Source organism: Danxiaibacter flavus, from assembly GCF_041060425.1.
Lineage (GTDB): Bacteria > Bacteroidota > Bacteroidia > Chitinophagales > Chitinophagaceae > Danxiaibacter > Danxiaibacter flavus.
The window spans coordinates 1-57,671 of record NZ_JAULBC010000002.1 but is presented as its reverse complement, the minus strand read 5'-3'; the positions used below and the strand labels follow the sequence as shown (position 1 = coordinate 57,671).

General features: G+C 41.5%; 41 protein-coding genes (1 of these 41 running past the window's edge). 27 read left to right on the top strand and 14 right to left on the bottom strand.

All coding sequences use genetic code 11. From position 1 onward, the window contains the following. The 4 genes from QTN47_RS05970 to QTN47_RS05955 all read right to left on the bottom strand — a co-directional run. Window positions 1-1,535 carry the 5' portion of a RagB/SusD family nutrient uptake outer membrane protein gene (locus tag QTN47_RS05970; RefSeq protein WP_369328425.1) on the bottom strand. It extends 241 nt beyond the left edge of the window, so the window shows 1,535 of its 1,776 coding nt (coding positions 1-1,535); it begins with the start codon at window positions 1,533-1,535; the stop codon falls past the left edge of the window. A gap of 108 nt (window positions 1,536-1,643) precedes the next feature. Beyond that, window positions 1,644-4,907, bottom strand: a complete 3,264-nt coding sequence (locus tag QTN47_RS05965; RefSeq protein WP_369328424.1) for a SusC/RagA family TonB-linked outer membrane protein — start codon at window positions 4,905-4,907, stop codon at window positions 1,644-1,646. 186 nt (window positions 4,908-5,093) lie between these two features. Further along, complete coding sequence (locus QTN47_RS05960; RefSeq protein WP_369328423.1) at window positions 5,094-6,173, bottom strand: FecR family protein; 1,080 nt, start codon at window positions 6,171-6,173, stop codon at window positions 5,094-5,096. Window positions 6,174-6,233: 60 nt separating this feature from the next. Continuing rightward, window positions 6,234-6,776 (bottom strand): RNA polymerase sigma factor, encoded by a 543-nt coding sequence (locus QTN47_RS05955; protein ID WP_369328422.1) that lies wholly within the window; start codon window positions 6,774-6,776, stop codon window positions 6,234-6,236. Window positions 6,777-7,517: 741 nt separating this feature from the next. Between QTN47_RS05955 and QTN47_RS05950 the strand changes: the two genes are divergently transcribed. After that, entirely contained in the window at window positions 7,518-8,096 is a 579-nt protein-coding gene (locus QTN47_RS05950; RefSeq protein ID WP_369328421.1) for a hypothetical protein, read from the top strand. Between the two features lie 184 nt (window positions 8,097-8,280). Here the strand turns inward: QTN47_RS05950 and QTN47_RS05945 are convergent, their stop codons facing one another. Next, window positions 8,281-9,213, bottom strand: a complete 933-nt coding sequence (locus tag QTN47_RS05945) for a phosphoribosylaminoimidazolesuccinocarboxamide synthase (protein WP_369328420.1) — start codon at window positions 9,211-9,213, stop codon at window positions 8,281-8,283. Between the two features lie 135 nt (window positions 9,214-9,348). Between QTN47_RS05945 and QTN47_RS05940 the strand changes: the two genes are divergently transcribed. The 6 genes from QTN47_RS05940 (at window position 9,349) to QTN47_RS05915 (ending at window position 18,593) form a co-directional block, all read left to right on the top strand. Next, window positions 9,349-12,216 (top strand): TonB-dependent receptor, encoded by a 2,868-nt coding sequence (locus tag QTN47_RS05940; RefSeq protein WP_369328419.1) that lies wholly within the window; start codon window positions 9,349-9,351, stop codon window positions 12,214-12,216. Window positions 12,217-12,559: 343 nt separating this feature from the next. Continuing rightward, window positions 12,560-13,393: an energy transducer TonB gene (locus tag QTN47_RS05935; RefSeq protein ID WP_369328418.1), complete on the top strand. Its 834-nt coding sequence runs from the start codon at window positions 12,560-12,562 to the stop codon at window positions 13,391-13,393. 614 nt (window positions 13,394-14,007) lie between these two features. After that, entirely contained in the window at window positions 14,008-14,556 is a 549-nt protein-coding gene (locus tag QTN47_RS05930) for a hypothetical protein (protein WP_369328417.1), read from the top strand. Window positions 14,557-14,706: 150 nt separating this feature from the next. After that, on the top strand, window positions 14,707-15,891 hold the full coding sequence (locus QTN47_RS05925; RefSeq protein WP_369328416.1) for an acetyl-CoA C-acyltransferase: 1,185 nt from the start codon (window positions 14,707-14,709) through the stop codon (window positions 15,889-15,891). A 579-nt stretch (window positions 15,892-16,470) separates the two neighbouring features. Then, window positions 16,471-17,349, top strand: coding sequence for a carbon-nitrogen hydrolase (locus QTN47_RS05920; protein ID WP_369328415.1), 879 nt, complete (start codon window positions 16,471-16,473; stop codon window positions 17,347-17,349). 197 nt (window positions 17,350-17,546) lie between these two features. Then, window positions 17,547-18,593, top strand: coding sequence for an agmatine deiminase family protein (locus QTN47_RS05915; protein WP_369328414.1), 1,047 nt, complete (start codon window positions 17,547-17,549; stop codon window positions 18,591-18,593). Between the two features lie 77 nt (window positions 18,594-18,670). Here QTN47_RS05915 and QTN47_RS05910 read toward each other — a convergent pair whose 3' ends face one another. Beyond that, window positions 18,671-19,486: an XRE family transcriptional regulator gene (locus QTN47_RS05910; protein WP_369328413.1), complete on the bottom strand. Its 816-nt coding sequence runs from the start codon at window positions 19,484-19,486 to the stop codon at window positions 18,671-18,673. 61 nt (window positions 19,487-19,547) lie between these two features. On the opposite strand from QTN47_RS05910, the gene QTN47_RS05905 reads away from it, so the two are divergent. From QTN47_RS05905 to QTN47_RS05860, 10 genes are all read left to right on the top strand, one after another. Then, on the top strand, window positions 19,548-20,288 hold the full coding sequence (locus QTN47_RS05905; protein ID WP_369328412.1) for an ImuA family protein: 741 nt from the start codon (window positions 19,548-19,550) through the stop codon (window positions 20,286-20,288). 1 nt (window position 20,289) lies between these two features. Continuing rightward, window positions 20,290-21,789, top strand: a complete 1,500-nt coding sequence (locus QTN47_RS05900) for a Y-family DNA polymerase (protein WP_369328411.1) — start codon at window positions 20,290-20,292, stop codon at window positions 21,787-21,789. A 156-nt stretch (window positions 21,790-21,945) separates the two neighbouring features. Beyond that, window positions 21,946-25,173 (top strand): error-prone DNA polymerase, encoded by a 3,228-nt coding sequence (locus QTN47_RS05895; protein ID WP_369328410.1) that lies wholly within the window; start codon window positions 21,946-21,948, stop codon window positions 25,171-25,173. 241 nt (window positions 25,174-25,414) lie between these two features. Further along, window positions 25,415-26,962, top strand: a complete 1,548-nt coding sequence (locus QTN47_RS05890; protein ID WP_369328409.1) for a serine hydrolase domain-containing protein — start codon at window positions 25,415-25,417, stop codon at window positions 26,960-26,962. A gap of 31 nt (window positions 26,963-26,993) precedes the next feature. Then, window positions 26,994-27,833 carry a hypothetical protein gene (locus QTN47_RS05885; protein WP_369328408.1) on the top strand — a complete coding sequence of 280 codons (840 nt, stop codon included), beginning with the start codon at window positions 26,994-26,996 and terminating at the stop codon, window positions 27,831-27,833. Window positions 27,834-28,062: 229 nt separating this feature from the next. Continuing rightward, window positions 28,063-29,658, top strand: a complete 1,596-nt coding sequence (gene abc-f / locus QTN47_RS05880) for a ribosomal protection-like ABC-F family protein (RefSeq protein WP_369328407.1) — start codon at window positions 28,063-28,065, stop codon at window positions 29,656-29,658. Window positions 29,659-29,760: 102 nt separating this feature from the next. After that, entirely contained in the window at window positions 29,761-30,249 is a 489-nt protein-coding gene (locus QTN47_RS05875) for a hypothetical protein (protein ID WP_369328406.1), read from the top strand. Window positions 30,250-30,519: 270 nt separating this feature from the next. After that, the gene (locus tag QTN47_RS05870) at window positions 30,520-31,437 is read left to right on the top strand and encodes an alpha/beta fold hydrolase (protein WP_369328405.1); all 918 of its coding nucleotides are present in this window, start codon (window positions 30,520-30,522) and stop codon (window positions 31,435-31,437) included. 181 nt (window positions 31,438-31,618) lie between these two features. After that, the gene (locus QTN47_RS05865; protein ID WP_369328404.1) at window positions 31,619-32,776 is read left to right on the top strand and encodes a flavin-containing monooxygenase; all 1,158 of its coding nucleotides are present in this window, start codon (window positions 31,619-31,621) and stop codon (window positions 32,774-32,776) included. An 83-nt stretch (window positions 32,777-32,859) separates the two neighbouring features. Continuing rightward, the gene (locus QTN47_RS05860; protein ID WP_369328403.1) at window positions 32,860-33,300 is read left to right on the top strand and encodes a DinB family protein; all 441 of its coding nucleotides are present in this window, start codon (window positions 32,860-32,862) and stop codon (window positions 33,298-33,300) included. Window positions 33,301-33,623: 323 nt separating this feature from the next. On the opposite strand, the gene QTN47_RS05855 is transcribed toward QTN47_RS05860, so the two are convergent. After that, complete coding sequence (locus QTN47_RS05855; protein WP_369328402.1) at window positions 33,624-34,508, bottom strand: TraB/GumN family protein; 885 nt, start codon at window positions 34,506-34,508, stop codon at window positions 33,624-33,626. A gap of 119 nt (window positions 34,509-34,627) precedes the next feature. Next, window positions 34,628-35,050 carry an Hsp20/alpha crystallin family protein gene (locus QTN47_RS05850; protein WP_369328401.1) on the bottom strand — a complete coding sequence of 141 codons (423 nt, stop codon included), beginning with the start codon at window positions 35,048-35,050 and terminating at the stop codon, window positions 34,628-34,630. 236 nt (window positions 35,051-35,286) lie between these two features. Between QTN47_RS05850 and QTN47_RS05845 the strand changes: the two genes are divergently transcribed. Both QTN47_RS05845 and QTN47_RS05840 read left to right on the top strand, forming a co-directional pair. Next, complete coding sequence (locus tag QTN47_RS05845) at window positions 35,287-35,700, top strand: BrxA/BrxB family bacilliredoxin (RefSeq protein ID WP_369328400.1); 414 nt, start codon at window positions 35,287-35,289, stop codon at window positions 35,698-35,700. A 393-nt stretch (window positions 35,701-36,093) separates the two neighbouring features. Then, on the top strand, window positions 36,094-37,377 hold the full coding sequence (locus tag QTN47_RS05840; protein ID WP_369328399.1) for a prolipoprotein diacylglyceryl transferase: 1,284 nt from the start codon (window positions 36,094-36,096) through the stop codon (window positions 37,375-37,377). A gap of 228 nt (window positions 37,378-37,605) precedes the next feature. On the opposite strand, the gene QTN47_RS05835 is transcribed toward QTN47_RS05840, so the two are convergent. The 4 genes from QTN47_RS05835 to QTN47_RS05820 form a co-directional block, all read right to left on the bottom strand. Then, window positions 37,606-39,528: a heparinase II/III domain-containing protein gene (locus tag QTN47_RS05835; RefSeq protein WP_369328398.1), complete on the bottom strand. Its 1,923-nt coding sequence runs from the start codon at window positions 39,526-39,528 to the stop codon at window positions 37,606-37,608. Window positions 39,529-39,589: 61 nt separating this feature from the next. Next, window positions 39,590-41,377 carry a RagB/SusD family nutrient uptake outer membrane protein gene (locus tag QTN47_RS05830; RefSeq protein ID WP_369328397.1) on the bottom strand — a complete coding sequence of 596 codons (1,788 nt, stop codon included), beginning with the start codon at window positions 41,375-41,377 and terminating at the stop codon, window positions 39,590-39,592. Between the two features lie 19 nt (window positions 41,378-41,396). Next, window positions 41,397-44,651 (bottom strand): SusC/RagA family TonB-linked outer membrane protein, encoded by a 3,255-nt coding sequence (locus tag QTN47_RS05825; protein ID WP_369328396.1) that lies wholly within the window; start codon window positions 44,649-44,651, stop codon window positions 41,397-41,399. Window positions 44,652-45,020: 369 nt separating this feature from the next. After that, window positions 45,021-45,149 (bottom strand): hypothetical protein, encoded by a 129-nt coding sequence (locus QTN47_RS05820; protein ID WP_369328395.1) that lies wholly within the window; start codon window positions 45,147-45,149, stop codon window positions 45,021-45,023. A gap of 2 nt (window positions 45,150-45,151) precedes the next feature. On the opposite strand from QTN47_RS05820, the gene QTN47_RS05815 reads away from it, so the two are divergent. From QTN47_RS05815 to QTN47_RS05795, 5 genes are all read left to right on the top strand, one after another. Next, window positions 45,152-46,189 carry a LacI family DNA-binding transcriptional regulator gene (locus QTN47_RS05815; protein ID WP_369328394.1) on the top strand — a complete coding sequence of 346 codons (1,038 nt, stop codon included), beginning with the start codon at window positions 45,152-45,154 and terminating at the stop codon, window positions 46,187-46,189. Between the two features lie 578 nt (window positions 46,190-46,767). Continuing rightward, on the top strand, window positions 46,768-49,221 hold the full coding sequence (locus tag QTN47_RS05810; protein WP_369328393.1) for a TonB-dependent receptor domain-containing protein: 2,454 nt from the start codon (window positions 46,768-46,770) through the stop codon (window positions 49,219-49,221). 340 nt (window positions 49,222-49,561) lie between these two features. Further along, window positions 49,562-49,909 (top strand): type II toxin-antitoxin system RelE/ParE family toxin, encoded by a 348-nt coding sequence (locus QTN47_RS05805; RefSeq protein WP_369328392.1) that lies wholly within the window; start codon window positions 49,562-49,564, stop codon window positions 49,907-49,909. 2 nt (window positions 49,910-49,911) lie between these two features. Then, complete coding sequence (locus QTN47_RS05800) at window positions 49,912-50,232, top strand: helix-turn-helix domain-containing protein (RefSeq protein ID WP_369328391.1); 321 nt, start codon at window positions 49,912-49,914, stop codon at window positions 50,230-50,232. 368 nt (window positions 50,233-50,600) lie between these two features. Continuing rightward, a complete protein-coding gene (locus tag QTN47_RS05795) occupies window positions 50,601-51,020 on the top strand; it encodes a hypothetical protein (protein ID WP_369328390.1) in 420 nt (139 codons plus the stop codon). 280 nt (window positions 51,021-51,300) lie between these two features. Here the strand turns inward: QTN47_RS05795 and guaB are convergent, their stop codons facing one another. Together guaB and QTN47_RS05785 are read right to left on the bottom strand one after the other, a co-directional pair. After that, complete coding sequence (gene guaB, locus QTN47_RS05790; RefSeq protein WP_369328389.1) at window positions 51,301-52,797, bottom strand: IMP dehydrogenase; 1,497 nt, start codon at window positions 52,795-52,797, stop codon at window positions 51,301-51,303. A 145-nt stretch (window positions 52,798-52,942) separates the two neighbouring features. Beyond that, the gene (locus QTN47_RS05785) at window positions 52,943-54,796 is read right to left on the bottom strand and encodes a BamA/TamA family outer membrane protein (RefSeq protein WP_369328388.1); all 1,854 of its coding nucleotides are present in this window, start codon (window positions 54,794-54,796) and stop codon (window positions 52,943-52,945) included. Between the two features lie 144 nt (window positions 54,797-54,940). Here QTN47_RS05785 and QTN47_RS05780 point away from each other — a divergent pair, with 144 nt between their 5' ends. The 3 genes from QTN47_RS05780 (at window position 54,941) to QTN47_RS05770 (ending at window position 57,548) form a co-directional block, all read left to right on the top strand. Continuing rightward, a complete protein-coding gene (locus QTN47_RS05780) occupies window positions 54,941-55,966 on the top strand; it encodes a Smr/MutS family protein (protein ID WP_369328387.1) in 1,026 nt (341 codons plus the stop codon). 16 nt (window positions 55,967-55,982) lie between these two features. After that, complete coding sequence (locus tag QTN47_RS05775; RefSeq protein WP_369328386.1) at window positions 55,983-56,828, top strand: helix-turn-helix domain-containing protein; 846 nt, start codon at window positions 55,983-55,985, stop codon at window positions 56,826-56,828. Between the two features lie 75 nt (window positions 56,829-56,903). Continuing rightward, window positions 56,904-57,548 (top strand): NAD(P)-dependent oxidoreductase, encoded by a 645-nt coding sequence (locus tag QTN47_RS05770; protein ID WP_369328385.1) that lies wholly within the window; start codon window positions 56,904-56,906, stop codon window positions 57,546-57,548. Window positions 57,549-57,671: the final 123 nt, after the last annotated feature.

Sequence of the window (57,671 nt, the reverse complement as noted above, 5' to 3'; positions counted from 1 at the left end):
AGTATGCCATCGCCGTTCAGGTCCATCGGAACATCCAGTGCAGGTACATAGAAACCATTCCATGTTTGCTGCATCAGGTTACCTTTTGCCCATCTTACAATGTCATAGTAGCGCAAACCTTCAAGCGATAATTCAATACTGCGCTCACGACGGATCTCTAACAATGTGGGGTCAGAAATTTCAGGGAAATAATTTGCCTTCAGGTATGGATCTGCCATAGTTGGTTTGGCGTCTGTGCCACCCGTAATGCCGGCTCTTTTACGAAGCGCACCAACAGTTTTGGACCAGTCTTCATCTGTCAGCTGGTTCAGTTCTGCTTTAGCTTCAGCATAGTTCAACAGAACTTCAGCATACCTGATCATTGAGATGGAATTCTCATTGCGCGTACCGCCATCATAATAGGTGTCGTCAAGGCACCATTTAATAGGCTGATATCCGGTATAGGTGTAAGAAAATACAGGAGGGGCAGGCTCTGCAACACCGCCATTGATCCTTTTGTAATCACCCATACGGATGGTTTGCTGCAAACGCAAATCCCTGCCCTTCACTTCATCAACAAACGGCATTGTTTCATAACCCGCTTTAGACGTAAAAGGTGTTCCGTCAATATTCAAATAGGTATTGACAAAAGTTCTTGTAAAGCTTAATCTGGCACCATAAGTAGCGCTGGTCCAATACCAGTTAGCGTCATTGTAAACTGCCAGGGAAGGATCAACAACAGAGGCAATGATAATTTCAGATGAAACAGGCGTCTTGTTAGTAAACAATTGCCTGTAAGACTTATCGTTTCCTTGCGCTGTATTCAGGCTAAAGCCGCCTTCTGTCATTACCTTTTGAGCTGCAACTATAGATTCATTCAACCATTGTGCAGCACTGCTTTGTAACTTATATTCAGAATGATATTTTCTGAATGTGCCTTCAAATAAACATACTCTCGATTTAAAAGCGTAAGCCACATACTTTGTAACAAGGCTTCTTGTTTTGTCATCAGTAGCTTTTATGTTTTCGCAGGCATAGTTCAGATCTGCCAGCACAGAGTCCATTACAAGCGTTCTTGGATCGCGTGGCTTGTATAAAGCTGAGTCGGTAACACTCATGGTTTTGCTATACCAGGGCACATCGCCAAAACGTTTTACTTTATCAAAATAGAACCAGGCCCTGAAGAATCGTGCAATGGCGGTATAATTTTTCTTTGCATCATCCGACACTTTAGATGCGGCCGTGTTTTCGATAAAGTAGTTGATGTTGCGAAGATCGGTCCAGGTCCAGCCGCTGCTTTGGCGCGGACCATAGGCGCCCGGTCTCAGAAAATCCGGCACCTGCGTTCTTGCCAGGTAATCAGTCATTTCATCGCCTCTTATTAGCGAGTTCGCATCGGGCAATATGTTGTAAAAAGAATTTGTATATAATTCCAAACCTTTCTCACTTCCAAACACAGCGCCGTTTGATGCAGTTGATTCGGGAAGCTGGTTAAGCTGTTTACTGCAACTTATAAACGTTATACTTGCAGCCAGCCAGAACAAATATTTTTTCATCCTTGAATGATTAATTTTTTATGAATTGGAGTGAACGTTTTTATCATCGACTTCATTAAGACTGACATCATTCGGCTCCTTTTGCTATTTATAATCCGATCGTCAGTTTTAGAATGTAACAGACAAACCTATTGTCACACTTTTCAACAGCGGATAGTTGTTTCCATTGCCTGAGCCGCCAGTAGTCAGCACCATGTCAGATCCGCCTGTGTTTTCCGGATCAAGATCTTTGGTTACCTTATACAGCGGAGACCATGAGAACAGGTTTTCTCCGGAGATATAAACCCTTGCATTCTGCATTTTTATTTTGCTGATCAGTCTTTGTGGAAGAATGTACCCCAACTGAATGTTCTTGATTCTTGTATAAGCAATATTCTGCAGGTATTTTGTCTGTTTGGTAGTTAACTCACCACCACCTGATTGCGCTGAATAGCCACGATATCTTGGGAAGTATGTATTTGGATTTTCTTCGGACCAGATATTACCAAGCTGCGATTTTGGAAGCAGGTTATAGGGCCTGTTATATTGACCCCAGAAAACGTCCGCTTCACTACCAGGCCACCATTGCTGCTTGCCAACACCCTGAATGAATGCGCCAAAAAAGAAGTTGTTCCAGTCAAGATCAATATTAAATCCATACAGATAGCGGGGAGTGTTGTTACCGATGATCACCATGTCACCAGGACTGCTTACCCTGTTATCACCATTATTGACAACGCCGTCACCATTAACATCTTTAAACTTGATATCACCTGGCAACCACTGGCCACTTGTTGAAGCTTTAAACAGTTTTTGTTTGGAAGCTTCGGCAATGTTATCTTTTGTGAAGAAGCCATCTGTAACGTATCCCCATATTTCGCCAACTTTTTGTCCGGCGTAGTAGTCAGATAATTTCTGCTCGGGGTTATTGTATTTGGTAACTTCTGCTGTATAGTCAGACAATACCGCCCTGAAAGAGTAGTTGAATGGTTTTGATGCCACCATAAAGTAATCTTTCCATGTTGCAGAAAGTTCCCATCCTTTTGTTTCCAGATCAGCATAGTTTCCTTTCGGTACATCTGTTCCGAATACAGCAGGCAATGACATACCAACAGTAAACATGCCTGTCGTTTTGCGGATATAAGCATCTCCGGAAATCTTCAGCTTATTACCAAACAATGCCAGATCAAGACCGATATTCTCAGTTGTTGATTTTTCCCAGGTAAGACCGTCGGGAAGTACGTTTGGTTGACTGGTTTGTTGTGGACGAACACCATTCAAAACGCGACCGGACTGACTGATGTTGAATTTTTCCTGGAAAGCATAAGAGCTGATATTACCGTTACCCAGTGAACCGTACGATGCCCTTATTTTCAGATCAGAAATAATTGACGGATTAACCTTCCAGAATCCTTCTTTAGATACGCGCCATCCACCAGAAACTGAAGGGAAGAATGCGTAACGCTGGTTTTCAGGGAATTTGGAAGAGCCATCATAACGTCCGTTTACTTCCAAAAGATATTTATCCCTGAACATATAGTTCAAACGGTAGAAGCCGCCCATGATGGCCCATTTTTCCCAACCACCTTGTGTAGTGATTGCCTGGCCCAACGCGAGGTTAATATCATGTGCATCTTCATAGATCAAACCATTTCTTTGAGCCATCAGGTTTTTATAAGTCGATTGCTCATAGTTGAAACCAGCCATTGCTTTGAAATAATGGTCACGGTTCAACCTTGTTTCGTATTCGCCATAAATGTTGGTAGCGAGGTACTGTGTTTCCTGCGTAGTATTCTGGATATCATTTGTATTGGTACCAACATATTCAATTATACCCGGCTTTCTGCTATAAGGAACAGGAACGCGGATCTGGTTTTGATCATAGCTGGTATTCTGGAAAGTAAAGTCGCCTTTAATACGCAATTTGTCTTTCAGGAAAGATGATGTAAAACCAGTTGTGTTTTTAATAATGCGCCTGTTCATATCAATACCATTCTTACCGTAGAAGAAATCTCCAACGGTATAAGCGGCAGAGTAGGAGAGTGTACCATCAGGGTTCAACAATGGCGCCATCGGGTGACCTTCATCCGCGATGTTTCTCCAGATGCCTCCACCTTCACCCACGTTCAGCGGGTTATGATACAACATGCTTGAATAGTCTGTGTTGTTATCAATGCGCAGCCACGGATAAACCTGGATAGAACCTTTAGCACGCAGGTTATACATTTTGTAATCATCTGTATTGTAGCGGAACAAACCATTCTGACCAAAATAGCGGCCAGTTACATAAAAACTTGCCTTACCGCTGTTCCCGGAAAGTGATAAGTTTTGTTCTGTTGCGCCTGTGTGTTTTTTGTACAACAGATCATACCAGTCAGTGTTTTCGTAATACACATATTCACCGTTTGTGTTCACGTCTGTTTTAGGCAGACTTGGATCTTTAGATCTTTTTTCAAATTCTGCAAGATAGTCCTGTGAAAACTTAACTGTTTTATTTACGTTCTGCGGTGTTTGAGAATAGTCGTTCCATGCTGTCCATGCTTCATTAAACATCTTTGAATACAGGTAACCATCACTCACCATATCAGGTACTGTAGTTGGTGTTTTAGATGAATAGCTGGATGAGTAAGTAATACTGAATCTGTCTTTAGTAGGATTTTTTGTCGTGATCAGCACAACACCAAAAGCACCTCTTGCACCATAAATAGCTGCAGAAGATGCGTCTTTCAAAACGGATATGCTTGCAACATCGTTGGGGTTGATCATGCTTGGATCGCCCTCAACACCATCAATCAATACAAGTGCATTACCGCCCTGTCCGATAGAAGTCGTTCCTCTCACATTGAACTTAGGGGATTGGATTGGCTTACCATCACCCATAACTATATTAAGGTTAGGAACCACTCCCTGTAAGCCTTGTGTAAGGTTAGGAACCGGCCTGTTCTCCAATGCTTTGCCGGTAACCTGTTCAACAGCGCCGGTAAGGTTTACTTTCTTTTGTGTACCATAACCAACCACAACAACATCATTCAATGCTTTGTCTTCTTCTTTTAATTTTATTACAAGAGAAAACGTTGTGCCTGATTTTAGTTCATAACCTTTCAGTGTTTGTGTTTCATATCCTACATAAGAAAAGGTAAAGCTGTAGCCATTGCCGGGAGGCAGTTTGTTAAATACAAAAGTTCCCGATGTGTCTGTTTGTGTGCCGGCAGTAAAACTTGTTTTACTGTTCTGTACAACAACTGTTACGCCTTGCAACGGAGTTCCTTTTTCAGTCCGGACAATACCGGTTGCATCCATTCTTGTTTCCTGCGCGTAAAGCAGGGCAGGAGTAATAAGATTTACCAAACACAGGTAGAATAGTATCTGCCTGTAAACTTTCATTTTTTTCATACTCAGTTTTCTTTAGTTTGTAAAAAGGGATTACATCCACGTGTATATGCACATGGCCAGGTTTTAATCTGCTTTGTTGTATGATTTAATGCTGATTAATGTGTTTCAATAATCATCCGTTGCCGGGTGTACCCAATAACATACCCTTGCCATGTTTTGGCAGTTAAATTTTCGGGGCCCGTTTATTTAATGATGATTTTTCCGAATGATATATTTGCCTTCTTCCTTTTTCAGATTCAGTTGATTCAATGTTGCTATATCACGCAATATCTGATCAACCGCGTCGGTTGTGTCAAATTTTGCTGTAAAGTATTTATCGTCAATTTCCGCAGGTACGTATTCAATATCCACGTTATAATAGACACTTAACTGATCCAAAACTTGTTCAAGTGTTTGTCCGTTAAACATATACCACGTTGGTTTTTTTACAACGGCACCTGTATATTTTTGTCTTGCACTTACCAGTTTATTGCGGCCCCCGTTCAGGTCCTTTTTAAGGATCAGCTGCACTTGTGCATGCCTGGTTTGGCGATTGTACAAAAGTTGTTGTCCGGGTGTCAGATACACATCATCATCTAGGCTTTTTTCAGTTGTTCCAGCCGGTTTAATCACCACTTTGCCAGTATACAACGCTACACTTGTAATACCTTTTTCGTCATAATAACGAATATTGAACGATGTGCCCAGCGCTGTTGTTGAAATGCCACCAGTATAAACTGTAAAAGGCTTTGTTTTGTCTTTTGCAACTTTAAACATTGCCTCTCCATTTAAGTAGATTGTGCGTTGGTTGTCTTTTCCAAAAGGTTCGGGGAAGCTAATCCCGCTTGCGGGCTGTAAGTCAATAACAGTACCATCGGGCATTGTTATCGTAATTACTTTATCAGTAGTGTTGAATCTTTTTTGTAAAATGTTTTTTTCGGAAGAGGTTGATGCTATAGCTGCGATGTCTTTGCCTGTTTGTTTATTATGCTGACCTGTCCATATCCATGCAGCTCCACAAACAAGTATAATTGATGCTGCAGCTATTAATCGTCTGTATAGTGAAACAACGTTGTTCTTTTTTTCTATCTGACGGTGAACATGGTCCAGCATCCGCTCTGATGTTTCTTTATCCGGTGCATTATTATCTGCATTAAAGCATTCTTCTGCAGGAAAAAAAGCATCAAGTTCATCCGGATGTTCGTCAAGATATCGAAGCACCTGTTCTTTTTCATTAGCAGTACACTCATTCCGTAAAAACCGCTCTATTAATTCCTGGCTGATCATTCCTATAAGTGTTGTTGCTATAATGGATACGTTTGAAAATCAAAGAACCCTTAGCCGGTACTAAGAAAAAGTAAAAATTATGGGAAGCAATAGCGTTATGAGATGCCTGAGCTGTTTTATTGCCTGGTATATATGGCTTTCAACGGTTTTAACGGAAATAGAGAGTTCCATAGCTATTGCCTTATAGCTCATGCCTTTAACGCGGCTCATTTCAAACACTTTTCTTCTTACATCAGGCATATTTTTTAAAGAGGCGTGCATGCGTTCGTTCAGCTCGCGTTCGCTTACTTTCTCCCAAACATCATTGCGTTCATTAAGTGCTGTTAGCTGACGGGTGTGCAGCTCGTTGTTGTTTTGTTTCCTGATAAGGTCGATCATAGTAGTTCTGGCAATACGGAAAAGCTGTGTGAATAAAGACAGTTCTTCATTTAAGTTTTTGCGTGTTTGCCATAGCTTGATAAAGGTAAGCTGTGTGGTTTCTTCAGCCAGGTACAAAGAATTTGTTTTGTTTAAAACATACGCATAAACGTTGCCATGGTACTGGTAAAATACCTGGTCAAAGACAAGTTGGTCCCCATCTTTCAAAGCAGCAATCGTATTCAAGACAATAAAATATTTGAAGCAGTTAAAGAGCAATTTAAGATTAAATCATTACAAAGCTTTAAATGCCATGTGTATTTTTTTACCCTATTCATCATCAAATAAGAATCATTGCAGCAACAGAGGAGCATAATTTCATCAATTTCGGGCGCAAGTTAAAACCATACTGTGTTGGGGCATATTAATTGATTGTTACCTAAAAAAGCAATAAGCATAGTGAATGTCTGATGTCTGATTTTTTGACGTCTGATCCGGGTGGCGATGATGGTTCTGACAATTGTTGAAGAAGTAACGATTGAGTGTGATTCTTTCGTTCTTTGAACAGGAAGAGTTCAAGTATTTGTTTTTCTGCTGAACAAAGGAAATCAGAGATCAGCGATCATAAAATCAGAAACAGCTTTTAATGGCTGATGTAAGGATTTATTGATGTCAGATTTGTTGAGTGTGACTTTTTCCTCTTTGAATATGAAGAGTTGAAAGATTGTTTTTCTGTTGAACAGAGAGAAATCAGACATCAGCGATCATAAAATCAGAAATTAACCGGACTAATAATTGATTAAAAAATATCATGTTTTTAAACAAAAAACTATTTCGTTGGTTAACTATGGTAAGCTTTTGAGTTTTGAAATTCATAAGTTACTAGAAAGCTGCAACCCGTTCCAATGAACCAAACTAGTCTGATTCGACTAATTTCATTTTGATAATCAGTACTCTAAACATTATTTAATTCTAAAAACTATTCAAATGAAAAAAGTAGCGTTATTTTTTGCAGGCTTAATAGCTTTCTGCGGTGTTGCTAATGCACAATTGGAAAAAGGAAGTACGATTATAGGTGCAGACATTGCCAATTTTAAGATTGGGTTAAATACAGGCTCTCAATCCAGCGTTGATATTAATCCGTATGCAGCGTGGTTTGTTAAAGACAATATTGCTTTGGGTGCAAAATTAAATTACGGAATTCAGGCACAAAAAGGCATTGAACCATCTACCAATTGGGCTGTTGCCGCATTGGGACGGTACTACGTAAACGATGCAGCAATTAACGTACTAAAACATACCCGTTTTTTTGCCGAAGCAACAGCCGGCGTTGCCGGTACCATTATTGCCGAAACCAACAGCTCTACAAACGGTTTCCTGTTTGGGTTTGGTCCTGGTATGACCTATTTTGTTACACCGAACATAGGCCTGGAAGGATTACTTAAGTATAATGGCCTGGTGGGTTTTGGATCCGAACCTTTTGCAAGTAATCTTACCATTAACGTAGGTTTTACGATCTTTTTGCCATTCAGCAAAGCAAAGGCAGCTGTAAAAGGCCAGCAATAAATATAACTAGCTACTGTATTCCGGTCGCAAATAAAAAGGCAAAGCAATGTTTGTTGCTTTGCCTTTTACGCACTTCTGATTGTAAAAAAAATCCCGATCCTTAACAGTTACAAAAGAAAGAACGTGTCAAACTTGAGTACTTCGTATTTCGTAACTCGTACTTGATAAAAAACGGTGCTGAATTTTATAGCGCTTTGATCTCTTTAAGGCTTTCTATAATCCTTTTTTCTGTTTCCTCATCGCTTAGCTCTTCCGGATGAAATTTTTCTCCAATTACTTTCTCATACAGTTCAATATATCTTTTTGAAATTGTATTCACCCATTCATCATTCATTTCCGGAACAGTCTGACCTTCTTTACCCATGAAGTTGTTTTCGATCAGCCATTCACGAACAAATTCTTTACTTAACTGCTTTTGTCTTTCGCCCGCTGTTTGTCTTTCTTCAAATCCATCAGCATAAAAATAGCGGGAAGAATCAGGCGTGTGGATCTCGTCCATCAAATAAACTTCACCATCCAGCAAACCGAACTCATATTTTGTGTCAACGAGAATCAGACCTCTTTTAGCCGCAATTTCTTTTCCCCTTTCAAACAGCGCCAGGGTGTATTTTTCAAGAATGGCCCATTCTTCTTGTGTTGCCAGGCCTTTTTCTATAATCTCTTTTTGGGAAATATCTTCATCATGACCTTCTTCAGCTTTTGTTGAAGGCGTAATGATTGGGGTGGGGAAATAATCATTTTCTTTCAGCCCTTCAGGAAGAGCGACACCGCATAACTCTCTTTTTCCGCTTGCATAAGTGCGCCATGCGTGACCGGTAAGATTACCACGTACCACCATTTCAATTCTGAATGGCTTGCATTTTTTTCCGATAGATACGTTAGGGGCAGGTGAAACCGTTAACCAGTTAGGGCAAATATCTTTTGTTGCATTCAGCATGTATGCAGCTATTTGGTTAAGAACTTGTCCTTTATAAGGAATAGGTCTTGGCAGAATTACATCGAACGCAGAAATACGGTTGCTGGCAACCATTACCAGCCAGTTTTCATTAATTGTATATACATCTCTAACCTTGCCTTTATAAAATGCAGTCTGATCAGGAAATTGAAATGAAGCCATTTTTATACACATTTAGTAATAACCGCAAAGATTAGCACGATTTTTTTGATACGAACAAATGTTTAGAAGAAAAATTTTAATTGGTAAGAACAAATGCTATTTTTCCGGCGTTTACTAACTAAAACTTGTTTGCATATGAGAGCTACTACGACAAGAATTCTGACGATATTGCTATCCCCATTAATTACATTAATGGCCGTAGGGCAAAATGCAATCACCATTACCGGAACGGTTAAAAACGCATCAACAAAGGAAACGCTTCCTGCTGTTTCCGTACTGATAAAAAATTCCAATTCCGGCACTTTTACAGATGAAAAAGGAAGATTCCGTTTCACTTCGACACAAGCACCTCCTTTTACGCTGGTTTTTGCCTCCATAGGTTTTAGAACGCAGGAAATGCAATATACAGGTGTTAACCAGGTTGTTGAAGTGTCTCTGGCCCCATCTTATGTACTGGGCGAAGATATCGTGGTTGCGGCGTCACGTGTGCCGGAACGTATAATGGAATCACCGGTATCTATTGAAAGGGTTAATACTGCAACCATCCGCAATGCGCCGGCAACCAGCTATTATGATGTGATCGGTAACCTGAAAGGGGTTGATATGACCACTTCCAGCCTGACATTTAAAACACCAACCACCCGTGGTTTTAGTGGAAGTGGTAATACGCGTTTGAACCAGATTGTGGATGGGATGGATAACCAGGCGCCGGGACTCAATTTTTCTGTGGGAAGCGTAATTGGCTTAACCGAGCTTGATGTAGAAAGCATGGAACTTCTTGGAGGTGCTTCTTCAGCCCTGTACGGTCCGGGTGGTATGAACGGAACGATCATCATCAATAGTAAAGATCCTTTCAAATACACAGGCTTAAGTGTGCAGGTAAAAGGTGGAGTAATGAACATAAACAGCCCGGTGCAAGACGCGTCTGCCTACCAGGATTATTCATTGCGCTGGGCACATAAAATAGGAGAAAAATTTGCGTTTAAAGTCGCTGCACAATATGTAAGAGCGAACGATTGGGCTGCATATGACAGCTCCAACTACAACGTAAACACTTTTTCTGTTAAAGGAGGCAACAGGATGTCTGACCCAAATTACAACGGCGTGAACGTGTATGGTGATGAAACAACGCTGGATATCCGTAGCAGTCAAACGCCTTTCATACAAGGAGTGATCGCGACTTTACCTGCACAGCAGCAACCGGTAGTTACCCAGATCATGCAGCCTTTTTTAGCCTCTCCACTTAGCGTTTCACGAACAGGGTATAAAGAGCAGAATGTGATTGATCCGGTTACCAAAAATCTTAAGGTCTCTGGTGGAATATATTATAAGCTTACTGATAAATTAACAGCTTCTCTTTCCGGTTATTGGGGAACAGGAAACACGGTGTACACCGGTAGCGACCGCTATTCGCTCAAGAACATGAAAATGGGGCAATACAAACTGGAATTAAAATCAACCAACTGGTTTATCAGGGGATATACGACGCAGGAAAATGCAGGAGACTCCTACAATGCAACAGTGGCCACACAGCTTACCAACGAAGCGTGGAAGCCAAGTTATAGCGCTGCGAATCCTGCAGGAAGCTGGTATCCTCAATTTGCCGGCGCACTTGTTCAGGGAGCTGTTACTGTTTTCCAGACAGCCTACCAGGCAGCGATAGCGGCAGGGCAAAATCAACAACAAGCGGCAGCCACCGCAGAGGCAGCAGTAATAAGCAATACGGCCATGTTATATAATGCTTCAAGATCGTTCGCAGATCAGGGAAGACCAGCAGCAGGCAGTGATCAGTTTAAACAGTTCTTTAATGCGGTTGTTAAAAAGCCGATTCCCCAGGGTGGTTTGTTTGTAGACCGCTCCAATTTATACATGGTAGAAGGACAATACAATCTAACTGACAGATTAAAGTTAAGAGACAAAGGAACAGATATTCTTGTTGGAGGTAACTGGAAACAGTATGTTTTAAATTCTGAAGGAACTTTATTTGCCGATACAGCAGGAAAGATACACATCAACGAATTCGGAGCTTATGCACAAATCTCACAAAAGCTCTTTAAAGATGTGTTGAAGTTAACCGTTTCGGGCCGTTACGATAAGAACGAAAACTTTGAAGGTAAATTCACTCCTCGTATATCAGGTGTTATAAGAGTAGCGAAAGATCAAAACATACGGTTGTCTTATCAAACCGCTTACAGATTTCCTACAACACAAAATCAATGGATCAATTTACAGACGGGTTCGGCTTTCCTGATAGGTGGTTTACCACAACTGCGCGAAGGTCATCATTTCGATACCAATCCTGTGTACACCCAGGCAAGCTTCCTCGCATTTGCACAATCGGGGGATCCATCCAAATTACAGGTACAACAATTTGGTACATATAAACCAGAAACATCTAATTCTTATGAAGTGGGTTATAAGGGCTTGTTTAATCAAAGAGTGCTTGTTGATGCATATGTTTATTATGCACGTTATAAGGATTTTCTTGGAAGGTTAAATGTGTTTCAGTCTTCAACCGGTACGCCGCAGGGCCTGGCTAATCCAACAGTCTATTCTGTAGCAGTAAACAGCAACAATAAAGTGTCAACTTACGGATATGGTGTATCACTTGAATATTTGCTTGAGCATAACTTTTTTATTAACGCGAACCTGTTTTCCGATGAGATAACAGATGTGCCGGAGAATTTCCAGGCACAGTTTAATACGCCTAAATACCGCACCAATATCGGTTTTGGTAATAATGGTTTTGGATATCAGAAAAGATGGGGTTTTAATGTTATTTACAGATGGCAGGATGATTACTTTAATGAAAGCACCTTCATCTCTGGCAATGTGAGTGCATTTAGCACACTTGATGCACAGGTTAGTTATAAGTTCCCGGCAATAAAATCGCTTATTAAATTGGGTGGCACAAACATCACCAATCATTACTATATCAACTCATATGGTAACCCCCGCATTGGTGGATTGTATTATGTGAGTTTTGGGTATAATGTGTTTTAGAAAGGTGTGAGGTTTCAGGTATGAGGTATCAGGTTGTTTTGTCTTGCCTGAGAATCTTGGTCTATAAAAGATATAATTGTTACACAGAGAGCACGGAGTAGGCACGGAGTTGCACAGAGATTTTATCTATGCAACTCTTTTTTATTCTTACCATCTTACTATCTTACGATCTTACATGTCTTACGGTCTTACATGTCTTCCGGTCTTCCGGTCTTCCGGTCTTCCGGTCTTCACATGATTCTAAACTTCAATAATTCCATACACTTTCACGCTATAATAAAATATATTTTTTATCGTATGGATTTTTTTGCTTCACTCAATCTCTATAGTAAACCTTTAAATTATGGAAGCAAACAAAATCTTACAAGCCGATGTACTTGATATCGTATTCGAAGGAAGGAACAAAGCATATGGCGCTTATGATTTAAGAAAGACCTACAACAAAAGAGTATTGTATGCATTAACGGGAATGGCTTTGCTTTGTTTTTCCGGAATAGGTGTTTCAATATTCGCAAGTTCAAGAAAGCCAAACATTGTGCGACCAGTTGCTATTGACGTTATTATATCTAAAGTTGTTGATGAACCTAAAAAGGAGGAACCAAAAGTAATTCCACCTAAAGTAGAAGCTCCTAAGCCCATAGCTCAGCAGAGGGTTACGACGATTGAAATTGTACCTGACGAAAAAGTCACAAAGCAAGACGAAGTGCCAGAGAATAAGGATTTAGAAGATGTAAAGATTTCTTTGCAAACAACTCCCGGAGAAGCCGGTGATTATGTAAACCCACCAGTGGAAGCAAAGGGCGTAGGCGCTCCAGAACCAATTGGCACTAAAGAAAAGGATTACGAAACTATCATGGAGACTGTGCAAATACAGGCAAAGTTTCCCGGTGGCTTTCCTGAATGGGAAAAGTTTTTAAGAAGAAATCTTAGAAATGAAATTCCTTCAGAAAATGGTGCACCTGCAGGTGACTATAAAGTGATCGTTTCATTTATTGTAAATAAAGACGGAAGCATTTCTGAAGTGCGTGCGGAAAATGATCCTGGTTTTGGAACTGCCGATGAAGCAGTAAGGGTAATTAAAAAGAGCAATCAATGGATTCCCGCAGAACAGAATGGAAGAAAAGTTATTTACAGGCAGAGACAAGCTATTACATTCCAGGTTATTGATGGCAACTAATCCAATCCGAATGTCGTTTAGTTAATACCGAACGCTCTTATAATATTACGATCAGGCCAAAATTCGGGAGAGCTCTCCTGTCGTGCGAATGACAGATTCATAGCGTATCAATTTTTCCCGTTGGAATGAAGCTTATTAGAAATATGCGAATTGAGAACATCATAGTCCGTTAGGATATTAACCAAATAAATGGGGTTAATGTCCTACGGACAAGAGGGGCCTGGTATGTTAGAGCTTCTATTAAATTTTAAGTCCTACGGACTATTGACGAAAAGTGTACTGTCTCCCAAAATTGAACGTATGTCTAACTAAACGATATTGATCATGCTACCCTTTTGAAAAAATAATGATCATGTTTGTGTGAGTGATGTGCAACTGTCTTTTAGTGATTAATCGGCAGGTTGTTACAAAAGAAGCAAAAGGATGAAATCAGGTACTTCGTACCCGTCCGAATGCGCATTCGGCGCGGGCGGGCCTCGTAAATCGTACTTGGTCTAGCCTCTCACCCTTTCCCCAAGCCCAAAAACAAAAGCCCGAAGCGTTAAGCTTTGGGCTTTAAGCTTTAACATTTAAGCTTTTTGGCACAATAATTTGATCATGATAAATAAAAGATCATGGCTAACATTATTGAATTAATACAACAAAAGCTTAATTATTCCTCTGTTAAGAAAGTAGATCCTAACACACAGGAAACAATTAAAGAAAATGATTCATTAGCACAAGCCGCCGTACCGGCCACACTGGTAGGGTTTTATGAACTTTCACGGGTAAAAACAGGCGCCGCAAAAATTTTAAGTGGAAATTTTTCCCCTGATATACTTACCGATGTTTTTGGCGAAAAGAAAACGCCTGTTGTTGAGCATGTTGCGCAATACGCCAATATGACCAGTGAAGTTGCTGAAAATGAAATGCAAAAAGTAGCCCAGGCAACCTGCGAGATTGTAAAATCAAGCGCCGGAAACAGTGAACAGGCTGTAATGGATTATTTTACAGCTGAAAGAAACAATATCCTGAAATCCCTGCCTGCCAAACTGCAAATAGGTCAAATACTGGGCGATAATATGCTGGATGACAGGACCAATAAAATGGAAGGTCCCGTATCCGGAATGATGCATAAAATAGAACAGCTTTTTGCCGGAACACCGGGCAAAAGCGAGGAATAACCACTGCTAATAACGACTTTTAAAAAGGCTGAACGTTTTACTGTTCAGCCTTTTCATTTTGATTGAAAAACGAACGATCTTGCATCGTTAATTTTCACGTTTTTCTTTACATAAAGCATCTAACTTCGTCAGAGCTAAATCTTCAGCCGTATGAATTTTAGAACAGTATGCATTGTTTCCGCAGTACGAACACCTGTAGGCAGTTTTGGAGGTACATTAAAAGATTTTTCAGCTACACAACTTGGCTCCATCGCAATTAAAGCCGCTGTTGAAAGAGCAGGCATCCAATCTTCTGATGTAGATGAAGTAATTATGGGTTGCGTATTGCAGGCCAATCTTGGTCAGGCGCCGGCTCGGCAGGCTGCAAAGGGTGCAGGTTTACCGGATAAGGTTATAGCCACAACCGTAAATAAAGTTTGTGCAAGCGGTATGAAAGCCATTGCCCAGGCAGCGCAGGCCATCGCTTTGGGTGATGCAGAGATTGTTGTTGCCGGCGGAATGGAAAGCATGAGCAATGTTCCTTACTATGCACCTAATTTGCGTTGGGGCAATAAATATGGGAATGTGAGCTTTATTGATGGATTAGCAAAGGATGGACTGACTGACGTGTATAACAATTACGCCATGGGCAATGCAGCCGAGTTGTGTGCAAAAGAATGCAACATCAGCAGGAACGATCAGGATGCTTTTGCCATTGAAAGTTATACCAGAAGTCAACGGGCATGGAATGAAGGATTGTTTAATAGTGAGATTGTTCCGGTTGAAATTCCGCAACGTAGCGGAGAGCCGGTTTCCTTTGCAAAAGATGAAGAGCCTTTCAACGTAAAATTCAATAAGATCCCGGAATTAAAACCGGCTTTTATAAAAGATGGCACCGTGACAGCCGCTAATGCAAGCACCATGAACGACGGTGCTGCCGCACTCGTATTAATGAGTGAAGAAAAAGCAAAACAATTAAACATAAAGCCGCTGGCCGTTATTAAAAGTTATGCCGACGCGGAACAGGCTCCGGAATGGTTTACTACAACACCATCATTAGCTGTGCCCAGGGCTGTGGCAAAAGCGGGCCTGACGTTGAATGATATTGATTATGTTGAATTAAATGAAGCATTCTCTGTGGTTGGCATCGCCAATATGCAGAAAATGAATTTATCTGCAGATAAAGTAAATGTACACGGCGGTGCTGTGTCAATAGGGCATCCGTTAGGTTGCAGCGGCGCCAGAATTATCGTCACCCTTATCAACATCCTTCATCAAAAAAATGGCCGGTATGGTGCTGCTGGCATTTGCAATGGCGGCGGCGGCGCAAGCGCAATGGTGATTGAGAAAGCCTAAAGCCTAAAGCCCAAAGCTTAAAGCTTAAAGCCGTTGATTCAAATAAGTTTGAATTGCCGCATTCCGAAAGTTTTAAAAACCAACAACAACATTAATACATAGACGAAATACTGTATTGTTTGTCGACGACAGGTTCTAAGCTTTAGGCTTTGAGTCCCGATTTCAATGTAATGTCATTTAATTAAAAACATTTATAGCTCCAGAGGAGCTTCCTGTTTGAAAATCAGGATTTTAAAATATCATCGGACTCCAGCGGAGTCTCCTGTAATGCTTGACCGGAAGCTCCTAACGGAGCTTAGTCGATCTGTTCTTTTTTCTATCTACAAAACAGGTGGCTCTTAGGGAGCAATGACAGCGAAGTGTTCTTACTAAATTACATCAGACTTAAGGTTTGGTCCGACCTTTCAAAAGCCATTGTTTTAAAGAGATTACATTGAGGGGGCATTGGTAAGATCAAAATTAAACGACAACATCAATATCGTTAGTCAGAACCAGGTTCTAAGCTTTAGGCTTTGGGCTTTAAGCTTTGAGCTTTAGGCTTTGAGCTCACCTTAAAGCTTTTTGCTTAATTTTGCGCCCATGAGCAAAGTACAAGTAGGTCTTGTGCAGATGAGCTGCACTAATAACAAGCAGGAAAACCTGGAAAAAGCTATACAAAAAGTTCGTGAAGCTGCTGCAAAAGGCGCACAAATCGTTTGTTTACAGGAGTTGTTTACCTCTCTGTATTTCTGTGATGTAGAAGATTACGACAACTTCAAACTTGCAGAAGCTATTCCTGGTCCCTCAACTGACGCATTAAGTGAAGTCGCCAAAGAATTGGGTGTAGTGATCATCGCTTCTCTTTTTGAAAAGAGAACCCAGGGACTTTATCACAATACTACAGCTGTACTGGATGCTGACGGTTCATACCTGGGCAAGTACCGCAAAATGCATATTCCTGACGATCCGGCATATTATGAAAAATTTTATTTCACTCCCGGTGATCTTGGATATAAAGTTTTCAAAACAAAATTCGCCACAATTGGTGTGCTGATCTGCTGGGATCAATGGTATCCTGAAGCTTCCCGCATTACTGCGTTAATGGGAGCTGAAATAATGTTTTACCCAACTGCCATCGGCTGGGCAACATCGCAGGATGAAGAAACCAATACCGAGCAATACAATGCATGGCAAACTATCCAGAGAAGTCATGCGGTAGCCAACGGCGTTCACGTCGTGAGTGTTAACAGGGTTGGATTTGAGCAGGATGGCGCTATGAAATTCTGGGGCGGTTCTTTTGTAAGCAATCCTTTCGGATCACTTATCTACAAAGCATCTCATGATGAAGAAGAAGTTGCTGTGGTGACAGTTGATACTGACAAAACAGATCGCTACAGAACGCACTGGCCTTTTATGAGAGATCGCAGAATTGACTCTTATCAGCAGATCACTAAAAGATATATTGATGAAGTTGAGTAATCAATAATGCATATTTAATAAACTGCTGTTCTGAAAACGAGCAGCAGTTTATTATTTTAGCTCAATTTTTCTATAAAGCTATTTTGACAATTCATAGCGAGCTAAACCTAAGTACTTTGTACTTCGTAACTCGTACTTGCAAATAAGACACTACCCAAACCGTTAATTAAACATCTCTAATTCCAAACACAAATAGAATGACACAATCTACCCCAAGGGAACTTGGTTATTACTTCCCCGCGGAATTTGAACAACATGAGGCAACCTGGCTAAGCTGGCCGCACAAAGAAGCAAGCTGGCCCGGAAAAATTGACACTATTTATCCTAATTATAGTCTGTTTATAAAATATCTTTCACAGAGTGAGAAAGTGCGCATTAATGTAGGCAGCGAGGATATGAAAAACTTCGCCCTGGAACATATTACCAAAGCCGGCGCTAATCTGCAGAATGTTGAGTTTTTTCTTCACCCGACCAATGATGCATGGTGCAGGGACCATGGTCCTGCGTTTTTGATCAATCCAAATGCAGCACAGAAAAAAGCGATTGTAGACTGGGGATATAATGCGTGGGGTGGAAAGTATCCGCCGTTTGACCTGGACGATGTAATTCCGACTTTAATAGGCAAACATTTTAATCTGCCGGTATTTTACCCGGGCATAGTAATGGAAGGTGGTTCTGTTGAGTTTAACGGTCAGGGTACAGTGTTAACCTCTACCTGTTGTTTGCTGAATGAGAACAGGAATCCTCATCTCAACCAGGAACAGGTTGAGCAATTCCTTTATGATTATTATGGCATGAAACAAGTGTTGTGGGTGGATGAAGGTATTGTTGGCGATGATACGGATGGCCACATTGATGATACTGTGCGTTTTGTAAATGAGGATACTGTAATAACAGTGATTGAAGAAAATAAGGCTGATGAAAACTACGGTTTACTCCAACACAATCTGAAACAGCTTCAGCAAATGCGCCTGTTAAATGGTAAACAACTGAATATTGTTGAGTTGCCAATGCCAGATGAAATTGTTTATGAAGATCAGCGTTTACCGGCCTCATATGCAAACTTTTATATTGCAAACAAGTATGTGATCGTGCCGGTATTTAATTCTAAAAACGATGACAAAGCTTTGCAGATCATTGCATCATGCTTTCCCGGAAGGGAAGTTGTGGGGATTGATTCTGTTGATATTATCTGGGGACTTGGTAGCTTCCACTGCCTGAGTCAGCAGGAGCCGTTGATCTAAAATTAAAGTACTTATTTGGCAGCTCTAATGTGTCCTACACTTGCAAGTGTAGGACACATTAGAGCTATACTGATAATTCATTGACCTCTCCTCAACAATTCCTGCATCCCCGTTTGTAAATGATTCAACGCAGAAACAATCTCTGCATTATTGATTTCTTCCGGAATCGTTTTACTGAGATATCCATAAAATTGCCATACTTCCAATACATCCGAAACATCAACTTCATAAGGTGTAAAACGCACATTGAGGGACTTTAACCACATTTTACCCGTCGTCTGTATACCGCTAACATCAACCAGTTTAAATGCAATGTCCTGCCCCTTTACCACAACAATGCAAGGCGTATCTTTCCTAATTGCCAGTATATCCTGAACATATGATGCAATGATAATGCTATCCTCCGGTACGGGTAACATCGATTCACCTTTGATGGGAAACAACCGGTAAGTTTTTCCTGGCGGCAGATCAGGAATGCTGAACCTGGGTAATTTGCTGATGAATTCCGGGTCATTATATCCCGCCAGGTAACCCGCTTTAGCCTTAATGGGCACCAGTTCTACATTCTCATTGTTTTGTTTATCGACTGTCGTAGCAAGCACACGGATCTGTCTGCCGGTCAAATACACATCGTTGCCGGCTTCCAGTTCCCGCACTTTTAATTCGCCTAATTTGGAAAGATTGATTCGCAACAAGGTATCCAGGCTCATTTTAAAATAGTCTGCAAAACGGATCAGATCCTCCAGTGGAGGATTCCGGCTCAACCCATTCTCATGCGCATTCAATTTTGCGCGGGAAATTTTTAAATCTTCCGCTAATTGATTCTGAGAAAGTTGTCTGCGATTTCGAAGAAATCTGAGGTTCTCACTCCAGAAAAGATTTGCAGTTTTCATACTCAAATGTTATTATTGATAACATACGTTTGATACTATTAGTAACAAATGTAAGGGTTTTATGAACACTACCGCAGAAAAAAACAATATAATCCGTGATCTGGAAAGAGAGATCCTCTCTTTACAAGGGCTAGTGAAAAGGTCTGGAACGCACCCTTTGGACATAGGTTTAGGATCAATAGAAAATGCATTTCCCAATCAGACATTTCCTGTGGCAGCCATGCATGAATTTATAAGTTATAGCAGGGAAGAAGCTGCCGCTACCAATGGCTTTATCGGTGGTTTATTGGGAAAGCTAATGCACCATGGTGGTGCCTGTTTATGGATAGGAAATAAAAGAACCATTTTTCCTGCCGGGCTAAAAAACTTTGGAATAGATCCCGAACGCATCATTTTTATTGACCTCATTAAACCAAAGGATATTCTCTGGACAGTTGAAGAAGCACTAAAATGCAGTGCACTGGCTGCTGTTGTAGGTGAACTGACAGAATTGAATTTTAAAGAATCAAGACGCCTCCAGTTAGCGGTGGAACAAAGCCGTGTTACTGGTCTCTTGCATCGTTATAATCCATTGGTGGAAAATACGGTGGCATGTGTTTCCCGCTGGAAAATACAGCCAATGGTCAGTGAAGCTGCAGACGGAATGCCCGGTGTTGGTTGGCCACGCTGGAATGTGCAATTGCAAAAAATAAGAAACGGTAAACCCGGCAGCTGGCAGGTAGAATGGACTTCGGAAGGATTTAGCGTTAAGAGCAGACCATTGATGAGATTTGAAAAATTTGAATTATTACAAACCGGTTAATATGCAGAAGCGTTTTGCGGCAATATGGTTCCGTTATCTGCTTACAGACCGGTATACGATCCGGGAGCCTGCATTGCGTGACAAACCTTTTGTGCTGGCATCTCCCGAGCGTGGCCGCATGATTGTGAGAGCAGCTAACATGCGTGCAGAAAAAAAAGGTATTGTCACTGGTATGGTAGTAGCAGATGCAAGGGCTGTATTGCCAACATTGCAGGTGATGGATGAAGTGTCGGGTATGTCAGATAAATTACTGAGTGCCCTGGCTAAATGGAGCATACGATATACGCCGGTTGTCGCAGTTGATCCGCCTGATGGTTTGATACTCGATGTTTCCGGCTGTGCACATTTATGGGGAGGAGAAGAGGCGTATATAAAAGACATTCTTACAAGATTAAAAAAAGCCGGTTATGAAGTGCATGCAGCCATTGCGGATACTGCAGGAACAGCCTGGGCCATCTCCCGTTATGGAGAAAAGGGTGGCATAGTTGAACCGGGCAGGCAGGCGGAAGCATTGTTTTCATTACCACCTGCAGCATTGCGTCTCGAACAGCCTGTTTTACAAAGATTGGATAAGCTTGGATTAACCAATATCCGCAGTTTTATGAATATGCCACGACAGGCATTACGCAGGCGTTTTGGTCAGCAATTGCTGACAAGGCTTGATCAGGCTCTTGGTGTAGAAATAGAACCCATCGAGCCTGTAATACCAATAGAACCCTTCCAGGAAAGATTGCCCTTGTTTGATCCTGTCCGTACAGCAACGGGAATTGAAATTGCCATACAAAAATTGCTGGAAGCTTTGTGTGTCCGGTTAGTCAAAGAAGGAAAGGGATTGCGGGTTGCTGTATTAAAATGTTTCAGGGTTGATGGCAAGCTGGAGCAAGTGCAGATAAGTACCAATCGTCCCACACGTAACAGCATTCATTTATTCAAGTTGTTTGAGCTTAAAATAGCGTCTATCGAACCTGATCTTGGTATTGAGTTATTTGTAATGGAAGCGCCTGTGATAGAAGATGTTTCACCTGAGCAGGAAAAGCTTTGGAACATGTCCGGCAGTTATAACAATGTTGCCGTAGCTGAATTGTTGGATGCTATTGCTGGTAAGATAGGTGCACAGGGGATTCGTCGTTATCTGCCTGATGAACATTATTTGCCGGAAAGATCAGTCAGGCTGGCCGCATCGTTGGAAGAAGAACCAGCTATAGCATGGCGCACAGATCTGCCCAGGCCAATACACTTGTTATCTAAACCTGAGCCAATACAGGTTACGGTGCCGATTCCCGATTATCCACCTATGAATTTTGAGTATAAAGGAAAATTGCATAAGGTAAGTAAGGCTGATGGTCCCGAACGAATTGAGCAGGAATGGTGGCTGCAGGCAGGTCTATACAGGGATTATTATTGTGTGGAAGATGAGGATGGAAGCCGCTATTGGTTGTTCCGTTCCGGTAGTTATGATAAGCATGAGCCTAAATGGTTTGTTCATGGATTTTTTGCATAAAAAATCAGTGTCTTATCCTTAGGTACATCGTACATCATACATCGTACGTCGTAAATCGTACATCTTACACCTTACATCGTAAATCGTACATCTTACACCGTACACCGTACATCGTACATCGTACATGAAACGGTCTTAACAATTGAATAATACACTATGCTGTATACAGAATTACAGGTAACGACAAATTTTAGTTTTCTGCGGGGCGGCTCGCATCCGGAAGAAATTGTAGAACAGGCTGCTGCAATGGGTTATAAGGAAATTGCCATTACTGATCATAACACGCTGGCGGGTATTGTCCGTGCACATGCTGCAGCAAGAGGAAAAGACATCCGCATTATTCCGGCCTGTTGTCTTGATCTGCTGGATGGACCTTCATTATTGGCTTATCCGACAGGTAAAGAAGCTTATGCACGATTGTCTGCATTGCTTACAACCGGAAATCTTCGCACGGAGAAAGGCAAGTGTGATTTGTACAAGGCGGATGTATATAAGTATGCTGAAGGATTAAAATTTATTATAGTACCACCTCAAACCCTAAATGAACATTTTGAATTTGAACAAGATTTTCGACAAGCTGTAAAAGAGTATAAAGATAATTTGGGCAGCCATCTTTATCTCGGTGCAACGCGTTCTTACCAGGCTAATGATAATAAAAAACTGTATCGTCTTTCTCAATTATCCGTAGCATTACAGATTCCCATTGTTGCTACAAATGATGTGTTCTATCACATGCCGGAACGAAGAGAGCTGCAGGATATTCTGACATGTATTCGTGAAAAATGCACGATATACAATGCCGGTTTCCGTTTGTATCCAAATGCAGAAAGATACCTGAAGAATAGTAGTGAAATGGAAAGGCTTTTCCGTCAATATCCGGATGCCATTGCCAGAACGCAAGAGATAGCAGCTGCGTGTCAGTTTTCGCTCGATAGCTTACAATATGTATATCCTGAAGAATTAACAAGCGAAGGGCGCACGCCCCAGGAAGAGCTGGTCTTTCTTGCATGGAAAGGGGCGAATGAAAAGTTCGAAAATAATATTCCGGACAAGATCAGAAAATCGATCAATGAAGAATTGGAATTTATCGAAAGGAAAAATTATGCATCCTATTTTCTTACTGTTTACGATTTTGTGCGTTTTGCAAGAAGCAAAGACATTTTGTGCCAGGGACGCGGTTCTGCGGCAAACTCAGTAGTTTGTTATTGTCTTGGAATTACCTCTGTCAACCCTGATAAGTTCAATTTACTCTTTGCCCGTTTTATGTCAGATGCCAGAAATGAGCCGCCTGATATTGATGTGGATTTTGAACATGAGCGACGAGAAGAAGTGATCCAGTACATTTTTGATAAATATGGAAGGGATCGGGCGGCCATTGTTGCCACTGTTACGCAGCTGCATCAGAAAGGTGCCATACGTGATGTTGCCAGGGCGATGGGAATGTCTGTAGATGCCATCAACCGCCTGTCCGGTTCTATCTGGGAATTTACGGATGAATGGTTTGAAGGGAAGCGGATTTCAAATGAAGGATTTAACCCCCACGATCCACATTTGCTGAAAGTATTGCAGCTTACGAAGGAGTTTATGGGGTTTCCGCGGCAACTGGGACAGCATACCGGCGGCTTTGTTATTACGCAGGGAAAACTTTCTGATCTCTGCCCGATTCTTAACGCCCGCATGGAAAATCGCACCTGTATTGAGTGGAACAAAGATGATGTTGAAGCGCTTGGATTTTTGAAGGTGGATGTACTAGCATTGGGCATGCTCACCTGTATCCGCAAAGCATTTGATCTGGCTAAAGCGCATTACGGATTAGACTTAACGCTGGCCAACATTCCGCAGGATGATCCTGCAGTGTATGAAATGGTAAGTCATGCAGATACGATTGGTGTATTTCAGATAGAAAGCCGCGCGCAGATGTCCATGTTACCGCGGTTAAAACCTAAGTGTTTTTATGACCTTGTTATTGAAGTTGCCATTGTTCGTCCCGGTCCGATCCAGGGTGATATGGTGCATCCATACCTTAGAAGGCGCAATAAAGAAGAGGATCCTGATTATCCAGAGAAATTGGAGGCGATCCTTGACCGTACTTTGGGAGTGCCACTTTTCCAGGAGCAGGCCATGGAAATCGCCATTGTAGGAGCTGGTTTTACTCCTGCCGAAGCAGATGCTTTACGTCGCAGCATGGCCACATTCAAAGCAAAAGGTCTGGTGAGTCAATTTGAAAAGAAGCTCATAAATGGAATGATCAACAATGGTTATACTGAAGAGTTTGCAAGGCGGGTATTCAAACAACTGGAAGGTTTTGGTAGTTATGGTTTCCCAGAAAGTCACGCTGTAAGTTTTGCCTTGTTGGTATATGTTTCTTCCTGGCTGAAATGTTATTACCCGGATGTGTTTGCAACGGCGCTGCTTAACAGTATGCCGATGGGTTTTTATCAGCCTGCACAAATAGTTATTGATGCAAGAAAACATGGTGTTGAAGTAAGGCCGGTTGATATCAATTGCTCACACTGGAACAATACCCTTGAAGAACATACCGGTAAGTATTGCGCCTTAAGGCTCGGCTTCAGGCAGGTAAAAGGCTTGCGTGAAGAAGATATGCAGTTGCTGGTAAGCAAACGTAATACATCTTTTGCAACCGTACATGCTTTACGTGATGCCGGTGTTTCTGAAGCTGCTTTAGAAAGATTGGCTGATGCAGATGCATTCAGGTCCATAGGGCTTGACAGGCGCAGGGCATTATGGGAAGTGGCCGCGTTAAGCGATCGTCCACAGGGGATCTTTACCGGGCAACCTTCTGAATCAGCTTCTGAGGCCAAAGCTGATTTGCCGGAAATGTCGCCATCAGAACATGTCATTCAGGATTACAGTTCAATGGCCTTATCGCTGAAAGCACATCCGGTAAAATTTGTCCGGAGAAAATTATTTGAAGCACGTGTGCTCGCTACGCGCGAATTAGCGCTTTGGCCAGACGGAACATTGGTGCGTGTAGCGGGATTAGTTTTGGTTAGGCAAAGACCAGGCACAGCCAGTGGTATTTGCTTTATAACAATTGAAGATGAAACTGGCAGCGCCAACCTCGTTGTATTCCAAAATCTTTTTGAACGGTTCAGAAGTGAGATCTTACAATCCAGGCTACTGATGGTTGAAGGCAGATTGCAAAGAGAAGGAGAGGTGACGCACGTGATTGTACAGCACTGCTATAACATGAACGCCTTGCTGGCAAATTTAACGCACAAGCAAGAAGAGGATCAACCCGTACTTACACTTTCACGTGCAGATGAAAAAGATGGTGATCGTGTTCCTACTTATCCCGGCACACCAAAGGCTCAGAAAGTTGTACAGGCAGAAATTTTTCCTTCAGGAAGGAATTTCAGGTAGAGGTTGTAAGTGCTAAGTACGAATTACGAAGCCTGCCCGTATAAATACATTCAGGCGGGTACGAAGTACCTTTGCACAAACCTGCTTACATTTAACAGTCATCTAAACCCTCTGTGAATCTCAGTGTATCCTCAGTGTGACTCTGTGTAACTGTATTTTTTTGTTTCGCAGAAAAGACTTCCCTTATCTATTACTTTCTTGCCACTATTTTCTTAAGTTTATTGATAAATCTCCTTAAACAATGAACTGTAAAAACTTGCCTGCTAACCTGTTCCTGCTATTTACTTTATTCTTTGCACCCGCAAACAGTCAATCAACCTCATTACCGCGCAGCACACCGGAAGCGCAAGGCGTTTCTTCCAAAGAGATTTTGGATTTTATCGATGCCGCAAACAAAAGCAAAACAGAATTCCACAGCTTTATGCTTTTGCGTCACGGTAAAGTTGTGGCAGAAGGATGGTGGAATCCATACCGGGCAGACCTCAAACATACATTGTATTCAACCAGCAAAAGTTTTACGGCTACAGCCATTGGTTTTGCCGTAACCGAAAATAAGCTGACTGTAAATGATAAAGTAATTTCATTCTTTCCTAATGATCTGCCTGATAGCATTAGTCCTTATCTCGCAGCGCTTACAGTAAAAGATGTGCTAAGCATGAGCGACGGCCAGGATCCAGACCCGACAAATATTATTCCCGGACGCGATAGCAACTGGGTAAGGGGCTTTCTGTCAACACCTATCGTAAATGAACCCGGTACAAAATTCCTCTACAATTCAATGGGGACCTACATGCTCTCAGCCATTGTGCAGAAAGTGACCGGCGAGAAAGTGATTGATTATTTAAGACCACGACTATTCGAGCCTCTCGGAATAAGTGGCATGGATTGGGAAACAGATCCAAAAGGGATTAATACCGGAGGCTGGGGACTTCGGCTAAAAACAGAAGATATGGCCAAGTTTGGTCAATTGTTTCTACAAAAAGGCAGCTTTGGTGGAAAGGAAGTAATACCTTCTTCCTGGATAGAAGAAGCATCATCCACTAAAATAATGCAGGATCCGGATGCGCCGCAATCAAAAAAAGATTCCAGCGACTGGCTGCAGGGTTATTGCTACCAAATGTGGCGCTGCAGGAACAATGCATACAGGGGAGATGGTGCTTTTGGCCAGTATATTATTATCATGCCTGAGAAAGATGCCGTGTTGGCTGTTACGGCCGAAACGCCCGATATGCAGGAAGAGATCAATCTCGTATGGAAATACCTGTTGCCCGCAATGAAAGATAATGTGTTGGCAGAAGATAAAGAAAATGCATCCAGGCTAAAGAAAACGCTGGCATCACTTTCAGTTCCTGCTCCTGCGAAGTCAGCAGCTTCTCCGTTAGAAAAAAGTATTGCAGGCACAACATATTCCTTTGAACCTAATGATAAGCACATTCAAAGTGTCTCATTCCAGTTCAGCAACAATACCTGCTATGCGACAGTAAAAAACGATACAGCTTCATTTAAGATTGGCTTCGGCTCAGGCAAATGGCATGCAGGTGAAACAACTATGCACGGTCCGTATCTTGTTGAAAGAGCCAGACGCAACCTGGCCGGTCTGGATCCTTTTAAGATTGATGGCTGTTACAATTGGACCGACAAGAATACACTCAGTCTTACGTTGCGCTATATAGAAAGTCCGCACACTGCTACAATGATCTGTCATTTTGATGGTGATAAACTTACTTCAGTAAACATCAGGAATAGTTTTGATTATGGTAAGAAGGAATTGGTTTTAAAAGGACAATAAAATGTGCGTGTAAACACGTGAAAACTGATCTATGGAAAATTTTGACCTGTTATCAACGCTCGTCGGGATACTGATAAAGCTCGCTGCAGGATTTATTATCCTGGGCCTTTTTACTATAATCATTATGGAAGCGATAAGCGCTTTATTCAGGCTACGAAACAAATTTCTTCGAAAATTTTTGCTCAGGATTTTTAATGACGAGCGTTTTGTTGAACGGCTTTTTAATCATCCCATCATCAAGATCCAGGGTGCACAAAATTCTTATTTGAATGCGGGTTATTTTTCTGTTGCCTTTTTGGATTTGTTATCTATTAAGAAGATCGGAGATTTTAATCCTGAACTTTATGAATCTTATCCCAACAATACTTTTGTCGAAGCGTTTTGTAAGCTCTCAATTAATGCTTCTTCAATGGAGGACTTACAAAACAATGCAAAGAAGCTTTTTTACAGCGTGGTGCAGACAATTTCAGGATACTACAAACGCACGGTACAAAAACTGCTTTTTGTTGTAGCGACCTTTTTAGTAATTGGTTTTAATGTAAATGCTATTAAATTGTTTAACAGCATTACAAGGAATGAGCTTATAAATAAGGTTATTACCGCTTTAGATAAAGAAAAGGATCTAGAAGGAAATGTGTCCCCCGAAAAAGCTAAAATAGTTTTATCGCATTTGCCTGCAGATGCTTATCCATTGGGGTGGTCAAAACCCGACGCCCCTCTAACCACTGCGGAAATTATTTTGACTATAACAGGATGGGTGATAACTATCATACTGACGGTATTTTTTGCGCAGATGTTGTTTGATGTAATGAATAAATTTGTGAATGTAAGGTCGAAGCCTGCCAATCCGGATATTGTTGTGTCGGCCTAGTTTGAATGCGCTTTGCACATATTCTCCGTACTGTTCTGTGTAACTGTATTTATTTAATCCCTCAAAAAAAGATTGTTAAACCTAAAAAAACACCCCTAAAGAATTTTTTTATATCTTTGCGGCCTTCAATAAAAATTACAAATCAATGTAGGATAATTTCTTTCTCGGAAAACAGATAGCAAAACCGGCGGGCGGTTAGCAGTTGTTATTCATTTTAAAGAAAGGAATTATGGTTCTTCTGCAGGATCTTACATATTCACATCCCAATAAAGATTTATTATTCAGCGATCTTAATCTTACGGTCAGCAAGAATGCTAAAGTTGCGCTTGTTGGCAACAATGGTATCGGTAAATCAACCCTGCTTAAAATTATAGCCGGCGTTTTACAGCCCGCGAATGGCGTGGTAAAAGTTGATTCCCCGCCTTATTACGTGCCGCAGATATTTGGTCAGTTTAATGATCTTTCTATTGCCCAGGCACTTGGTGTAGAACAGAAATTACTTGCACTGCATAATATCCTTAATGGTGATGTTAGTGAAAATAATTTTACTGCCCTGGCTGATGACTGGACAATAGAAGAACGCTGCAATGAAGCGTTAAGCTATTGGAAATTAAGTGAGCTTGACCTTACGCAAAAAATGGGTACACTTAGTGGCGGACAGAAAACTAAAGTTTTTCTCGCTGGTATTTCTATTCATCAACCGGAACTTGTTTTACTGGACGAACCCAGTAATCACCTGGACGTAGAAGCGAGGCAACTTCTGTATGATTTTATTGCAACTTCCACGCTTACATTAATTGTTGTGAGTCACGACAGAAAATTATTAAACCTTTTGAATGCTGTTTATGAGCTAAGTAAAACTGGTATAACAGTGTATGGAGGTAATTATGATTTTTATGCTGAGCAAAAACAAATTGAGCTGGATGCGTTGGATCAGGATGTGAGAAGTAAAGAAAAAGCCTTGCGTAAAGCAAAAGAAATTGAACGCGAAACTGCCGAACGGCAGCAGAAGCTGGATGCCAGGGGAAAAAAGAAGCAGGAGAAAGCAGGGTTGCCGACAATCATGATGAACACGCTCAGAAATAGTGCTGAGAAAAGTACATCCAAACTGAAAGGTGTTCATGCCGGAAAAGTGAGCTCCATTTCGCAGGAATTGAATGGCCTGCGCAAAGAATTGCCGGATAAAGATAAAATGAAATTTGGCTTTGATAATTCAACCTTACATACAGGTAAAATACTGTTGAATGCAACATCCATCAATTTTGGATATGGGCAGCAAATGCTGTGGCCGCATGTATTGAACTTTCTGTTAACCAGTGGAGAAAGGATCGCTATTAAGGGATCAAATGGTTCGGGTAAAACAACCTTGATCAGGATCGTTTTGGGCAGCATTGAGCCTCAAACAGGTACGGTTTACAGGGCCTACAACAGAGCTGTGTATATCGATCAGGATTATTCATTGATCAATAATCAGCTTAAGGTTTACGAACAGGTTCAGCAATTCAATTCATCCGGGCTTCAGGAACATGAAATAAAAAGCCGGCTGAACAGGTTTTTGTTTTCAAAAGATGCCTGGGATAAATCTTGTGCCTCATTAAGTGGAGGTGAAAAAATGCGCCTGATGCTTTGCTGTCTTACAATCAGCAATCAACCACCTGATATCATTATTCTTGACGAGCCTACCAATAATCTTGATATTCAAAATATTGAGATTTTAACGGCTGCCATCAACGAATATCGCGGAACGCTAATCGTTGTTTCTCACGATGAATATTTCCTGGAAGAGATAGATGTAAAAAGAGTAATTGAATTGAATGATGCATAATCATCAGCATTCATTTTTACGAAAAGCCAAAAAGGTAACAAACTGCGGTGACCCTGATATAATTATGAAAACATTTTTGCTCCAATTTGTAAAAGATCAAATATGCTCTTTCCTTTTTCCAAAGAATTTTCACGGCCGCTTAAAAGGCATGTTGCCGCTTCAGAAGTTGGTATGGTAACCAATTATATTCAGGAATTCATTAATGGCAAGACAGCTGATGATATTTTTATCGAAGGAAACCAAGTCAGCTTTGATGTAAACTTTTTCAGGATCCGGTGGCGCGGTGATATAGTAGGAACTATAGACAATGGCATGTTTACCATAAGCGACGATAATAATGGATCGAGGCTGACTTATAAGTTTTATATGTACCGCATGGTTGGATTTATCTGCCTTTCAGCCATTATCGGTGGTTTTTTTTCACAACAGTTATGGGTTGCTCTTCTTCTGTTTTGTGTTGGAATGTTTAATTGGTTTATTATGATGGTTAGACATGAGAGAATCCTGGCAAATATTGTGCTGGGTGTAAATTCGTTGTTAGACGAGCACGTCAAAAACGCATTGAATGACCAGTTAAAGGCAACCGGGTAGAATAAGTACAGTAAGAACCGTTAAAGTCAATTAAGTTCAAATAATCCTCTTTTAGCGTGCTTGATTAGTATACTCCTTAAAATGTTTCCATTCCTGATGTTGAGATGGTCCTAATCTTTTTGTTGTTTAAAAAACTGCTGGTTCCGGATTGTTTGTATGTCTCAACAAAAACATTTTAATATTGGTGAATTGCATTTTTCATTTACTTTGCCCAGCTCCGAACCCGGTAGCCTTCATAATTTATTGTTTTCGGTACCCAATGCTTATAAAATGAAAACCAAAACTGTTCTAGCCCGTATTGCTTTGCTATTGCTTGTGATTATTATTATTCTGCCATATGGACGTTCCAGGGAATGGAGGACACTAAATGCTCAATCACGTGAAAAATTAAACCGGAATTTTATTGAGTTACCGCAAGGCATTACGCATTACGAAATTGCCGGTCCGGATAACGGTCCTGTATTGTTGCTGGTGCACGGTTTTTCTGTACCGGCTTATATCTGGGACCGGAATTTTCAGGCCTTGGCAGACTCTGGTTTTCGTGTAATCAGATACGATGCGTTCGGAAGGGGATTTTCTGATCGTCCGGAGGCTACATACAATGCTAAATTCTATAATTGCCAGATAAATGATTTGTTGAATGCACTCAAAATAACCAGGCCGGTAAATATTGCCGGTGTTTCTATGGGAGGAGCAGTTGCAACGAATTTTGCTGCAAATTTTCCGGAAAAAGTGAATAAGGTTGTTTTAATAGATCCTGTTAACCAGGTGTCTGATATCAGCGTATTAAAACACAGGTGGTTGGGCGAATACCTTAATCGTGTCTGGTTTGTGCCCGGGCTATTGGATGACCAGGCATCCGACTTTTACAAGCGTTCGGCAATGCCGGCAGATTATCAAAAGAACTTCATGGAACAAATGAATTATAAAGGATTCAGCACTGCGGTTTTATCAACCATCCGGAATTTCATTGCAGTAGATCCGCGCCCGGCTTTTGTAAAGCTCGGTTCATCTGGCAAGCCCGTGCTGTTAATGTGGGGCAAACAAGATAAAACCTTAAAGTATGATCCTGGATTGCCATCAATTTTGAATGCTGATCTTATGATGGTTGACAGTTGCGGTCATTTACCACAACTGGAACAGCCGGCTATTGTAAACAGTAGTGTTACCGCCTTCTTGAAAAAATAGAGAACCGAGAGTTGACGCCCGGATTTTTAAACCATTCTTTTAACGTTGAATGCAAAATCTTTATTTCTATAATAAACCAACAATGAGCTTTTAATTTTAAATTTAGTTCAGGTAACTAAAGTGGACATTCCTTAAATATTTTCACTTCGTCAAGTTGCCGCCGTTATAAGTTCATGTTGTTATGAAACAGACAACAACGCTCGTTGTGGGTGCAAGCATTTCTGGTCTGGCTTCAGCAGCGTCTTTAGAGATGCGCGGCATTGATTATCTCATTATAGAAAAATATCCTCAAATAGCAGTTCCATGGCGTAACCATTACAATCGTCTTCATTTACATACCAATAAACGCCTGTCAAATCTGCCGCATAAAAAATTTGACAAGTCTGTTCCCCGCTATCCTGCAAAGCAAGAGGTTGTTGATTACCTGGAAGATTACCGGGATAGTTTTGGTATTGAGCCTGTTTTTAATACTGAAGCCAGGCGGATTAGAAAGGAAGGCGGGCAATGGATCACAGAAACTGACAACGAAGCATTTTCTTCAAAGTATGTGATCATGGCTACCGGTGCTTTCAGCAAGCCAAGAGACATAAACTTTAAAGGCATCAAAACTTTTCCCGGAAAGATCATGCATAGTGCTGCGTATAAAACGGGTAAGGACTTTAATGGAGAGAATGTGCTGGTTGTTGGCTTTGGTAATTCAGCTTGCGAGATCGCTATTGATTTGTATGAGCAGGGCGCAAAGCCTTATATGTCCGTACGCTCTCCTGTGAATATCGTGTCCCGTGATATTTTGGGAATTCCTATACTTGAAATAAGCCATTTGCTGAGTCATCTTCCACCGCGTGTTGCAGATGCATTAACTGTTCCGATCAGGCGTTTGTTGTTTGGCGATATTGGCAAATTTGGTTTGACGAAAATGAAATACGGCCCATTTGAGCAGATAAAAAAAGATGGTACTGCACCTGTGTTAGATATTGGAACGATTAAACATATCCGCGAAGGGCATATTAAAATTTGCAGTGAGATTGATTTTGTAGAAGGAAATGAGGTTTTTTTTAAGGATGGTAAAGCCGTAACAGTTAATGCTATTATTGGCGCCATTGGATATGAGCCTAACTACGCAGACATTGTAGATGTCGATAAGAGCCGGTTTGACGATCTGAAATTATCCGTTGATCATCAGAAGTATTTTGGAAAAGATGGTTTGTATTTCTGTGGTTATTGGATTGCTCCGACGGGACAAATTCACGAGATATCGTCAGATGCCAGGGAAATTGCGAAGAATATTGCGGAGAAGGAAAATGCTCTTCGTCAATCCGGAATACGTAAAGATGTATGAAGGGCGTATATTAGCAAAAATGTAGTATTCCGTTTCCAGTCCCGGATGTATATAATTGTTTAACTATTATAGAAGTTACAAAAATGACAACTACTGCTATTTTAAGACTTGAATACCTGTGCGCAGTAATTCCGCCCTTGTTGAAAGCAATAGATGAAGAAGTGTTTTCTTCGAAGCCCCATCCTGAAAAATGGAGTAAAAAGCAAATTGTGGGTCATCTTATCGACAGTGCTACAAATAATCATCAGCGCTTTGTGCGTGTGCAGTTTGAAGACAAGCCATTAATTCGTTATGATCAGGACAAGTGGAATGATTTTACGCACTATCAACAAATGAACAGTCTTCATGTGATCGGATTTTGGGAGGCGTACAACAAACATCTTGTGCAGATCATCAAACATATTCCCAAAGAAGCTTTAAGCAGGGAGTGCCAGGTGGGTGATAACACGTTTACACTTGATTTTCTGATCAATGACTATGTGCATCATATGGAACATCATTTGCGGCAGGTTGTTTCCTACTAGTTTCGCCACAAAGGCGCTAAGGCGCAAAGAAGCACAAAGGGAGGAACCACGGAGGGATTGAACCACGGAGCCACTTACGGCACGAAGAAACACGGCGACTTGAACCATAAAGTCACGCAGAGCATAAAGAAGCACGAAGTCCGTTGCGTCGCCGCTTCTTTGCGTTCGCCGCGAGAAACAAAAAGGTCGCGTGAAATAGTTCTAAGCTTTAGGCTTTGCGCTTTAAGCTTGTTTTTCCTTGCGTCGTTGCTTCTTTGCGATCTTTGCGTGAAACAAAAAACGTCGCGTGAAATAGTTCTAGGCTTTAGGCTTTGGGCTGTAAGCTAATACTTCACCGGCTTAACGGTATATCCCCTTTTCTTCAGCAGGCTTATAATGCCTGAATCGCCCACCAGGTGTCCTGCTCCAAATGCAAAGAATGTTGGTTCGGTAGTTATTTGTTTCTCAATAACAGGTGCCCATTCCGCATTTCGTTTATCCAGCAGTTCATCTTCCAGCATGCCAAAACTTTTGTCATTCTTAATTTCTTCAGTCAAGCCTTTGAGATCCCTGCGCTTATACATATCCATCATTTTGTCCATAGCCTTTTTGCAGGAATCTGCATTAAGCAGCATGTCTTTAAGCATGTCCGTCTGATCCTTCAGGCTGATCATATTGATTGCTTCCAGTTCGCGTTCGGGAGATTCAAGTCCTTTGATCTCGATGTTGTTGTCCTTGGCTTTTTGTGCAAGTGCAAGGTCCCAGCTCGCCATCGGGCATTTCATAATTCCCATTGTGATGATGGATACTAACGCGAACGGCTTTATGCGCGTCATCATTCCAATTGGCATTTGTGTGATCTTCTGAAAGCTGTCGGCCAATGCGTTGTATTCTTTTTCAGAAAGAAGATCTTTCCATGAAGAATCCGTCAGCATCATTCCCTGCTGAACTTTTATCATGACAGATGGATCATCCATATCCATTTCAAGAAAAAGTTTTTTTGATGATTGTATTTTTCCGGAGATCACAGGGGAAATAACAAGGTCATCCGGGCATACAAGGTGGAATGTGCCGTATAAGTAGGAGGGTTGTTGCAAACCGTTGCCACTTACTTCCCACAATAAAGATGAGTATGTTGTCGTTTGAGCGGATGATGCTGTGTAAAAAAGTAATGAGGTGATGCCGGTGACCAGAAAATTCAACAGCTTTTTATTGATGGAGTAACACATAAATGATTGTGTTTTGAGTGCATGATACAAATTAAATTGTCTAGATGATAATCACTATAAAAAAAAGTCCCGCATTGATATGCGGGACGCTCTAAACCAAAACCAACTGCTTATGAAAATTATTGTATAGTTATTTCTTTAGGCAATGCTTTTACTTCTTCCTTCTTAGGTAAGAAAAGTTTCAGCACACCGTTGTCGTATTTCGCCTGAATACCTTCTGCGTTTACTTTATCATCAACTGTAAAGCTGCGTTTAAAGCTTGTTGCCGAGAATTCACGACGATGTGTTTTGTATTCTTTGTTTTCAGTTTCGTTTTTCTTTTCAAAACTGATGGTTAATAAACCTTTTTCAAGGTTAACCTTAAAATCTTCTTTTGCAAGACCCGGAGCAACCAGTTCCAAATGGTACGCATCTTCTGTTTCATGAATGTTTACCGGAGGAACGTTCCAACCTGCTTCTTTGCCCCATGCAGCGGGAATGTTGTTGAATAACTCATCAAACAAGTTGTCAAAAGTTCTGTAGTTACGTTTTACGAGTGTCATAGTTATTTGTTTTTAAATTTTTTAATCGTAGATCGATGTAAGTGGATTTTCAAAATGTATACCATTGGCCAAATCAGGTTCTAAAGGGGTATTTTCGTCAGTTTTTATTAATTGAAATGACAATATGTCTTATTTTGTCTATTAATGATGACAAAAAGTCTTTATTTTAACCTGCTAAGCATTAAAAGTTTTCTCCTATTTTTGTATTCTAAACAGAAAAACGGAGGACGAAGAAAATGTATCCAGCAGAAATAGTGATGCCGATGAAGGCTGAATTAACAGACAATGGCTTTGATGAGTTACTTACTCCAACTGAGGTTGATGATACACTTGCTAAAGAAGGTACTACTTTGGTTATGATCAATTCAGTATGCGGATGTGCTGCAGGTGCTGCAAGACCAGGTGTGGTGATGGCGGTTCACAACAGCGCTAAACGTCCTGATAAATTAACAACAGTATTTGCGGGTTTTGATATTGCCGCAGTAAATAAAGTAAGAGAACACTTATTACCTTACCCACCGTCTTCGCCAGCAATTGCGTTGTTTAAAGACGGAAGCCTGGTACACATGGTAGAGCGCCATCAGATTGAAGGACGCCCTGCACAGGTAATAGCAAAAAATTTAATCGCTGCTTTCGAAGAATATTGTTAGCAGCTAAAGATATCCATGCGAGCAGCTTTGTTCAATGGATGGGTTAGTAAATACCACCTCCTCATTCCTGGGGAGGTGTCTTTTTTTGGACTAGCTGAGAGCTTAAAGCCTAAAGCTTAAAGCTGATGCCTCTGCGCAATCAAAATTTGCCAATTAACATATTTTCTTTACGTGGTTATTGCGGCAATCTGCGCAATTATGAATGGGTAAGGCATCTAAGTTTTAAGCTTTATGCTTTGAGCTTTAAGCTTCCTTCTTCCAGTTTGTCATTGCGGCGATTTGCGCGTTACATATGAGTAAGACAACACAAGTTTTAAGCTTTAAGCTTTAGGCTTTAAGCTTTATCCTTTACGCTTTTTTCCCTATCATTGCACCTCAACATCAATAGCATACATGTATCCCAATTTATATTACCTGTTTAAAGAGCTGTTTGGAATTAGTCTGCCGCCTTTAAAAATTGTAAACTCGTTTGGCTTTTTTGTGGCTATGTCATTCCTGGCTGCAGCGTACTTTTTTATTAAAGAGTTGCGAAGAAAGCAGGCACAGGGCATATTTACATATGAGGAAACACAGGTGACCATTGGTAAGCCTGCAAGTACGCAGGAGCTGGCACTTAACTTCTTACTGGGCTTTACATTGGGTTTTAAGATATTGGGTGTCTTTTTGGTTGAGAATGCATTGAACAACCCGCAGGTTTTTATTTTTTCAAGAGAAGGAAGTTGGCCCGCAGGTATTTTGTGCGGTGTTTTCTTCGCCGGATTGAAATGGTATGAGAAGAATAAGGTTAAGCTGAAACAGCCTGAAACCAGAACGGTTAGAATATGGCCAAGCGACAGGGTAGGTGACGTCGTAATTATTGCTGCCGCCGCAGGTTTTTTTGGGGCCAAGCTGTTTGACAACTTCGAAAACTGGGACAGATTCGTCCAGGATCCGATAGGAAATTTACTATCTCCAAGTGGCCTTACTTTTTACGGCGGATTAATTTGCGCCACACTTGCATTATACTGGTATTTCAGAAAACATAAAATTTCCTTTATTAATATCTGTGATGCCGCTGCGCCATCATTAATGGCTGCATACGGATCGGGAAGAGTCGGATGCCAGGTGGCGGGTGATGGCGACTGGGGAATTGTTAACAGCGCTTATATAAGTGATCCAAACGGAAAAATATTGCCTGCAACAAGTGTAGAACAGGTAAAGCAAATAGCTGCCGCAAATGCAAACTTCTATTCACAGTATGGCCCGGTAGAAAATCTTCACCATGCTAGTTTCAAAGCCTCCCTTTTACCTGATTGGTTTGTAGCTTATACATACCCTCATAACGTGAATAGTGAAGGTATTCCTATTCCGGGTTGTACCTGGGGTGAATATTGTAATCATCTTCCCCTGCCGGTATTTCCAACGCCGCTGTATGAAATTATCGTATGCCTGTTGTTGTTCTGGGCGCTATGGGCGATAAGAAAAAGGATCAGCATTCCCGGAAGACTTTTCGCTATCTATCTCATCATGAATGGTGTTGAAAGGTTCTTCATTGAAAAGATCCGCGTAAACTCCCGCTACAGCATTTTCGGTTTCCATCCCACGCAGGCGGAAATTATTTCAACGTTACTTGTTATTGCTGGTGTGGTGTTGTATTACTACGCACCGAAGTTTAGGAAGACAGCGGTAAGACAGTAAGACAGTAAGACAGTAAGACAGTAAGACGTGTAAGACGTGTAAGACGTGTAAGACATGTAAGACGGGTAAGACAGGTAAGACAGGTAAGACCATAAGAAAGATGTAAAGAAAAACAGAAATAAAAAAGAGGGGTAAGATGATAGCCATTTTACCCCTCTTTTTGTTATAGAATTTTATCAGCCAAAGTGTGTAATAACATCGTCGCGCCACTCTTACGGTCTTACTATCTTACTGTCTTACGCGTCTTATAATGAACTTGTACTTTCCACTAACCTGCATTTTCTTCGCCGTCAGCGTAAGCCGGTAAAGATGCTCGCCCCAGACGCTGGAGAGGCGCGGGTCGGTCTGAGGAATTTCTTCGATGGAGGGAGTGAACAATGCGGCATCGTATATCATTTGCAGTTTTTGCCTGTCTTTTTCCAGTACTACCGTACCGGGTGTGGTGATATCCGGTTTTGCCCATGTGAGGAAGTTTTCCTGGTTGGGTTGTTTGGCTTCGGCTAATGTAAACGCGTCTTCAATGGTGAGCGCATTGTTGGAAAGATCATAGGTCCGTTTCCAGCTCTTTACTGAAGCATCAGCGTTGTACGCACCACTTATGTCCATCGAGAAACGCATAAGGCGTTCATCAAATTGAACATCTTTTGCACGATATTCAGCGCCAAATTGTTCAGGTTTTCCGTTGATCATGGGGAGATTGTGATAATTGCTTTGCATCGTCCAGATCGAGTATCGTTCGTTGCTGAATGTCTGGCGCGTGTATGTACCTACGCCAGCGTCAACAAACATTGGTGTTGTATTCAGGTATAATGAAAAGGTACCCACATCGTTGTGGTTATGGCTCTCATTGTTGTAGCCTCCCTTTGCCGCCAGGAAAAAGCCCTGCTCATCCTTCATATAACAGAATTGGGTTTGCGGATACCACGTGTATTTATCAGAAGGCGATTCCGGGTCGGTTTTCGATAATCCTGCGGCGCAACTCCAATTTTCGATGGTTCTGAAAAAATCAATGCCCACACCTGTTTCAAGGGTATTGGTTTGTTGTAGATAAGCGGCAAACCGTTGCATCATATTGCTGTTTACAGCTTCACCATATCTGAATATCAAGCCTGCATCACCACCGCCCTTTGCAGAAGCATCGGCGAAATTTACGACCCAGCCATTTCCAACATAGCTATGGGCAATATATTCTCCCATGTTTTTAATCATGGGTTTGCTGAATAAATTGAGTCTGCCGCCGGTCGCATTATATAAGATCTGGAGGTAATCATACAGTTTTCCCGCTGCATGTCCCCAATAAGATGGACCTTCTTCGCAGGCGCCGTCTTCGTTCACGTAATTAATGAATTTATCTACACTTTGCATTGTTTTGTAGACTGCGGCTGAGCGAGCGTCAGCATTATCTTCGAGTAGCAAAAAACATATCAGTACATTCGAATTGCACCACGGATTCCAGTTATTCACGAGCGTGCCCGGTGTATAATTCAAAGCCTGCCACCAGTAGTCACTGCGTGCCATGTATGGAATCAATATCCGTTCCCTGATATTTTTGCGCAGTTTTGATGCGATAATGGTATCTGTCTTGTCCATTTGTTCATGCAAAAAATACCAGGTCCATGACAACAATGATCCGAGTTGCCCCGAACCAAGGTCAATGATCTCTTCATGATAATCGGGCAGGGACCGTTTGCTTTTCTGAGCAGAAAGATGTGCCGATAAAACCCAGGACGACATTTCACAGGCATGCCAGACGCCGTTGATGATCTGTTCCATAAAGCGTCCCTTTCCTTCAGCCAGCTCGGCGTACACAAGCCGGCCGAGCGCAGTGTTGTTGGCGTTGAAGGGTGTTTCCATTACCGCGCGGCTACCACTGCGTTCAAATTCAAGATAGTCCGTCGCCTTAACCACCTTCCATTCATAATTCAGATACGCTTCGCCATCCTGAATGATCTTGTTTTTCAGATTGCCGGTTATGCTGTCCCATCCGATGCGATTGCTGTATGCCGGGTATTTTACCCATTGATCCGTTGGAAGTATATATGATCTCAATTGCTGTTCGCTGGCTTCTTTTTGCAGCAGGTTACGTTCAGTATACGATGCAATACTTGTAGTTGAAATCAATATTGCTAAGAATACAAACAGATATTTCATATAGCGGCTTTTAACTAAAATAAGCATACTGAGGAAATAAAATCTCCGCAGTAATGAGTTTTTAATAAGGCCAACCCGGAGTTGGGGTAATATTGCTGTTCCGTTGCACTTCTGCTCTTGGGATGGGCCAGGTAGTAATGTAATCGCCCGGATATTTGTAGGTAGTTATATTTTCACCCCACACGCGCAAAACTCCATTGCCGTTTGCGAACACTTTTTCTTTTAAAGTTCCCCATCGCAGTTCGTCAAAGTAATCGATGCCTTCGCAGGCGAATTCAACTCTTCGTTCGTTCCGTATTCTTTCGCGCATATCGGCCTGTCCGCTGACAAAAGTTGGCAAATTAGCGTTGCCTGTTTGTAGTAGCGCAATTCCTGCGCGGCTTCTTACTGCATTCACCAACTCGATAGCTGCAGGTACATTGCTTTTTTCATTCAGAGCTTCGGCCCACATCAACAGGACATCTGCATAACGGATCACCGGTATGTCGATGGGTGTTTGATCGCGGACAAGCACTTCATTCGAACCTTCACCAACAAACTTCCTGTACAGATATACAAAAAAGGAACTCCAATCCGTGCGTAAATCCTGCACTGGCAGGTTGGCATCGCGAAATGGCCAGCGCATGGTATAATTCTGGTCTGTTCCTGCGAGCGGTGTTCCAAGATAACTTGAGTAAGGAGTGATAACTGTCGCACTCAGGCGTGGATCCCTGTTCTCATAGGCTTTTTTGATCCGTGCCTCGTTGCCACCGGGAATGTATTGCGACATATCCAGACCCTTTTTAATAGCGTCATCAATTTCTTTTTGTGTAAGGTTGTCACGGAAAAAATATACTTCCCTTTTGCTGGCCGGCATTGCGTTAAAACCAGGAATAATATCGTCCCAATTGAACTTGCTGCCATCGGGTTTTTCATACAAATCTACGAGGTGTGGTGAGGGTAAATACACATCCCAGCAAGAACCAAACGAGGCTCTTGATCCAAGGAAAAGCTGCATATTGCCACCGTAATCGGCCTGTGCCATGTTTTGTATGGAGAAAATCATTTCGTCGGACTGCTCATTGGCCTCTTTGAATAAAGTTTTATAGCTTCCCGCAAACAGCGCATAACCACAATCCTTCACTTTTTCAAAGTCGGCAATTGCAGCATCCCATTTATGCTGGTACATATATACCTTACCGCGAAGTGCATATGCTGCACCTTTGGTAATGTGTCCGTATTTTGCATCTTTTGCCGCATATTTCTGCGGCAGATTGGTTTCATTAATGCAATCATTCAAATCGGTCAAAACTACTTCCCATACTTTTTCTTCTGTTTCCCTGCCTTTGGTTGCCTGATCAGCGGTAATTGGCTCAAGGTAAACAGGAACTCCCTTGTATAGTTGGTTCAACCGGAAATAATAGTATGCACGCAGGAACTTGCATTCGGCTATATAGCGTGCTTTTTTAACGCTTTCTGAAGGGGATTTGGCAGGTATGCTGTAAATGGCATCATTGGCCCGTTGTATTCCTTCGTACATTGCTCTGAATAAATTGGCAAATATGTCAGATCCGGGGCTTGCGGTTCCATTTAACAGTCCGTCCTTCGCATCGCCGCGCATCTGTCCCGTGACAGAAATGCCATCCATCTGGTATAACTCATAACCTGAAGGGCTGTATGATCCGGTTGTTATTCCGATTCTTAATCCATTATAAACGCCAGCGACGCCAAGATCAGTCAAATTATCTGTTGTCCACATGGTGGAACTGCTGATTGAACTATATGGATAAGTGTCCAGGATGTTTTTGCGACAGGATGAGCATATAAAAAATGAAGCAAAAATGATTATTATGGTTTGTGTATTTCTCATTGTGACAGGTTTAAAGTGATCAGAATGTTACATTAAGGCCAAATGCAAACTGTTTCATTGTCGGATAATTTACATCCGCGCCAATCTCCGGATCCATACCGGGATATGATGTGATGATTAAAAGGTTTTCAGCAGATATGTAAGCACGAACATTACTCATGTATGCTTTTCTAATCAATGCAGCGGGAAGCGTATAGCCGAACTGCAGATTCTTCAACTTTATATAGGACGCATCATAAACATAAAAATCGTTGGCAATGGTATTTATCGGATCGCTGGTGTTTTTCAGCCTCGGATATTTGCCGCTGATATTATTAGCCGGATCATTTGGATTGGCATCGTTATAATAGTAGTGGTTGTTTGCTGCAAAATCGCTAACTGAATACCCGTTTTGAACAATTGAGCTGTTGAAGCCCTGGGTATTCCATCGATAGGACATGCCTGCGCTTCCGGCCCATAACATAGATAAGTCGAATCCTTTCCATGAAGCACTCAAATTCAATCCAAAATTGAACTTGGGTGTGGCTGATTTGCCCAACCATTTTCTATCGTATGAATTGCCATAAGTACTATCCTTGTTATTGTCTGCGTAAATAAAGTCGCCGTAGTAAAGTTGTCCTTTGCCTATTGTATTTGACGGTTGAAATTTATAACCCGCAGCCATCATATCCTTAACCCATTGAAGATCATCAGGTGTGCGGATCATGCCGTCTCCTGGACCACCGTTGGCATTAACAGATCCATCGCTGTTTTTATGACTGCCACTTCCGCGATATAATTGCTGCACCAGTAGCTCATTGATCATATGGCCTTCAACTGCTCCGTTATTGTACACGCTGCCGATGTTGGATGTATAAACCTGCTTGCCTGTTGCGTCTGTTGTCCAGCCTTCTACCAAAGGGCCGAGATAGGATTTGATTGTGTTATAGTTATATGAGAAGTTGCCTCCAATAGAATAACTTACCTGACCAGCTTTATCTCTCCAATTGATCATCGCTTCAACGCCACGGTTGAGCAAACTTGCTGTGTTGGCCGTAGGTGCTGTCTTTGTGCCCATCGTCATTGAAATGGTGGGAACGGTAAGTATATTGGTTGTAAGCTTGTTGTAATAGCCTATTTCAACGTTCAGGCGGCTCTTCAAAAAAGCTGCTTCCAATGCAATATCGGTCAGCGTAGAAGCTTCCCAACGCAAATTTGGATTGGGTATCTTGGTCTGAGCCAACGCCGGCCATACAAGGTTGTTGAATGAATAATTTACTTTGCTGTACAAGGCCTGCCAGTCGTAATCGCCAAGATTGCTGCTGCCAAGTTTACCCCAGGATGCGCGCAGCTTTAAATTGGAAATTGACTCTTTAAAGCGTTCAAAAAAGTTTTCTTCGGAAATTCGCCATCCGGCAGAAAGAGACGGAAATGTTCCCCAGCGATAATTGGATCCAAAGCGGGACGAGGCATCTCTCCGGAGGTTCACTTCAAAAAGATAACGTTGTTTATAATTGTAGGTAACACGGCCAAACCATGACACTGTTGAGCGGTCGTTTTCATTGCCATCAATCGTCTCCGGAACCGATGCGGATGCAGGTGTTGTTATGGTAGGATCTATGAGGCCTTTTTTGCTTGTGTTGGTAAAGTAATAATCATAATAGTACTGATTGTACCCGGCTAGAGCGCCGATCGCATGATCGCCTATTTGAGTGGTATATCGCAACACAGCTTCCAGCGTTGTGCTATATTCTTTGTTGAAATTATTCTGGGTCGTCATGGTGCTTGTATTGATCGACATGTCAGGAGGTACAGTAGAGGCAAAATTTCGCCTGTAAAGAACATTCGGATACGACTTGATTTCCTGCGTTTTATTTTGATAGTTAAACCTGGGCTCTAGCGTTAGTCCGTTTGCCAATTTTAAAATGCCATACCATGTTGTATTAAATCTTGTTGTAAGATCGCTGCCACCTGTGCCGTCCAGGTAGGTAAGTATATTATTTGCATTTAGAGATTCCTGTGTGGCGGAAGGCAGTCCATAAAAGCCGTCATAATAAGGATAAAGTCCGGGCGTTGTCGCCCGCAGAAAGTTAAATGCGTTATCAGTATTGGCTTTTCCAAGCGATTGCATTAAGCCATATGTTTGCGTGCCTATCGATAAAAAATCGGTGATCTTTGATTCTACGTTTGCACGCAACTGGTAGCGTTCAGCTCCGGTATGGCGCATAATTCCTTGATTGTTTAAATAGCCGCCAGATAAGAGGTAAGTGACTTTGTCGTTTCCGCCTGACACGGAGATGTTGTGATTCTGAACAACATTTTTTTCAAAGATGGTGCTGACCCAGTCAGTGTTGGGATAAACAACGTAGTTGGGATACCCGGATTCAGTTTTCCCGTACGGATCTTTTGCTGCATCAGTCCATGTTTGCATAACAGATTCGGGGAATACCGGAGATTGACCAAGATTGATGTAGCCTTCGTTGATCAGTTTCATGTTTCGTATATAATCAGTTACAGGCCTGATAATGTTACTTGGTTGTGCGATAGAGAACAATCCGTTATACGTAACTGTCGTTTTATTCTTGTTGCCTTTTTTTGTTGTAATAAGCACCACGCCATTCGCGCCCTGTGAGCCATAGATGGCGGCAGATGCTGCATCTCTTAATATAGAAATGCTGGCAACATCATTAGGGTTAACTGCATCCATTGTGCTGATGATTCCGTCAACAATGATTAATGGACTGGATGGAATAGTTTGATCGCTTCTAGGCAAAGTGCCGGTGCCTCGTATGCGAATGGTAGCACCATCACTACCGGGTTTGCCTGAGCCCTGGTAAACAGAAACACCAGGCGCAAGTCCGGCCAGTGAAGAGGATATATTCGTTGTAGGCCTGTTTTCAATTTGTTTAGATGTGATCTGTGCAACAGAGCCTGTCATGTTTACCTTTTTCTGCGTGGCATAGCCTACCACCACTACATCACTAAGGCTACTATCTATTGTTGCGTGTTCCAGCTTTACGACGATATTGTCTTGCGTAACCGCTATGTGGCGAGTTTTATATCCGATCAGGGAAAACACAAGTATGTTACCATGTGACGCATTAATCGTGAATTCGCCATGCTCATCTGTGGCTGTACCCCGCGTGGTATTTTTTACTTCAACGGACGCGCCTGCAAGTGGCGTGTTATTTTGATCAATAACCTTTCCGGAAATTGATTGGGCCATAGCAATGCAACAAATGCATGCCGAAAATGCCGTAAGTAGTACTTTCTTTAAAAACGACTGTTGTTTCATTGTTTTCGTTTTTGGTTTACAAATGGTCAGGAAAGTGCAAAGAATAGCCGTTCCAGCCTTATTGATGGAATGTTAGGGGCAACGACAATCCTTTTGATTATTGATGCGATAAAAGATGGGCTTATATCATAAGCAATGATTGTTGAGATGAAAGAATATAAAACACAACCAACCCGGAATAGCTATTACGATAAGGGTTATAATTTTTGTTGTTTGATTCGTGTGAATTGAAGAAGCATCCTCAGGTACTATCTGTTCATAACATGCAATCGGCAAGGGTGGGCTTCTGCTTCAATCGTAGGGCAAGGTTACAAAGACATCGTTAAAGTTCTTCTTGTTTTATGCTTTTTATTTGCGAAATCGTTGTAGTTATGATGATTTTTTGATTGCAGCAACTATGCTCATTACATTTGCCAAAACTGTGCTTGCTTTTGCTATGATGATGTTGCCAGGAACAGCGCCGGCATTCTTAATTACCCAAACCTTTAACTCCTTCATTCATGAAATTTGAAGCCGTAACCATCAAGGATATTGCGAAGGCACTCAATCTTTCCATCTCCAGTGTTTCCAAAGCTTTACGGGGCAGCCATGAGATTAGTGAAGAAACAAAAAAACAGGTACACAGTTATGCGAGAAAGATGAATTACAAACCCAATCCCATTGCACAGGGCTTGCGAAAAGGAAAAAGTAAATCAATTGGTGTGGTGGTGACAAATATTGACAACAATTTTTTCTCGCAGGTAATTAATGGTGTAGAATCCGTTGCGCATAAAAAAGAATACAATGTGGTGATTTCACAAACACATGAAAGCTACGATCGCGAAGTACTGGCAGTTCAAAACTTTGCAGCAAGATCTATTGATGGCCTGATCATCTCGCTTTCTGCTGAAACAAAGAAACAGGATCATTTTAAAAAACTGCATGATAGCGGCCTGCCCATGGTTTTCTTCGATCGCGTTGCAAACACAATAAACACACATAAGGTTACCAGCAATAATTTTCTAGGAGCCTACAATGCAACACGGCATCTGATCCAACAAGGATACAAACGGATTGCACACATCACGAGTGCTAACACACTCTCGATTACATTCGAAAGACTTGAAGGTTATGTGAAGGCATTAAAGGACTATGGATATCCGCTCGACGAAGCCTGTATTAAGTATTGCGATCATGGAGGCATGTTGCAATCAGAAATATCTGCTGCCTTGCAACAATTACTTTCTATGACAAAGATGCCGGATGCTATTTTTACTGCATCGGACAGACTAAGCACATCCGTATTCAGCCTGCTGAAAAGTAAGCACATTAAAATACCACAGCAAATAGCTATTATCGGATTTACCAATTCCATCAGTGCAGATATTTTCGATCCGCCGCTGTCCACCATTTCACAGCCAGCATATGAAATGGGACAAACTGCAACAGAGCTCCTCATCCGTCTTATCGAAAGCCGCCGTCCCGTAACATCCTTTGAAAAAATTGTACTGGATAATACGTTGCATATTAGGGAGTCGAGTAGGAGGGGGGAAATGTGAGATGTACGGTGTAAGATGTACGATGTACGATGTAGGAGTGAGGCGTGACGTATCAGGCATCAGGTGTCAGGTATCAGGTGTCAGTAAAGCCGTCAGCTAGTAGCTATCCGCCATAGGAATGAGGGATGGGGTATGAGGCGCGTACGAATGGAATTAGGTCTACGGAAAAAAGCGTCTGAAGAATATTGGTTTTTCATTGAAATATGGGCTGTCTGGTAATCTATTAAGTCCGATTCCGGAGGGTGCCGGATCTTCTGAGTCATGACTTAAGGAAAAGTCCAGCACGAACATTAAATCCTGCCAATCCTCCAATCCCCAAAATCCTGGTCCAGACAAGAAAAATGAAGTTTTTCGCCTCCTTTTATCCCAGTCTCCACTCATCCATTCCAATCACCGCTCGTCCCTCCAGGCCAAAATCCAGGTAACTTTTTCCATCGTTGTGCGTACAACTTCCAAATCGCCGGCGCCGTTTATCACTAAAATCAGCCATTCAAAGCAAACCAATGTACTATGCAAAACATAGTACCTAGTTTTGATCTGTATTTTAGAAAAACACATCGAACCACAACATTATAGTCATGAAAAAATTGATACTCCTGTTAACCTTAATAAATACCGCAAGCATATATTCTTTTGCGCAAACACCATCTGGTAAGGTGGATGGTAAAATTTCCGGTAACGAAAAACCGGTTGAAGCGGCAGCAATTTCCCTGCTGAATGCAAAGGATTCTTCCGTTGTCAAAATAGCAGTGACAGATAAATCGGGACTGTTTTCGCTGGAAAAGATTAAAAACGGAAAATACCTGGTTTCTGCTGAAGCCGTAGGATTTTCTAAATATTACAGCGAAGCTTTCAACATTGATGCAAAGAATGCTAACTATACCCTAAAAGATGTGGTGTTGAAAGCATCCAGCCAGCAGCTGAGCACTGTTGTAGTAACTGCATCAAGACCATTGATCGAACAGAAGATTGACAGAACAGTCGTGAATGTGGACGCTTCTCCTACAAACGTTGGTCTGTCAGCATTGGAAGTGCTGGAAAAATCACCTGGCATTACAGTTGATAAAGACGGCAATATCAGCCTGAAAGGCAAGCAGGGTGTACTTGTGTTGGTAGATGGAAAACCCACTTATCTGAGCGCGCAGGATTTGGCGAACCTGCTTAAAAATATGCCCAGCGTTAACCTGGATCAGATTGAAATTATGACCAATCCGCCGGCAAAATATGATGCTTCAGGTAATGCAGGTGTGATCAATATCAAAACAAAGAAGAATAAAGTAAAAGGCTTTAACGGAAGCGTAACGCTTGGCGCTGGTAAGGGAATCAACCCTAAAACCAATAACAGCATCAACATGAATTACCGTACCGGCAAGGTGAACATCTTTGGAAATTACAGCTTTAACTGGAACAAAGGGATGCAGGATCTGGATCTGACACGTAAGTTCTATGATAGTACCAATGCTTTGGAATCTGTTTACAAGCAAAGAACCAAAATGACACCCAACTACCAGATGCATTCGTTTAAAGCGGGCGTTGATTATTTTGTAACAAAGAAAACTACATTGGGTGTTGTGTTGAATGGCTATGTAAATCCGGGATCATTTACATCCAACGGTGTTACCAATATTTATGACGCAAATAATAATCTGACCGCTACAACCCTTGCCAATAACAGTTCTAAGGAAAAATGGAACAATATAGGCGGCAATTTTAATCTTCGTCATACGTTTGATACAACAGGAACCGAATTAACAGCTGATCTTGATTATATGAACTACAAGGCAAATCTTAACCAGATGTTCGAGAACCAGTTTTATAACCAGGTGGGAGTTAAAATTCAGAGTGATGAGATCTTAAGGGGTTATTTGCCATCCAACATTAACATCTATACAGCAAAAGTTGATTTTACCAAACCACTGAAGCATGATGCCAAGTTTGAAGCAGGTGTTAAAACAAGTTATGTAAAAACCGATAACAATGCTTTTTACGACACACTGGGCGCCTCAGGTGAATGGCAGGAAGACCCGCGCAGGACAAACCATTTTATCTACACAGAAAACATAAATGCGGCATACGTTAACTATAGCAGGCCCTTAAGCAAAAAGTGGAGCGCACAGTTAGGTCTGAGGCTGGAAAACACCAACTCAAAAGGTCAGCAGCTGACAACCAACACGGAGTTTGAAAGGAACTATACACAATTATTCCCTACAGCATATATAGGCTATAAACTGAATGAAAAGAACCAATTGGCTTTAAGTTACGGCCGCCGCATTCAAAGACCGGACTACCAGGATATGAACCCGTTCTATTATTACCTGGACAAATACACTTACCAGGTGGGTAACCCATACCTGAAACCACAGTTCAGTCATAACATTGAGTTAAACCACACGTTCAAAGGCTTTTTAACAACATCGTTACAATACAACAAAACAAAAGACATTATACAGGAGGTACTGGAACAAATTGACAGCACACACACATCTTACGTAAAGCAAAGCAATATTGCGGACAGGGATAACGTTGCTTTAAGTGTTAGTGCAAATTTCCCGGTAACAAAATGGTATAAAACGAATATATATGCACAGGGTGTTTACAACAGGTTCAGAGGACCGGTAAACAATGGGTACATTGACGTAGACGGCTTGGGCTTTATGGCCAATATGACCAACACCTTCAGCCTGAAGAAAAACTGGACGTTAGAACTGAACGGCTTTTTCAGAAGTACTATGACCGAAGGAACACTGGTTGCAAAGCCAATGGGCATGGTAAGTTTTGCTGTAAGTAAAAACGTGATGAAGAATAAAGGAACAGTGCGTTTGAATGTAAGGGACTTCCTGGATATTCAACAGTTCAGAGGCTATAGCAAATACCAGAATGTTGACGTACAGATCCACAATCAATGGGATAACAGGGTAGTTAACATTAGCTTCACATACAGGTTTAGTAAAGGTCAGGCAGTGCAGCAAAGAAAGAGAGGTGGATCTGATGATGAATCAAGCCGCGTGAAAGGCGGTGGTGGAGGTAACTAGTTGCCTTACATATTAAAATGCGTCCTCTCATCCTTATTTGAATAATACGTTTGCAGATAAATGCATTTTTTTACACCGTTGAAAATTTTTAGTTTTTTTCTTATGTGACTATAGGCGGCCCCGGTTTTTACCGGGGCCTGTATTTTTGGAGCATTTGAGTTGTACGTTGTAAGTATTACGTTATACGTTGATTGGAGCGAAGGCAAAACATGTTTTAGTCGCCTTGGTTTGTGTCTCACAAACCATTCAATAACCCGCGCAACCTATATAATAAGACCCTGAATGCAGCAAAATAGTTGTTTCCTAATTGGGAAACCTTTACTTTTGATAAAAATCCTTGATGAACCCTAAATTTGAAGTAGAATTACTACCAGAAGCAGTTGAGTTTTTGGAACAACTAGATGATAAAACGAGAGAAAAAATTTACTACAACATCAGAAAATCTCAATTTGTAAGTGACAGTGAACTCTTCAAAAAACTCAATACCCTTATTTGGGAATTCAGGACACTATACAACGGTAAAGCGTACAGACTTTTTTCTTTTTGGGACAAAATTGATGGTAAAGAAACTTTGGTTATCGCAACACACGGCATTTTAAAAAAGACACAAAAAACGCCTCTTAAAGAAATTAGAAAAGCAGAAGAAATCAGGACAGCGTATTTCAACAACCGTACAAAAAATAAATAGCTATGCCAAATAAATTTAAAACAGTTTCGCTAAATACAATGATCGACAAACACATTGGTAGACGCGGAACTGAGAGACGTGAGGCTTTTGAAAAAGAATTGCGTATAGACCTGTTAGGACAAGCTATTAAGCACGCAAGACAAGAGCTCAATTTAACCCAGGAACAGTTAGGTGAACTCGTTGGGGTACAAAAAGCTCAGATCTCAAAAATTGAGAACGGTGCAAAAAATGCAAGGTTTGACACCATCTTGAAAGTGTTTGATGCTTTAGGCGCCAAGGTAAGCTTCAACATTGAACTAAACAATAAGAAGTTTGCATACTGAGGGAACGTTGTACGTTATACGTTGACGGGAAGCGAAGGGGCGCGCTTTAATCATCCAATTGCCGTGGCTTGAGTCTCGCGAACTATCACAACTGGTGCGGTGCGTATATGAAAATTGACTTTGTTACCGACATTACATAATGAGAGGGCAATCGGAAATGGTTAGTGAGACACAAACCATGGCGGCGGCAGCGGCGGGTTTATCAAATAACACAACGTTGACGTTTTGACTTTTGAATTTTTACTTTTGACTTGCTCCCAATTTGCATGTTTACCTTTTAACCGCGTTCGCCTTTCAGCTTTAAATTTTATCTTTAAGGAGACAAGGGCATCATTTTTAGACAGTGATTTCTGAACAAAATATTTTGCATGAATAAGGCATTACTTTTTTGGGGATTGATATGCATGGGCGGTACTACTATTTCCTGTAAATGGTTTTCTCATGATAAACCGGATTCAAAGTTTTTAATTGGCAGATGGGGATTTGTTACAATTGCGGATAGCAGCAAGGTCGACACAACAAAGCCGTCTTCCGGAATTCTGTCATCAATCCCTATAAAAGATTCTGTAAAAACCTCACTTGAGTTTAAAACAGATAGCTCTTATGTTATCTACTCAAAGGAGCAGCCAAAGAAGAAAGGAAAATATTACGTGGACTCTTCCGCCAAAACTATCTACATACAAACTGATTCTATTTACAAGCCATTGCAGATAAAGGAAATCTCAGACTCAACTGTTGAGTTGTATCTGCCAGAGGATAGTTCTTCGGTGCATTTGAAGAGGGAATAAGGAGCTTTGAGCTATTAGCTATCAGCTATCAGCTTCAGCTTTGAAGCGAGAATGTTTATCGGTAATAAGAGGATGTAATGGTTACACAGAGGGGCGCGGAGACGACACAGAGTTGCACAGAGGCTTTGCACAATATCTTCTTGCAAAAAAAAAAGGAAATTGAAACTCAATTCAATTTCCTTTTTTTATATCACAAAAATCTTTGAAGATCGGGCTAGTAATCGCTTTTAAAAGATCAACGTAAATCAGCGATCCTCAGATCAGCCATCAGCCATCCTTTCTATTTCCTGCTATAGTTTGGCGCTTCTTTAGTGATCTCAACGTCATGTGCATGGCTCTCGCGCATACCAGCATTGGTGATCTGTACGAAAGTGGCCTGCTGTAAAGCTGCAAGATCTTTCGCTCCGCATAAGCCCATACCTGCACGTAAACCACCTACATACTGTGATACCACTTCATTTAAATAACCCTTGTAAGCTACACGGCCTTCAATTCCTTCAGGGACCATTTTCTTCACATCATCACCTTCCTGGAAGTAACGGTCGCCGCTCCCTTGCTGCATGGCTCCGATAGAACCCATACCACGGTATTCTTTAAACTTACGTCCTTCATATATAATCGTATCTCCGGGGCTCTCTTCAACGCCTGCAAACACGCTACCCATCATCACCACACTGGCTCCGGCAGAAAGTGCTTTTACCATGTCACCTGTATAACGGATACCACCGTCAGCAATAACCGGAATACCTTTAGCTTTCAATGCACCGGCAGCTTCCATAATCGCTGTTAATTGCGGAACACCAGCACCGGCAACAATACGTGTGGTACAAATAGAGCCTGGCCCGATACCTACTTTTACCGCATCAGCGCCTGCATCAGCCAATGCTTTCGCACCTGCAGCAGTGCCTACATTTCCCGCAATAACCTGTAGATTTTTAAAATTCTTTTTCAGTGTCTTCAGGGCATCAATAACACCTTTGCTGTGACCATGAGAACTGTCAAGCGCAACAATATCAACGCCTACCTGTTGCAAAGCATACGCTCTGTCATTCACATCTTTGGTTATGCCTAAAGCGCCACCCACCAGCAACCGGCCAAAGCTATCCTTAACTGCTGCGGGATTATTCCGCACTTGTAAAATGTCCCTGTAAGTAATTAAACCAATCAAACGGCCTTGTTTATTTACTACAGGTAATTTTTCAATCTTGTATTGGTGGAGAATCTTTTCAGCCTTTTTAAGATCAGTTCCTTCAGGCGCAGTAACCAGTCTGTCGCTGGTCATTACTTCCGTTACCTTGCGCTTTTTATCTGTTTCGAAACGTAAGTCACGGTTCGTTAAGATACCCACCAGCTTGCCGCCCTTATCGATGATGGGAATACCGCCGATCTTGTTCTCTTTCATCAGGCGCAATGCATCACCAATCGTTGCGTCTTCATGTAAAGTGACCGGATCGATGATCAAACCACTTTCGCTTCTCTTTACTTTGCGAACCTGTTCTGCCTGTTTTTCAATGCTCATATTCTTATGCAGAATACCCAGACCGCCTTCACGAGCCAATGCAATGGCAAGGTTAGCCTCAGTTACAGTATCCATAGCTGCGGACAGCATAGGGATATTTAATGTTATGCTTTTGGTAAGCTGTGACTGAATATTAACATCTTTTGGGAGAACCTGGCTATAAGCCGGCATAAGAAGAACGTCATCGAAGGTGAGACCTTCACCGAAAAACCTTGAACTGTCAGACTTTTTGTTGGGGGAACTAATTCTTGTTGCCATGTGCAAAGATATAGGGTTGGAATGATTATCTCCAAATTTTTTAAACAAGTGTTTGAATTTGTCTAACACAAAAGCCCAGGCAGCGATTGTCTTAGGCCTTCATTATAAAACAATTATGTAGCGGATTAATTACAATGTTAAATAGTCAAAATACGCTGTTGTTCGGATCGTTGTTGAGCTGAATAATATCCGGCGCTTTTACATAGCTGCTGTTATACCGGAAATTGAGGTTTGTTGTAAACTCCAGTTTGAACGAATCAGCCATTTCGGCCTTTCTGGGGAAAAATATGAAACGCAGTTCCATCGTTCCGAAAACAAGGTTTTCATTCCTGGTTCTTACACCTCCGCCTAATCCATAAAATACGCCTGATTTTGCGAACTTTTCATTTTCGGGAGTGATAACTGCTGCATCTCCGAATACAAAGGGCGCGAATTTGAATCCAAAAACCTTATATTTTAAAAAGAGATATGTTTCTGAATGCAGGCTTAACCGCTGATCCCCCAATGTAGAATCTGAACTGAAATACCTGATGCCGAAGGTATTGCTCAGACTAAGCGGATCAATACCCATCCGGCTGAATTGTTGTGCATAGGTAAGCCGCATGTATTGTCTCAGCTTAACATTATCACGCACAAACAAACGGCTGAACATACTGCCACCCAACATTACGCTTGCATCCTGCAATTCACCCTGGTTTATAAATGTGCAGGCACGGCCGAAATACTGAATAATGTCCTTCTTTTTGGTTACAATGTAACGGTTGGCATCAACACCTGCATATCCACGGTTGAGAAAAGACTGTTGATACCAGCCTCCGGTAAATGCCACATTGTAGCCATAAGGCACATCTTCCGTAGTACCAAAGCCGTACAGGTAATTGGTTTTGAAAAAATTCTGGCGAAAAAGTGTAAAGGAGCCAAGCACTGCTTTGGTTGTATTAAATTTTTGGATAAGCTGGCCCTTTACCTGTTCAGGCGATTCGAGAAAATTTGTATTCAAAAAACGTATGGCAACAAACTGCCTGCCTTTTACATTAATGTTGTGAAGATATTTTCTCACGCCAATATTGTAGCCGATCCATGCGTCGTACGTACGGTACTTGTATTTGTAGAAAAGCGTGTCAGATATATTGTACAGGTTAAACGATTCCCCCTGCAACACCGCAGCGGAACCGGCAACATGCAGGTATTGCGAAGCCAGTGGCCTGTCAAATCTTACCATCCAGCCCTGTTCGTTCCATGCAGCTCCCTGAAGATTGGGATTTATAGTTCCATAGGCAACAGAGGCGTTGACAAAGGAGTTTGCAATATTGTTCTTGCTGTATAAAAGATTGTAACCGAATGTTGGAGTGCGCAGCTGATCCCAAAGCACCGAAAGTTGTACCTTTTGGCCCATACCAAGCACATTCGCGTCGGCAATCCGCCCCTTGAACTGCTCAGGACTAAATTGTGTTACTTCACCTACTATACTAAAAAGATCTTTTGTAGCAACTTCCACATCTACCGAATCAGGATTGTTTTCAATTGGCCTGATTAAAATACGTGCATCCTGCATAAACTCCAGCGAACGCAGATACCTTTCGTTGTCAGCCATCATGTACGCGTTTACCGGCGTGCGTTCCTTTACAAAAAGATTATTGCGGATCACCCATTCTCTTGAATTCCGGTGCAGATGATTGAGGATTCTGGTTCCGAAGTAGTTGCTGCTTTGCGTGGTATCCTGGAAAGTGGTTTCAAAGCCAAAAGTTCTTACTCTAATGTGTCTGATGATCTTTCCTTCATAAGGCAAATAGGGCTTCTCGCTTTTGGCGTTAATGAGTTCTGTGGTAGAATCCGGGGTGCTTCTGGTTATGGCGTTTACCGCAAAATCAAAGATGTTGTTTTTCTTTTTTTCAGGTTTGGTGGTATCTTTTTCCTGTGCACGGCTTATGCTGAAACAAAGAAAGGATACGAGGTACACCAGCGCGAATCTAGAGATATATGTAAAAGAAATTTTCAACAAACCAGGTTTTATTACTCATTGTCAGAAATTATTCCAACAACAACAATTTCAATCTAAAAATACTTTAATTAGAACGTATTACGGGCTTAATGAAGTATAAAACCGTTAACTGCACTACTTTTGCAAAGTAAATTATTTATCATGAAGTACCAGGTAGGAGATGATATTATTGTGTTGCACAGCAATGAAGAAGGAAAAGTAATAGAGATCGTTAACGATAAAATGGTCATGATTGAAGTGCGTGGGGTAAAATTTCCCGCATATATGGATCAGATTGACTTTCCTTACTTTCACAGGTTTACCAAAAAGAAGGTTGTTGAAGAGAAAAAGCCTGTAAAAACCTATGTTGAAAATATTCCGAAGGAGAAACCAACTGCAAATAAAATAAAGGTAGAAGACGGCATATGGCTTTCTTTTCTGCCCAAATTCGGACTGGATGAGTTTAATGACGAAGTAGTGGAGGAGTTCAAGGTTTACCTCGTGAATAAGACTGAAAATGCTTACAAGTTTATTTACCGGCAGGTGTTTTTTGGAGAGCCTGATTTTGAATTGAGAAACGAGGTGTTGGCTTTCCAGGATTTCTATTTGCACGATATTCCTTTTGAGGACCTGAACGATAATCCGCATTTTACATTTGAGTTTTCCCTATTAAAGGAGAATAAGAAAAAAGCTGACTTTTTTGAAGCTTCTGTAAAACTGAAAGCCAAACAGGTATTCCTGCGCATTGAAGAAATGAAGAAAAGAAACGAGCCCACGCTTTCTTACGAACTGTTTTCAAAATACCCGGATAAAGTTCAGGATGATAAAATAGAACTTACCCCGCTTGTGGCTAAAGGTTACAAATTGTATGATGCTGCAAGAACCCGCCAGAATCTCGAGCCTGCAAGATCGGTGATAGACCTGCATATTGAAAAACTGCTGAACGATTTTAAACATCTCAGCAATTTTGAAATATTGACGCTGCAGCTGAAAGAGTTTGAAAAATGGTACGAGTTGGCCATTGCGCATCATCAGCCTTCATTAACCGTAATTCACGGGGTGGGAAGTGGCAGATTGCGCGATGAAATACATGATCTGTTAAAAGTGCGTAAAGAGGTTAAAACCTTCATCAACCAGTACGATCCAAGGTTTGGTTATGGCGCAACCGAGATATTTTTTCAATATTAATGGATGGTAGATTTGCATGAAGTCAAACGGCGAACATATTGCACCTGTTAAAGATATGCGGAATGAGTTCCGCATATTTACTTTTAATATAACAGACAAAGAACCGGAAAACAGTACGCCTCACCGTCATAATTTTCATGAAATAATATTCCTGGAGGAAGGAAAAGCAACTCATGAAATTGATGGAGAATATTACGAAATTAAAGGACCTGAAGTAATACTTGTAGCACAGGGCAAAGTGCATTCTTTTAAAGTGCAGGCAGGCGCTAAGGGATGCATAGTGCGGTTTTCCGGCAGCTTTTTGCCGGAGAATACAGAATGCCTTTTCTCACAATTTTTCTTTCTTTCGAATATTCCGGTGCGTTGTGAAGAATTCAGAGAAAAAATTAGAAGCTTGCTGCAGTTGATTTTTAATGCAGACAATGAGCCTGACAGAAAGCCTGCATTTATCAAATACCTTCTGTCAGCCTACGTAGAATTACTGAAAGATGAAAAGGAAAAGCATTTTGCTTCGGCAAACAAAGCATCCAAAGAAAATTACCAGCTGTTCAATCGCTTCCTTATGCTTGTTGAAGCTCATTTTCATGATCAGCAACCGGTAGATTTTTATGCAAAAACACTGAATGTTACTCCCCGGAAATTGGGAGAAATAAGTAAGGAAGTATTTGGCCAAAGCTCATCCAATGTTATTGACAGCCGGCTAATGCTTGAAGCAAAGCGGTTGCTGTTATATACGCCTCAATCCATACAGGAAATAACCTATACACTTGGATTTAGTGATCAATCCTATTTTACAAAGACATTCCGCAAGTGGGAGGGATTAACGCCTTCTGAATACAGGAACAGGAACAAGGTTGCATAAAAGTACCAGCCTTCGGCAGAAAACTACCAATACGGTCCAGTGTCTGTAGGTAGCTTTGCATAAAAGAATAACATTATGAAAATAGTACTGATAGGCGCAACCGGTTTTGTAGGAAGCCATTTACTGAAGGAAGCGTTGCATAGAAATTATGATGTGACAGCCATTGTGCGGGATCCGTCAAAATTAGCCGTGAATGATAAACACCTGACGATAGTTAAAGGTGATGTTTATAATGAAGATGAACTCACAGGTTTGTTAGAGGGATATGATGTAGTTGTTAGCGCTTTCAATTCAGGCTGGCAAAACCCAAATATTTACAATGATTTTTTAAAAGGCTCTGATGCCATTAACAACGCTGCAAAAAAAGCAGGCATCAGACGTATCATCATAGTAGGTGGCGCAGGAAGTTTGTTTGTAGCTCCCGGTGTGCAGGCTGTTGATACAGATGCTTTTCCGGCTGAATGGAAACAAGGAGCGTTAGGTGCAAGAGATGCACTCACTAATATTCAGAAAGACAGCAGCCTGGACTGGACCTTCCTTAGTCCTCCGTTCAATCTCCATCCGGGCGAACGCACCGCTTCATTCCGCATTGGACATGACGAACCCATTTTCAACGAGAAAGGAGAATCATCTATTTCTGTAGAGGATCTGGCCGTTGCTTTGTTTAACGAGCTGGAAAAAGGTGAGTTTATTCAGCGACGTTTTACGGTAGGCTATTAGCAATGAGCTAAAAAAGAATGCCACTGAGATTCTGTGTTAATTACCAAGTAAGAATTTAGTTAAGTTTTTATAATTTTGTTTTTCCAAGGCGGCAAAAGTCAGCCTGTTTAGGGCGGTCTGTAA

What these genes read in the sequence shown, in the direction of transcription:
- QTN47_RS05965 (WP_369328424.1), bottom strand. Translation starts at nt 4,907, where the DNA reads ATGAAAAAAATGAAAGTTTACAGGCAGATACTATTCTACCTGTGTTTG.
- QTN47_RS05960 (WP_369328423.1), bottom strand. Translation starts at nt 6,173, where the DNA reads ATGATCAGCCAGGAATTAATAGAGCGGTTTTTACGGAATGAGTGTACT.
- QTN47_RS05950 (WP_369328421.1), top strand. Translation starts at nt 7,518, where the DNA reads ATGAAAAAAGTAGCGTTATTTTTTGCAGGCTTAATAGCTTTCTGCGGT.
- QTN47_RS05945 (WP_369328420.1), bottom strand. Translation starts at nt 9,213, where the DNA reads ATGGCTTCATTTCAATTTCCTGATCAGACTGCATTTTATAAAGGCAAG.
- QTN47_RS05940 (WP_369328419.1), top strand. Translation starts at nt 9,349, where the DNA reads ATGAGAGCTACTACGACAAGAATTCTGACGATATTGCTATCCCCATTA.
- QTN47_RS05935 (WP_369328418.1), top strand. Translation starts at nt 12,560, where the DNA reads ATGGAAGCAAACAAAATCTTACAAGCCGATGTACTTGATATCGTATTC.
- QTN47_RS05930 (WP_369328417.1), top strand. Translation starts at nt 14,008, where the DNA reads ATGGCTAACATTATTGAATTAATACAACAAAAGCTTAATTATTCCTCT.
- QTN47_RS05925 (WP_369328416.1), top strand. Translation starts at nt 14,707, where the DNA reads ATGAATTTTAGAACAGTATGCATTGTTTCCGCAGTACGAACACCTGTA.
- QTN47_RS05920 (WP_369328415.1), top strand. Translation starts at nt 16,471, where the DNA reads ATGAGCAAAGTACAAGTAGGTCTTGTGCAGATGAGCTGCACTAATAAC.
- QTN47_RS05915 (WP_369328414.1), top strand. Translation starts at nt 17,547, where the DNA reads ATGACACAATCTACCCCAAGGGAACTTGGTTATTACTTCCCCGCGGAA.
- QTN47_RS05910 (WP_369328413.1), bottom strand. Translation starts at nt 19,486, where the DNA reads ATGAAAACTGCAAATCTTTTCTGGAGTGAGAACCTCAGATTTCTTCGA.
- QTN47_RS05905 (WP_369328412.1), top strand. Translation starts at nt 19,548, where the DNA reads ATGAACACTACCGCAGAAAAAAACAATATAATCCGTGATCTGGAAAGA.
- QTN47_RS05900 (WP_369328411.1), top strand. Translation starts at nt 20,290, where the DNA reads ATGCAGAAGCGTTTTGCGGCAATATGGTTCCGTTATCTGCTTACAGAC.
- QTN47_RS05895 (WP_369328410.1), top strand. Translation starts at nt 21,946, where the DNA reads ATGCTGTATACAGAATTACAGGTAACGACAAATTTTAGTTTTCTGCGG.
- QTN47_RS05890 (WP_369328409.1), top strand. Translation starts at nt 25,415, where the DNA reads ATGAACTGTAAAAACTTGCCTGCTAACCTGTTCCTGCTATTTACTTTA.
- QTN47_RS05885 (WP_369328408.1), top strand. Translation starts at nt 26,994, where the DNA reads ATGGAAAATTTTGACCTGTTATCAACGCTCGTCGGGATACTGATAAAG.
- abc-f (WP_369328407.1), top strand. Translation starts at nt 28,063, where the DNA reads ATGGTTCTTCTGCAGGATCTTACATATTCACATCCCAATAAAGATTTA.
- QTN47_RS05875 (WP_369328406.1), top strand. Translation starts at nt 29,761, where the DNA reads ATGCTCTTTCCTTTTTCCAAAGAATTTTCACGGCCGCTTAAAAGGCAT.
- QTN47_RS05870 (WP_369328405.1), top strand. Translation starts at nt 30,520, where the DNA reads ATGAAAACCAAAACTGTTCTAGCCCGTATTGCTTTGCTATTGCTTGTG.
- QTN47_RS05865 (WP_369328404.1), top strand. Translation starts at nt 31,619, where the DNA reads ATGAAACAGACAACAACGCTCGTTGTGGGTGCAAGCATTTCTGGTCTG.
- QTN47_RS05860 (WP_369328403.1), top strand. Translation starts at nt 32,860, where the DNA reads ATGACAACTACTGCTATTTTAAGACTTGAATACCTGTGCGCAGTAATT.
- QTN47_RS05855 (WP_369328402.1), bottom strand. Translation starts at nt 34,508, where the DNA reads ATGTGTTACTCCATCAATAAAAAGCTGTTGAATTTTCTGGTCACCGGC.
- QTN47_RS05850 (WP_369328401.1), bottom strand. Translation starts at nt 35,050, where the DNA reads ATGACACTCGTAAAACGTAACTACAGAACTTTTGACAACTTGTTTGAT.
- QTN47_RS05845 (WP_369328400.1), top strand. Translation starts at nt 35,287, where the DNA reads ATGTATCCAGCAGAAATAGTGATGCCGATGAAGGCTGAATTAACAGAC.
- QTN47_RS05840 (WP_369328399.1), top strand. Translation starts at nt 36,094, where the DNA reads ATGTATCCCAATTTATATTACCTGTTTAAAGAGCTGTTTGGAATTAGT.
- QTN47_RS05835 (WP_369328398.1), bottom strand. Translation starts at nt 39,528, where the DNA reads ATGAAATATCTGTTTGTATTCTTAGCAATATTGATTTCAACTACAAGT.
- QTN47_RS05830 (WP_369328397.1), bottom strand. Translation starts at nt 41,377, where the DNA reads ATGAGAAATACACAAACCATAATAATCATTTTTGCTTCATTTTTTATA.
- QTN47_RS05825 (WP_369328396.1), bottom strand. Translation starts at nt 44,651, where the DNA reads ATGAAACAACAGTCGTTTTTAAAGAAAGTACTACTTACGGCATTTTCG.
- QTN47_RS05820 (WP_369328395.1), bottom strand. Translation starts at nt 45,149, where the DNA reads ATGAAGGAGTTAAAGGTTTGGGTAATTAAGAATGCCGGCGCTGTTCCT.
- QTN47_RS05815 (WP_369328394.1), top strand. Translation starts at nt 45,152, where the DNA reads ATGAAATTTGAAGCCGTAACCATCAAGGATATTGCGAAGGCACTCAAT.
- QTN47_RS05810 (WP_369328393.1), top strand. Translation starts at nt 46,768, where the DNA reads ATGAAAAAATTGATACTCCTGTTAACCTTAATAAATACCGCAAGCATA.
- QTN47_RS05805 (WP_369328392.1), top strand. Translation starts at nt 49,562, where the DNA reads ATGAACCCTAAATTTGAAGTAGAATTACTACCAGAAGCAGTTGAGTTT.
- QTN47_RS05800 (WP_369328391.1), top strand. Translation starts at nt 49,912, where the DNA reads ATGCCAAATAAATTTAAAACAGTTTCGCTAAATACAATGATCGACAAA.
- QTN47_RS05795 (WP_369328390.1), top strand. Translation starts at nt 50,601, where the DNA reads ATGAATAAGGCATTACTTTTTTGGGGATTGATATGCATGGGCGGTACT.
- guaB (WP_369328389.1), bottom strand. Translation starts at nt 52,797, where the DNA reads ATGGCAACAAGAATTAGTTCCCCCAACAAAAAGTCTGACAGTTCAAGG.
- QTN47_RS05780 (WP_369328387.1), top strand. Translation starts at nt 54,941, where the DNA reads ATGAAGTACCAGGTAGGAGATGATATTATTGTGTTGCACAGCAATGAA.
- QTN47_RS05775 (WP_369328386.1), top strand. Translation starts at nt 55,983, where the DNA reads ATGAAGTCAAACGGCGAACATATTGCACCTGTTAAAGATATGCGGAAT.
- QTN47_RS05770 (WP_369328385.1), top strand. Translation starts at nt 56,904, where the DNA reads ATGAAAATAGTACTGATAGGCGCAACCGGTTTTGTAGGAAGCCATTTA.